At 49.3% G+C, this 57,671-nt stretch carries 52 protein-coding genes and 1 riboswitch (2 of these 53 cut by a window edge); of the genes, 44 read left to right on the plus strand and 8 right to left on the minus strand.

All coding sequences use genetic code 11. The features are described 5' to 3' along the window. A protein-coding gene (locus AC3WTJ_RS01430; protein WP_492520224.1) for a methyl-accepting chemotaxis protein crosses the window boundary here: on the plus strand, window positions 1–319 show its final stretch. Its footprint begins 1,454 nt before the window's first position; the window shows 319 of its 1,773 coding nt (coding positions 1,455–1,773); the start codon falls outside the window, past its left edge; the stop codon is at window positions 317–319. Window positions 320–656: 337 nt separating this feature from the next. Here AC3WTJ_RS01430 and AC3WTJ_RS01435 read toward each other — a convergent pair whose 3' ends face one another. Continuing rightward, complete coding sequence (locus AC3WTJ_RS01435) at window positions 657–1,346, minus strand: DUF559 domain-containing protein (RefSeq protein WP_492520225.1); 690 nt, start codon at window positions 1,344–1,346, stop codon at window positions 657–659. An 869-nt stretch (window positions 1,347–2,215) separates the two neighbouring features. Between AC3WTJ_RS01435 and AC3WTJ_RS01440 the strand changes: the two genes are divergently transcribed. The 14 genes from AC3WTJ_RS01440 (at window position 2,216) to AC3WTJ_RS01505 (ending at window position 19,276) form a co-directional block, all read left to right on the plus strand. Further along, window positions 2,216–2,626 (plus strand): DMT family transporter, encoded by a 411-nt coding sequence (locus AC3WTJ_RS01440; protein ID WP_407869149.1) that lies wholly within the window; start codon window positions 2,216–2,218, stop codon window positions 2,624–2,626. Between the two features lie 5 nt (window positions 2,627–2,631). Beyond that, window positions 2,632–3,075 carry an OsmC family protein gene (locus tag AC3WTJ_RS01445; protein WP_492520226.1) on the plus strand — a complete coding sequence of 148 codons (444 nt, stop codon included), beginning with the start codon at window positions 2,632–2,634 and terminating at the stop codon, window positions 3,073–3,075. Between the two features lie 138 nt (window positions 3,076–3,213). After that, a complete protein-coding gene (locus AC3WTJ_RS01450) occupies window positions 3,214–5,034 on the plus strand; it encodes a sensor histidine kinase (protein ID WP_492520227.1) in 1,821 nt (606 codons plus the stop codon). Beyond that, complete coding sequence (locus AC3WTJ_RS01455) at window positions 5,031–6,656, plus strand: response regulator (RefSeq protein WP_492520228.1); 1,626 nt, start codon at window positions 5,031–5,033, stop codon at window positions 6,654–6,656. Before AC3WTJ_RS01450 ends, AC3WTJ_RS01455 begins: the two co-directional genes overlap by 4 nt. A gap of 94 nt (window positions 6,657–6,750) precedes the next feature. Next, entirely contained in the window at window positions 6,751–8,091 is a 1,341-nt protein-coding gene (locus AC3WTJ_RS01460) for an extracellular solute-binding protein (RefSeq protein ID WP_492520229.1), read from the plus strand. A 35-nt stretch (window positions 8,092–8,126) separates the two neighbouring features. Further along, window positions 8,127–8,987 (plus strand): carbohydrate ABC transporter permease, encoded by an 861-nt coding sequence (locus tag AC3WTJ_RS01465; RefSeq protein WP_492520230.1) that lies wholly within the window; start codon window positions 8,127–8,129, stop codon window positions 8,985–8,987. Beyond that, window positions 8,984–9,817, plus strand: a complete 834-nt coding sequence (locus AC3WTJ_RS01470; RefSeq protein WP_492520231.1) for a carbohydrate ABC transporter permease — start codon at window positions 8,984–8,986, stop codon at window positions 9,815–9,817. The genes AC3WTJ_RS01465 and AC3WTJ_RS01470 overlap by 4 nt, the downstream gene beginning before the upstream one ends. A 26-nt stretch (window positions 9,818–9,843) precedes the next feature. Further along, window positions 9,844–11,478: a beta-N-acetylhexosaminidase gene (nagZ, locus tag AC3WTJ_RS01475; RefSeq protein WP_492520232.1), complete on the plus strand. Its 1,635-nt coding sequence runs from the start codon at window positions 9,844–9,846 to the stop codon at window positions 11,476–11,478. Window positions 11,479–11,492: 14 nt separating this feature from the next. Beyond that, a complete protein-coding gene (locus AC3WTJ_RS01480) occupies window positions 11,493–12,554 on the plus strand; it encodes an ROK family protein (protein WP_492520233.1) in 1,062 nt (353 codons plus the stop codon). A 195-nt stretch (window positions 12,555–12,749) separates the two neighbouring features. Continuing rightward, window positions 12,750–13,988: an MFS transporter gene (locus AC3WTJ_RS01485; RefSeq protein WP_407873154.1), complete on the plus strand. Its 1,239-nt coding sequence runs from the start codon at window positions 12,750–12,752 to the stop codon at window positions 13,986–13,988. Window positions 13,989–14,517: 529 nt separating this feature from the next. Next, window positions 14,518–16,131 carry a LytS/YhcK type 5TM receptor domain-containing protein gene (locus AC3WTJ_RS01490; protein WP_492520234.1) on the plus strand — a complete coding sequence of 538 codons (1,614 nt, stop codon included), beginning with the start codon at window positions 14,518–14,520 and terminating at the stop codon, window positions 16,129–16,131. Window positions 16,132–16,137: 6 nt separating this feature from the next. After that, window positions 16,138–16,893 carry a LytR/AlgR family response regulator transcription factor gene (locus tag AC3WTJ_RS01495; protein ID WP_492520235.1) on the plus strand — a complete coding sequence of 252 codons (756 nt, stop codon included), beginning with the start codon at window positions 16,138–16,140 and terminating at the stop codon, window positions 16,891–16,893. A gap of 114 nt (window positions 16,894–17,007) precedes the next feature. Continuing rightward, on the plus strand, window positions 17,008–19,077 hold the full coding sequence (locus AC3WTJ_RS01500) for a carbon starvation CstA family protein (protein WP_492520236.1): 2,070 nt from the start codon (window positions 17,008–17,010) through the stop codon (window positions 19,075–19,077). A gap of 4 nt (window positions 19,078–19,081) precedes the next feature. Next, window positions 19,082–19,276 carry a YbdD/YjiX family protein gene (locus tag AC3WTJ_RS01505; protein WP_174806861.1) on the plus strand — a complete coding sequence of 65 codons (195 nt, stop codon included), beginning with the start codon at window positions 19,082–19,084 and terminating at the stop codon, window positions 19,274–19,276. 49 nt (window positions 19,277–19,325) lie between these two features. Here AC3WTJ_RS01505 and AC3WTJ_RS01510 read toward each other — a convergent pair whose 3' ends face one another. From AC3WTJ_RS01510 to AC3WTJ_RS01520, 3 genes are all read right to left on the minus strand, one after another. Further along, a complete protein-coding gene (locus AC3WTJ_RS01510; protein WP_127458734.1) occupies window positions 19,326–20,081 on the minus strand; it encodes a DeoR/GlpR family DNA-binding transcription regulator in 756 nt (251 codons plus the stop codon). A gap of 176 nt (window positions 20,082–20,257) precedes the next feature. Further along, on the minus strand, window positions 20,258–21,196 hold the full coding sequence (locus AC3WTJ_RS01515; RefSeq protein ID WP_492520237.1) for an aldo/keto reductase: 939 nt from the start codon (window positions 21,194–21,196) through the stop codon (window positions 20,258–20,260). Window positions 21,197–21,240: 44 nt separating this feature from the next. Continuing rightward, window positions 21,241–22,236 (minus strand): Gfo/Idh/MocA family protein, encoded by a 996-nt coding sequence (locus AC3WTJ_RS01520; RefSeq protein ID WP_492520238.1) that lies wholly within the window; start codon window positions 22,234–22,236, stop codon window positions 21,241–21,243. 135 nt (window positions 22,237–22,371) lie between these two features. On the opposite strand from AC3WTJ_RS01520, the gene AC3WTJ_RS01525 reads away from it, so the two are divergent. Then, window positions 22,372–23,217: a helix-turn-helix transcriptional regulator gene (locus AC3WTJ_RS01525; RefSeq protein ID WP_492520239.1), complete on the plus strand. Its 846-nt coding sequence runs from the start codon at window positions 22,372–22,374 to the stop codon at window positions 23,215–23,217. Here AC3WTJ_RS01525 and AC3WTJ_RS01530 read toward each other — a convergent pair. Continuing rightward, window positions 23,206–24,021 (minus strand): glycosyltransferase family 2 protein, encoded by an 816-nt coding sequence (locus tag AC3WTJ_RS01530; RefSeq protein WP_492520240.1) that lies wholly within the window; start codon window positions 24,019–24,021, stop codon window positions 23,206–23,208. The two genes, AC3WTJ_RS01525 and AC3WTJ_RS01530, sit on opposite strands and share 12 nt — an antisense overlap. A gap of 109 nt (window positions 24,022–24,130) precedes the next feature. Here AC3WTJ_RS01530 and AC3WTJ_RS01535 point away from each other — a divergent pair, with 109 nt between their 5' ends. The 3 genes from AC3WTJ_RS01535 (at window position 24,131) to AC3WTJ_RS01545 (ending at window position 28,472) form a co-directional block, all read left to right on the plus strand. Further along, on the plus strand, window positions 24,131–26,572 hold the full coding sequence (locus AC3WTJ_RS01535) for an HAD family hydrolase (protein WP_492520241.1): 2,442 nt from the start codon (window positions 24,131–24,133) through the stop codon (window positions 26,570–26,572). Window positions 26,573–26,669: 97 nt separating this feature from the next. Next, window positions 26,670–27,314, plus strand: coding sequence for a DUF2238 domain-containing protein (locus tag AC3WTJ_RS01540; protein WP_492520242.1), 645 nt, complete (start codon window positions 26,670–26,672; stop codon window positions 27,312–27,314). A gap of 72 nt (window positions 27,315–27,386) precedes the next feature. Further along, window positions 27,387–28,472: a lactonase family protein gene (locus tag AC3WTJ_RS01545; protein WP_492520243.1), complete on the plus strand. Its 1,086-nt coding sequence runs from the start codon at window positions 27,387–27,389 to the stop codon at window positions 28,470–28,472. A gap of 195 nt (window positions 28,473–28,667) precedes the next feature. Here the strand turns inward: AC3WTJ_RS01545 and AC3WTJ_RS01550 are convergent, their stop codons facing one another. Continuing rightward, complete coding sequence (locus AC3WTJ_RS01550; protein ID WP_492520244.1) at window positions 28,668–28,796, minus strand: hypothetical protein; 129 nt, start codon at window positions 28,794–28,796, stop codon at window positions 28,668–28,670. A gap of 54 nt (window positions 28,797–28,850) precedes the next feature. Here AC3WTJ_RS01550 and AC3WTJ_RS01555 point away from each other — a divergent pair, with 54 nt between their 5' ends. From AC3WTJ_RS01555 to AC3WTJ_RS01570, 4 genes are all read left to right on the plus strand, one after another. Continuing rightward, complete coding sequence (locus tag AC3WTJ_RS01555) at window positions 28,851–30,209, plus strand: MATE family efflux transporter (protein ID WP_492520245.1); 1,359 nt, start codon at window positions 28,851–28,853, stop codon at window positions 30,207–30,209. 158 nt (window positions 30,210–30,367) lie between these two features. Further along, window positions 30,368–30,808 (plus strand): MarR family winged helix-turn-helix transcriptional regulator, encoded by a 441-nt coding sequence (locus tag AC3WTJ_RS01560; protein ID WP_492520246.1) that lies wholly within the window; start codon window positions 30,368–30,370, stop codon window positions 30,806–30,808. Between the two features lie 6 nt (window positions 30,809–30,814). Further along, window positions 30,815–32,071: an MFS transporter gene (locus tag AC3WTJ_RS01565; RefSeq protein WP_492520247.1), complete on the plus strand. Its 1,257-nt coding sequence runs from the start codon at window positions 30,815–30,817 to the stop codon at window positions 32,069–32,071. 88 nt (window positions 32,072–32,159) lie between these two features. Beyond that, window positions 32,160–32,570: a hypothetical protein gene (locus AC3WTJ_RS01570; RefSeq protein ID WP_492520248.1), complete on the plus strand. Its 411-nt coding sequence runs from the start codon at window positions 32,160–32,162 to the stop codon at window positions 32,568–32,570. A gap of 854 nt (window positions 32,571–33,424) precedes the next feature. Here AC3WTJ_RS01570 and AC3WTJ_RS01575 read toward each other — a convergent pair. Both AC3WTJ_RS01575 and AC3WTJ_RS01580 read right to left on the minus strand, forming a co-directional pair. Next, entirely contained in the window at window positions 33,425–33,775 is a 351-nt protein-coding gene (locus AC3WTJ_RS01575) for a LytTR family transcriptional regulator DNA-binding domain-containing protein (RefSeq protein WP_407869127.1), read from the minus strand. Window positions 33,776–33,943: 168 nt separating this feature from the next. Further along, complete coding sequence (locus tag AC3WTJ_RS01580; protein ID WP_407869126.1) at window positions 33,944–35,377, minus strand: NAD(P)/FAD-dependent oxidoreductase; 1,434 nt, start codon at window positions 35,375–35,377, stop codon at window positions 33,944–33,946. A 58-nt stretch (window positions 35,378–35,435) separates the two neighbouring features. After that, window positions 35,436–35,534: riboswitch (purine riboswitch) on the minus strand. 228 nt (window positions 35,535–35,762) lie between these two features. Between AC3WTJ_RS01580 and AC3WTJ_RS01585 the strand changes: the two genes are divergently transcribed. From AC3WTJ_RS01585 to AC3WTJ_RS01685, 21 genes are all read left to right on the plus strand, one after another. Next, the gene (locus tag AC3WTJ_RS01585; protein WP_492520249.1) at window positions 35,763–36,518 is read left to right on the plus strand and encodes an MBL fold metallo-hydrolase; all 756 of its coding nucleotides are present in this window, start codon (window positions 35,763–35,765) and stop codon (window positions 36,516–36,518) included. A 415-nt stretch (window positions 36,519–36,933) separates the two neighbouring features. Beyond that, on the plus strand, window positions 36,934–37,728 hold the full coding sequence (locus tag AC3WTJ_RS01590) for a response regulator transcription factor (protein WP_492520250.1): 795 nt from the start codon (window positions 36,934–36,936) through the stop codon (window positions 37,726–37,728). A 7-nt stretch (window positions 37,729–37,735) separates the two neighbouring features. Beyond that, complete coding sequence (locus AC3WTJ_RS01595) at window positions 37,736–39,529, plus strand: sensor histidine kinase (protein WP_492520251.1); 1,794 nt, start codon at window positions 37,736–37,738, stop codon at window positions 39,527–39,529. 231 nt (window positions 39,530–39,760) lie between these two features. Then, window positions 39,761–40,621 carry an ABC transporter permease gene (locus tag AC3WTJ_RS01600; RefSeq protein ID WP_397369575.1) on the plus strand — a complete coding sequence of 287 codons (861 nt, stop codon included), beginning with the start codon at window positions 39,761–39,763 and terminating at the stop codon, window positions 40,619–40,621. Then, window positions 40,615–41,475, plus strand: a complete 861-nt coding sequence (locus AC3WTJ_RS01605) for a carbohydrate ABC transporter permease (RefSeq protein WP_492520252.1) — start codon at window positions 40,615–40,617, stop codon at window positions 41,473–41,475. Before AC3WTJ_RS01600 ends, AC3WTJ_RS01605 begins: the two co-directional genes overlap by 7 nt. A gap of 91 nt (window positions 41,476–41,566) precedes the next feature. After that, window positions 41,567–43,105 (plus strand): extracellular solute-binding protein, encoded by a 1,539-nt coding sequence (locus tag AC3WTJ_RS01610; RefSeq protein ID WP_492520253.1) that lies wholly within the window; start codon window positions 41,567–41,569, stop codon window positions 43,103–43,105. A gap of 126 nt (window positions 43,106–43,231) precedes the next feature. Further along, window positions 43,232–44,059, plus strand: coding sequence for a phytanoyl-CoA dioxygenase family protein (locus tag AC3WTJ_RS01615; RefSeq protein ID WP_492520254.1), 828 nt, complete (start codon window positions 43,232–43,234; stop codon window positions 44,057–44,059). A gap of 24 nt (window positions 44,060–44,083) precedes the next feature. Then, window positions 44,084–44,842, plus strand: a complete 759-nt coding sequence (locus AC3WTJ_RS01620; protein ID WP_492520255.1) for an SDR family oxidoreductase — start codon at window positions 44,084–44,086, stop codon at window positions 44,840–44,842. Between the two features lie 24 nt (window positions 44,843–44,866). Continuing rightward, window positions 44,867–45,895: a LacI family DNA-binding transcriptional regulator gene (locus tag AC3WTJ_RS01625; RefSeq protein WP_492520256.1), complete on the plus strand. Its 1,029-nt coding sequence runs from the start codon at window positions 44,867–44,869 to the stop codon at window positions 45,893–45,895. 212 nt (window positions 45,896–46,107) lie between these two features. Further along, entirely contained in the window at window positions 46,108–47,262 is a 1,155-nt protein-coding gene (locus tag AC3WTJ_RS01630) for an N-acetylglucosamine-6-phosphate deacetylase (protein WP_492520257.1), read from the plus strand. A gap of 19 nt (window positions 47,263–47,281) precedes the next feature. Further along, the gene (locus AC3WTJ_RS01635; protein ID WP_492520258.1) at window positions 47,282–48,382 is read left to right on the plus strand and encodes an alanine racemase; all 1,101 of its coding nucleotides are present in this window, start codon (window positions 47,282–47,284) and stop codon (window positions 48,380–48,382) included. A 44-nt stretch (window positions 48,383–48,426) separates the two neighbouring features. Beyond that, on the plus strand, window positions 48,427–48,831 hold the full coding sequence (locus tag AC3WTJ_RS01640; RefSeq protein ID WP_492520259.1) for a RidA family protein: 405 nt from the start codon (window positions 48,427–48,429) through the stop codon (window positions 48,829–48,831). Then, window positions 48,824–50,320, plus strand: a complete 1,497-nt coding sequence (locus tag AC3WTJ_RS01645; protein WP_492520260.1) for a M81 family metallopeptidase — start codon at window positions 48,824–48,826, stop codon at window positions 50,318–50,320. Before AC3WTJ_RS01640 ends, AC3WTJ_RS01645 begins: the two co-directional genes overlap by 8 nt. Before the next feature lie 23 nt (window positions 50,321–50,343). Beyond that, window positions 50,344–51,660: an aspartate aminotransferase family protein gene (locus AC3WTJ_RS01650; RefSeq protein WP_492520261.1), complete on the plus strand. Its 1,317-nt coding sequence runs from the start codon at window positions 50,344–50,346 to the stop codon at window positions 51,658–51,660. 12 nt (window positions 51,661–51,672) lie between these two features. Continuing rightward, window positions 51,673–52,431, plus strand: a complete 759-nt coding sequence (locus AC3WTJ_RS01655; RefSeq protein ID WP_492520262.1) for an SDR family NAD(P)-dependent oxidoreductase — start codon at window positions 51,673–51,675, stop codon at window positions 52,429–52,431. 18 nt (window positions 52,432–52,449) lie between these two features. Then, window positions 52,450–53,259 (plus strand): IclR family transcriptional regulator, encoded by an 810-nt coding sequence (locus AC3WTJ_RS01660; protein ID WP_492520263.1) that lies wholly within the window; start codon window positions 52,450–52,452, stop codon window positions 53,257–53,259. Window positions 53,260–53,273: 14 nt separating this feature from the next. Continuing rightward, window positions 53,274–54,218: a Gfo/Idh/MocA family oxidoreductase gene (locus tag AC3WTJ_RS01665; protein ID WP_492520264.1), complete on the plus strand. Its 945-nt coding sequence runs from the start codon at window positions 53,274–53,276 to the stop codon at window positions 54,216–54,218. Window positions 54,219–54,264: 46 nt separating this feature from the next. Continuing rightward, complete coding sequence (locus tag AC3WTJ_RS01670; RefSeq protein WP_492520265.1) at window positions 54,265–55,095, plus strand: HpcH/HpaI aldolase family protein; 831 nt, start codon at window positions 54,265–54,267, stop codon at window positions 55,093–55,095. A 12-nt stretch (window positions 55,096–55,107) separates the two neighbouring features. After that, window positions 55,108–55,899, plus strand: a complete 792-nt coding sequence (locus AC3WTJ_RS01675; RefSeq protein WP_492520266.1) for an SDR family oxidoreductase — start codon at window positions 55,108–55,110, stop codon at window positions 55,897–55,899. Window positions 55,900–55,963: 64 nt separating this feature from the next. Next, on the plus strand, window positions 55,964–56,752 hold the full coding sequence (locus AC3WTJ_RS01680; protein ID WP_492520267.1) for an SDR family oxidoreductase: 789 nt from the start codon (window positions 55,964–55,966) through the stop codon (window positions 56,750–56,752). Between the two features lie 102 nt (window positions 56,753–56,854). Next, window positions 56,855–57,671 carry the beginning of a helix-turn-helix domain-containing protein gene (locus AC3WTJ_RS01685; RefSeq protein ID WP_492520268.1) on the plus strand. It continues 1,427 nt past the right edge of the window, so the window shows 817 of its 2,244 coding nt (coding positions 1–817); its start codon is at window positions 56,855–56,857; the stop codon falls past the right edge of the window.

Consider the following 57,671-nt stretch of genomic DNA (forward strand, 5'->3'; position numbering starts at 1 on the left):
CAAAGTGCAGGCCGGATTAACGATTTCCGGCGAAGCACAAGAGTCGTTTATTCACATCGAAACTTCCGTTGACGAAGTCAACGCGAAGGTGGAGAGTGTGAATCAGAACATTCACCAGCTGGTGGATGCGAATGTCCGCATCGAGCAGGTGATGGGCATTGTCAGCAGCGTTTCGGAAACGGGCATCTCCGTCAGCCAGGAGACATCCGCTGCCAGCCAGCAGCAGATGTCCACGACCGAGGAGATCGAGAATTCCGCTAAGTCGTTGGCAGGACTAGCAGAGGAACTGCAAATTTCGCTGCAGAAATTTACGGTGTAGTTGTGGACCGCGGGCTTAGGCTCGCGGTTTTTTTGCTGCCTGGGGGCGTGGATTACTGCGCCCGAGAGAGCCAAAAAGGCCGTCTCCGGAGGGAGGGCGGAGGAAAAGGAGAGCGAGCCGTCCGAAAAAGCCGCCTCAGTAGTGCAAGGCAGTCGTCGTTGAGCCCGCTGCGGTTGAGAGAGCCAAAAAGGCCGTCTCCGGAGGGAGGGCGGAGGAAAAGGAGAGCGAGCCGTCCGAAAAGGCCGCCTCAGCAGTGCAAGGCAGTCGTCGCTGAGCCCGCTGCGCCCGAGAGAGCCGAAAGGGCAGTTTCAGCAGGAATATTCGTTCCTGCAGGGTTTTAGTGGTTGTTTTTCTCCCAAATTGCCTGTGCTTGTTCATGCAAATTGTAACCGCGAATACACTTTCGCCCATTGCCGGCAGGCTTAAGTAATGATTTATCGGTCATTGCTTTTAGTACTTGGTAGGATTTACGTGAACCAACGTCCAGCAAATCCGATACATCGTTTGGCTTTATAGCTCTGCCAATGTTGAGTGCAAAACGAATGACCTCTTTCTCCACGTAATTCAATTTCACGTCTGTTGAAGCATCGCGTCCCAGAAAGCGTCCCATGAATTGCTGCAGGATTTGTTCACACATGCGGGGGCGGTCTTTGACATCATCATAGGAAAAGCGGAGGATTTTCCAACCGTCTATGACGAGATGATTTTGGCGGATCAATTGGTCGGAGAATTGGGTGCGGCTGATTTGGGAGGCGTGGGGTCCGTATCCATCAATTTCGATGGCTAGCTTCAGGAAGTGCCGCATAAAAGTAAAGTCGAGAAAGCGAGTCCCATCCCGAAAGTCTTTCACCTCGTACTCAGGGTGCAGATCCGTGAAGCCGCCGAAGGCCGGCCACCAAACCTGCCGAAGAAATAATTGTTCAGCGTGGCCATGGCCCTCTTTGAGTCTGCGATGGCGTTCTCCTTCCCTTTTAGCAAGATGCTTAGTAAGAAAATTCTCTAATGCAATGCGAAATTGCTCATCCATGTTAATACACTCCATTTCATATAGGAATAAAATAAGCCGCCTCTCTGGATTCAGCGTTCATGCTGGATCTAGAAAAGCGGCGTGTGCTTCACAACCGATTGAAATTATTTTCCATCATAGCATAACTAGTTTACTGTGAATAGTCCTGTTGACACTTTCATAACTTTCGTGTATATTAAATAGATTGATTGAAATGAACCATATAAACACTTTAGACCAAACCTCATTTACCCCCATACGGACGATTAGCGAGTAGAAAGTAACCCCCTCTCCTTGTTTGTTTTTCTCCCAATGACGCAGTAAATTCAGCTCATTTTATGGTAAACCCGAGGCAGTGTCATCGTGTTTCGGCAGCAAGTGTTTGTAAAGCAATTCGCACTGGCGCGGTCATTGGAGCCGCAAGGATGGAAGAGAGGTAGGGCTTTCATTGTTTTGATTCCAACACATGAAATTTGCATTTTCATAGAGATCAATATTCGCAATTCTATAGAAGAGCCTGTCACACGAAGTGAGCAGCCTCCATTCATTGCGCTAATAGAACCGTTCTTGCCCTGATTACAGGGCGGGGGCGGTTTTTTCATTTTCTCTGTCCTGGAGAACGCGCAGGGGCCGCAAGTTCCCCATCCAGATGCACCTGAATATAAACGGGAACTAGAGGTACATAGGAGGTATGCCTTAAGATGGCAGACAGGCTTCGTAACAAATTTGCCTAAAATTTAATAGTTTGGCAAAATAGCTATGGCTGCCGCGTGCAGCCATTTTTTATTGTTCCTTCTGTTGCCCTCGGACAACTTCACGCCGAACGAACTGGTGAAACGCCTTCCATTCCTTTACAATGAGAGCAACAAGTTCAGTAGAGGATGGATGAAATGATTTGGAATATGAATTGGACATTTCTGCTGCTGGCTATCCTATTTGAAACGATTGGTACGACGGCAATGAAGATGTCATCAGGTTTCACCAGGGTAGGTCCGGCAGTTGTGATGGGAATTTGCTACATCATATGTTTCACGTTGTTTACGCTGGCTTTGAAACAGCTTGAGGTTTCCTTGGCCTATGCCATTTGGTCCGGGGTAGGGACGGCACTGATAACGATCATCGGCATCTGGTGGTTCAACGAGTCCGTCTCCACTCTGAAAGTAATTTCCATTGTTCTCATCATTTTAGGCGTCATCGGGCTGCATATAAGTGGCGGAGACGAAGCACAGACGCAATCGCAAGCGAAAGCGCAGTCCAGCAATCCGCAAGAGCAATCCGCGGCTACATTAAATAAGGAGTGATACGGATGAGCGAGCATCGATTTGATTTGAAAGCAGAGTGGACCGGAGGTTTGGACGGTACAGGCCGCATTCAAGCGGGTAATCTGGACGCATCGATTTCAGTGCCAAGCCAGTTAGATGGACCCGGCATCGGCACGAATCCGGAAGAGCTCCTGCTCGGAGCAGCCGCAACCTGTTATCTCATTACACTCGGCATGCTGGTAAAGCGGCAGGGTATCACTTCCCTTGAGCTGAAATCAGAGATTTATGTTGAGAATACACCGGCTATGAAGGTGAATCGGATCATACACCGGCCGTACATTTCAGTACCCGCTCATACTCTTCCTGATCAGTTGGATAAAATAAGCAGAGCAGCCTATCGGGCTGAACAGGCGTGTATGATCAGTAAAGCGCTAAAAGGCAATGTGGAAGTGACGGTGGAACCCGAAATTCGATCCGAGCTGATCTAGAGGATTTTATCCCTCCTCCATCCGAACCTATCCCTAGGTGACGTAAAGACGGGTCAATTATAATAATAAAAAGCAATGAAAGGCACCAGCAAAAAGGATGGTGCCTGATTCGGGTTAGAAGGGGTCTGCCAAACGTCGATGAATTTGAACAAAAAGGTGTTTATCGGATTTTTATTTTTTATTATTATCCCTTTGTTCGTACTGGGCACTGCCGTCTATACCGTATCCCAACAATTAATTGAGAAGAAATACGGTGATTTGACCGAGGTTACGCTGCAAGCGATTTCCCGGAACATTTATTACATGTTCAAGGAAGCGAATTATTTCTCAGACTTCTGGATGGTCAAAGACAGCATTCAGGGCATTTATCGGACGATCGATGAGGTCAGGCCGAATGAAGAAGCTCCGTCGTCGTATGATTTGAATACGTTCGATACGCTGCTGCGCGGCTCTATTTTGACATATTCGCCGATTCAATCAGTCGTCATTTACAATAATGTCGGCAAGTCCTTCAGCGCGGGGAGAACAAGCGGGAATGCGCTCCCATGGAAAACGTTGTCGAGCAGCACGGCTTTTGAACAGATCAAGGAACTGAATGGGAGTCCCATGTGGATTGGCCCCTCTGAATATAAGGAGCTGGGAGCCGGCCGTGGGGAGTTTTATCAGGCGAGGATGGTTAAAGATTTCTGGACAATGGACAATCTCGGCTACATGCTGTTGAAATTTAAATTTAATGAGCTGGATCAAATTTTTAAATCTTTTAATACGAACGAAGATAGTTCTAAGCGTTACTTGCTCGTGAATAAAAGCGGACTTATTTTCTACGACAATAAGCAGCATTTGGAAGGCGCCAATGTCCTTCAGCTGCTGCAAGGCAAGCTAGATCTGCAGCAAAGTAATCGAAGTTTTCAAGCAAATTTTCAAAATGAAAAAAGTCTCGTTTCTCTCTATCATTTAAATATTAATCAAATGGGCGTGCAGGATTGGAGCGTCGTGTCGATAACCTCTTGGAAATACGTGGCGGGCGAAATCGAAACGATTATGAAACTGGTCGCCGGGATCACATTTGTATGCTTATTTTTTGCCCTGGTCTACAATTTAGTGTTCGTTCGTCGCATTGTTCAGTTAATTCTGCGTATGCTGGGCTCCATGAAAAAAGTAGAGCGCGGCGACCTGACGACGCGAATGGAGGAAAGCGGCAAGGATGAAACTACGGCGCTGGCCAGAGGCTTTAACAGTCTCGTAGAGAGGGTCGAGGACCTTCTGGACGAAGTCAAACGTCAGCAGGACCGCAAAAACAAAGCGGAACTCATGCTGCTGCAGGCGCAAATCAAGCCTCATTTTCTTTTTAATACGCTGGAGTCCATCAATGTGCTTGCGATCCAAAACCAAGGGAAGAAAGTTAGCCAAATGGTGTATCGGCTTGGCAATTTGCTGCGGATCGGCATGGAGAGCAGGGAAGAGATTTCGCTTAAACAAGAGCTGGATCATCTCAAAAGTTACCTCGAAATTCAGGAATTCCGCTTCGAAGACCAATTCCGTTATGAAATTGAATCGGACCCGGAGATATTAGATTACAGCATTCTGAAGCTTACGCTCCAACCACTGGTAGAAAACGCGCTGCAGCATGGTTTTGAACCTATTGATTATTTGGGGGTAATTTCGATCAAAGTCCTTGATGAAGGGGAGCGGATCGGGCTGTATGTCTCGGATAACGGGATCGGCATCTCCAATGAGAAATTAGCGAAATTTCATTATAAAACAGAGCTGGAAACGCCTTTTCACGAAATTTTAGATGCGAATGTTAATGAAGAGCGAAGAGGTCTGGGCGTCAGCAATGTAGCCGACCGCATACGCATCCAGTATGGCCCGGATTACGGCATATTTATTTGCAGCATGGAAGGGCACGGGACGACGATAAAAATTGTCATTCCCAAAACAAAGGAGGCGAGCCTGTGAGACTAAAAGCGATTTTGGCGGATGATGAGCCTAACATTTTACGTAATTTGCAGGCGGTTATTCCGTGGGCAGAGTTGGAAATTGATATTGTAGGAACGGCCAAGAACGGGGTCGAGGCCTTAGAACTATCCAGCTTGCATGGGCCGGATTTGGTGATGAGCGATATTCGGATGCCTTTGATGGATGGGATTACTTTTGTCCAGAAACTCCGTGAAATCAACGAGGCTTGCAAAGTGCTGATGGTGACAGGCTATCAGGATTTCGAGTATGCGCGTTCGCTCATGCGGGTTGGCGTTAGTGATTACATGTTAAAGCCGATTAACTATGAAGAGTTGGAAAACTGTATTCGTAAGCTAGCCAGTGAAATCAGGGAAACCAAAGCGATTAAGCAGCAGGAGCAGCAAAAGTGGGGCAAAATGAAAAATTTGGCCTATGAGAAAATTCTCCAGGATGTCCTTATGAACTATACAGAAATTTCAACGCACACGCTGCTTCCGATCGATAATATGGATTTGGAAACAATGACGTATTCGTTCATGATGATCGATGTGGACGATTATTCGCAAAAGTCGCTCCCTTGGTCAGAGCAAGAGCGAAAGCTGTGGAATTTCGCCGTCCGTAATGTGATGCAAGATTCACTAGCCAATTTCAAAGCGGAGTTTTCCGTGCTGCAGATGCGGGAAGGCGAATGGTGCTTGCTTATTCAATGGGACATTAGAGGTGGCGAGGACAAAAAAGGCGAAGATGAGGAAGATCTTATGCCGTCTACTTTGTACGAAGTGGCGATGAAACTGCAAAAAGATGTCCGCGAATCCGTCAAACTAGGCATTAGCATAGGTTTTTATCCTAGTGCTGTAGGTCTGCGATTGCTCTCTGATACGTATCGGAAGCTGCAGCGATTTATGCAGTTAAACCTGAATAAGCAGGAGTCTGTGCTGCTCTATAGGGAGTCTAAAGAGCAGGCGGACGCCAACAGCTCCTTATGGTATTTGGTTGAAGAGATTGTAACAGGTCTCAAACAGTTGAACCGAATCAAAACGGAGGACGCTCTAAGTCGGCTGAAACTCTTGCTGGAGGGGCTGCCGAACAGTTCTTTCGCCAGAGCATATCAAATGCTGCATTTCCTGATCCTGCATGTGCTTCGCGAACTGCGCGAGATGAACTCGCTTGATGCGCAGGAAGAAGAGCAGGTTTGGCGCCAACTGGATACAAGCGAGAGTATACAGCACCTGCTTCAAGTGATGGTTCAGCTCGCCGCCATCGGCTTGGAAGGGACGAATAAGAAGAAAAACAGCGAGCTTCTAATGACAGCTGCGAAAGAGTATATTCGAACCCATTACTCGAATGATTTCGGAATTGAAGATATTGCGAGCTCCCTCGGCATCTCTTCGAGCTATTTCAGCTTATTGTTCAAGCAGCAATTCGGGGAAACTTTCGTTGAATATGTAACCAAACACCGGATGGAGCTGGCGAAATCGATGCTGCTGCATAGCGACAAAAGCATTACGGATATCGGAAGGTCCGTCGGTTATACGGAGCGTCGTTATTTTACAAAAGTGTTCCAGAAGTTTACCGGTGAAATTCCTTCGGAGTATCGGGAGAAACGCATGGAGCCGAAGTAGAGGATTTTGCCCCTATATAAGAAATTTATCGGTCTTTAGGAGGAGCAGCCATTATTTTATACTTAACATGCAAGCCTAAGGGAGATCAAGGAAGATGAAAATAAGAACGTTGTTCCCGGTAACAGGGGTTGTGGCCGTATCGTTCATCCTGTCCGCTTGCAGCAGCTTAAACCTGAACAGCCCGAACTCCGAGCCGACCTCCCCAGGGGCAAAAGGTGAACCGGTCCTGCTGACCATTCGTCACACGCAGGTGAAAGATACGCAGAAGAAACGTTTGGCGATGCTTCAAGAGGTTGTGAAGTCCACGGAGGCGAAGGTGCCCGGCCTTTCAATTACATTGGATGGCGTAGAGGACAAAGTGAATCGCTTCGAAAAGCTTAGAGCCGAGATGGCTGCCGGGAATCCACCCGAGATCTTCGACTTATTCGGCGGGACGGATACGAAAGATTATGTGAAAGCGAACAGGCTGCTGGATCTGACGCCTATCTTGAGTGAACTGGGGTTAACGGACAAGTTCTACAGCTTTGAAGAGTTTACAGTCGACGGTAAAATATACGGCATCCCGATGGCCGGTTATGTCGAGGGCTTATACTATAATAAAAAGATTTTATCAGAGCATCAAATCAAACCGCCTCAAACCTGGAATGAGCTGCTTGACGCTGCAGCCAAGCTGAAAGCTCAGAAGATAACGCCATTCGCTCTGGCGGCCAAAGACTCCTGGGTCATCAACATGATGTGCAACACCATGTGGGTGCGCACGGCTGGGCGCAACTCCGTCGAAGGTTTTCTGGATGGGAGCAAGCACTGGACAGATCCGGATGTCGTGGATGCATTTCAGAAATACGATCTCCTCGTGAAAAAAGGGTACTTCCAAGAGGGCAGTTTAGCACTTTCCTATGCCGAGCAGCAAAACAAATTCAGCAGCGGGGAAGCGGCGTTCATGTTTGACGGCAGTTGGGCCAATACGCCGCTGCTTGACCCGGAGAAATCAGCCATTGTGAAGGATGTAGGGTTCATGAGCTTCCCGGATATGGGCGGCCCTGGAGACGGCTTCATTAACGGCGGGTGGTCAAACGCCTATGGCTTCTCGAAGAAAGTGACCCCGGCGCAGCTTGATGCCATAAAGGAATTCATCAGGCAGATGTACAATGAGCCGATGCAAAAAAGACAGCTGGTCGAGGAAGGCATGCCGCCTGCCATGAAGCTGCAGGATACGAGTAATGTGAATCCGCTGATTACGCAAATTTTGGATGTGTTTGCGACCAGCAAAGGGGCATTCCCTGCTTTCGACTCGCGCATTCAAACCAAGGTTCGTGAGAAGTTGGAACGCGGCATGCAGGAATTAGTCGGCGGCAGAACAGATCCTGTCACGCTGATGACAGACATACAGAAGCAACAGGATGCTTCAAATAAGGAAGAAACTCATACGAATTAGTGGGATGAACCATGAACAAAGTAGGAAGAAACCCATTGGCATACGCTATTTTTACAGTACCTACACTGCTTTTTCTAGTGATTTTTTTCTATTCCCCCATGCTGATGTCATTGCGCTACGGATTTACGGCATGGAACGGGATCCTACCAGCCAAGTGGAACGGTCTGGACAACTTCACCCAAGCGTTTCAGGATAAATATTTCTGGATTGCCGTGCGAAACAACTTGTATTTTATTGCTTTTTCGATTGGCGTACAGATCCCGTTCATTGTTTGTTTAGCTCTCGTGTTGAGCAAAGTTCGGCGTTGGACGGGATTTTATAAAACGATGATTTTCCTCCCTACCATTCTATCGACGGCTGTCGTCGGAGTATTGTGGGGATTCATTTATCATCCTGAAGCGGGACTCTTGAATCAATTGCTGGAAGCTGCAGGCTTAGGGGCTTGGAAGCATACCTGGTTGGCTGATGAATCGACGGCGTTGATTTCCGTGCTCGTCACTAACGCCTGGCAGTGGATTGGCTTTTATGTGATTCTCGTTTTGTCGGCTATTTATGCCATCCCGGTAACCATCCTCGAGGCAGCCGAAATGGACGGCGCGTCGAGCTCTCGTCAAGCCTGGTCGATCACGCTGCCGCTCCTGCGCCCTGTGATTATCGTGATGATCCTGCTTTCCATTACCGGTGCCATGAAAGCGCTTGATATCGTCTTTGTGATGACGGGAGGTAATCCCTACGGGATAACGGAAGTGATGGCGACTTATATGTATAAAAAGGCGTACCGAATCGGCGAGTACGGCTATGCGAATGCCATCGCTCTGCTCATTTTACTGTTCACAGGTGTGCTGACTTCCGTGTTTGGCTGGTTGACGGCCAAGCAAGAGGAGGCGCGGTTTTGAAAAGTTGGACCCAGCGACAAGCAGCCTTCCTCCGAGGTACTATACTTCATGCCATACTCATGGCCTACATAGCTATTATCCTGTTCCCTCTGGGCTGGGTACTCAATTCTTCTTTTAAAACGAATAAAGAAATCATTGCATTTCCTTGGTCTTTCCCTCATGTGTGGTTGCTGTCCAATTATGGGAACGCGTGGACAGGCGCGCATGTCTCGCACTATTTTACGAACAGTCTTGTGATTTCCAGTATATCGGCCGTGATGACGTTAATCCTCGGAACAAGTACCTCCTTTGCCTTGACACGCATGAAATTTCCGAGTCTAAGCAAGGTCATCAAACGAGTTCTGATGGTCGCTTTACTGGTGCCCGCCGGGTCTTTGCTTGTCCCACTGTATATGCTGCTGAGAAGTTTCCATCTGTACAATACACCTTTTGCTTTAATTATGCCTTATATAACTATTGGATTGCCGCCCACGGTTTTTATGATCAGCGGGTTTTTCAAATCTTTTCCAAGTGAGCTTGAGGAAGCGGGTACAATGGATGGACTATCCATCTATGGACTGCTTTGGCGCGTCATTGTTCCAATTACCGTACCGCCGCTTATTCCAGTGTTTATGCTCAATTTCCTTAGCAATTGGAACGAGTTCATGATGGCGAATCTGTTCCTGACCAAAGAGAAGTTTCGAACGCTTCCTGTGAGCATGGTGGCTTTCTATGACCAGTTGAATATGAACTATGGTTCGCTTTGCGCAGCTATCATGTTCAGTCTGATCCCTGTCGTGCTGATGTACTTCCTTATGCAGAAACGAATTATTGCATGTATTAAAGCTTAATCACCTATCCAAGGAGCGTGTCCATAATGTCGTCCATATCCTGCAACGCGCATAAACCATTAAGTTTACGCCAAAAAGTTGGTCAACTGTTTATTTGTGGCTTTGATGCAGTTGAGCCAAATCAAGCAATTACGCAGCTAATTGAAGAATATGGGCTTGGCGGCGTTATCTATTTCCGGAGGAATGTGAAAGATGCGCATCAATTGGCGCAATTGTCCGCAGAATTACAAGAAATAAGCCGTCACAGCGGGGGGCAGCCCCTGTTTATCGCGGTGGATCAAGAGGGCGGTATGGTGTCCCGAATTGAAAAAGGCGCGACTTTGCTGCCAGGAAATATGGCGCTTGGGGCTGCTTTTGCGCCGGCAGGCGTGTATGCAAGCTCCAAAATCATGGGCAAGGAGCTGCGTCAGATGGGCGTGAATATGAACTTTGCGCCATGCCTGGATATTAACAATAATCCCTTGAATCCGGTTATCGGGGTGCGCTCCTACGGGGAAACCGCGGCCATCGTCGGCGATATGGGAACGCATGCTGTCAAAGGGCTGCAGGACATGGGCGTTATCGCCACGGTCAAACATTTTCCTGGGCATGGCGACACGTCAGAAGACTCGCATCATGATTTGCCAGTTGTTCCGCACAGCATGGAGAGGCTTATGGAGCTTGAACTCGCCCCTTTTATCAAAGCTATTGAAGGCGGCGTAGACGCCATAATGACTGCGCATGTCGTGTTCGCGGCATTGGAACAAAACGGTGTGCCCTCAACGTTATCGTATCGGATTTTAACCGAGCTGCTGAGGGAAGAACTTGGTTTCAAAGGGCTTATCGTTACGGACTGTTTGGAAATGAAAGCGATATCCGAAGGGATTGGAGTAGCTGAAGGTGCGGTTCGCGCCATCGAGGCTGGATCGGATCTCATACTGGTCAGTCACACGCTGGAACGCCAGGTTTCCGCCATGGAAGCCGTTATTGCAGCTGTTGAAAGCGGTCGTATCCCGGAGTCTCGGATCGATGCGTCAGTCCTGCGAGTAATGACCCACAAATGTAAACGAGAGATCCAATTTGAAAAACTGGCGCCGATTCCAGAAGGACCTATTTCAACGCTGGAACATCAGCTTTTGGCTAAGGAGTTAAGCCGCAAAAGTATTACGCTAGTGAAGGACGAAGCCGGTAAGCTGCTGAATATGAATGAGTCGCCGCTCGTGATTTGGACGGAAGTGCAGACGGGCACGGAGATTGATGAGGTTGTGGAGCGTCAGGGAACGCTGGGAGCTACACTGGCTGAACTCACGGGGAAAGATGTCCAAGAGGTGATCTTGGGATTGTACCCTTCCGAATCGGAGATTACTGCAACCCTGCAAGCTGCCGAAGGCAAAAAGCAGGTGGTTATGGTCACTTATAATGCCACCTTTTCGCCAGAACAGACTCAGTTGGTAAAGGCTCTTGCGGCGATTGAAGATTTGCATCTTATCGTAGCTGCAGGAAGAAACCCTTATGATTTGCTTGAGTTTCCTGAGGTGAAGACGTATTTGGCCTGTTATGAGAATCGTCCCCTGGCGATGGTGTCTCTGGCAAATGTGCTGCTGGGGCATGAGAAGCCGGTTGGGCGGCTGCCTGTTACGTTGTCGGAACAATATGCGATTGGATGGAGGTTGGAGGTATGAGTGGGGGGGAATGGATGGGAGATCAGGATATGAGCGGGACGGAACGGACGGAAGAGGTAAAAACACAAGACGTGCGAACGCAAGACGTACATACACAAGACGTGTCCCTTCGGGAGTACTACGTTGGGGTTGACTTGGGCGGCACGAAGATGTTGGCCGCGCTCATTAGCGGCGATGGGAGCATCATCGCCAAGGAAGAGATTCCCACCCTGGCGCAGCAGGGGGAGGCGGCTGTGCTCGATCGGCTCGGCAGCCTGATCGAGGGACTGCTCGCGACCGCGCCCGGCGGTCGCGGCGTTCTCCGCGGCATTGGCGTCGCCACCGCGGGCACGCTCGATACGGCGAACGGTGTCGTCACGTTCGCCACCAATCTCGGCTGGCGCGACGTGGCCGTCGCCGCCGTGCTCACTGACCGCTTCGGTTGCGCGGTCAGGCTGGAGAACGACGCCACCGCAGCGGCGGTAGGCGAATGGCTGGCCGGCGCGGGTGAAGGCGCGCCGGACTGTGTGTTTGTGACGATCTCCACGGGGATCGGCGGGGGAATCATTTCCGGCGGGCGCTTGATCGCCGGAACGAATCATAACGCAGGGGAGCTCGGCCACATTTCCATTGATGGAAATGGGCCGCTCTGCCCCTGCGGGAATGTGGGGTGCCTGGAGCTGTATGCGTCAGGCACTGCCATTGGCCGCCGCGGCGCCGACTACGTGCGCCGGGCTGGCGAGGGCGCAGCGGGCGCCCTCGTGCGGCTCGCGGGAGGCGACCCGAACCGCGTGGATGCGCGGTTGGTCGCGGCCGCAGCCGCGGAAGGGGATGCCGCCGCCAGCGGCATCCTGCGCGAAGCGGGCCGAGCCCTCGGCATCGGCCTCGTGAGCATTCTCCACCTGCTGAATCCGCAGGTGGTTATTCTTGGCGGCGGCGCCTCGCATATTGGCGAGCCGCTGTTAGGACCGATGCGCGAGATCGTTGAGGAGCGTTGCTTGCCTTCGATTCGCGGACCGGTCCGGTTCGCGGCATCTGCGCTCGGGTCCTCCGCAGGAGCCGTTGGAGCCGCGCTGCTCATGTCTCAGTCACGCTGAGGCATCTAGGTTTGTGACTGGTCATATGACGTATGTCACTAGACGATAGGAACCTTTTTTCGTTAAAGTAGAAAAGGTTTATGAAACATTTTTTCTTCTTCTTACGTAAGAAGGAGGTCTTGTTTTATAAGACTATCTGATTAATGAAGGGGTGTTTTTCTTTTGTCTCAAGCAATAGCTTCGGATACTCCGACGATGCGTTCGTTTTTTGCCAGTCGTTTCGTGCAAGCCATTATGCTGTCCGGTCTTTTTTTACAAATCGGAATCTGGGTACGTAACTTTGCGATTCTTCTCTATGTCACAGACATGACGAATAATGATCCATATTCGGTTTCTTTAATTTCGGTGGCCGAGTTTGCGCCAATTTTTATTTTCTCGTTTATCGGTGGTGCCTTTGCGGACCGGTGGAGACCGAAATTAACGATGGTCTGGTGTGATATTCTCAGCGCAGTGTCTGTATTTGCCATTATGGTGACACTGTTTTACGGCTCATGGAAAGCGATTTTTTTCGCCACCTTGGTTTCGTCCATCTTGTCTCAGTTCTCCCAACCTTCCGGCATGAAGCTGTTCAAGGTTCACGTGCCTGAATCCCAAATGCAGATGGGGATGTCCTTGTTTCAATCGATGATGGCGATCTTTATGATTCTGGGTCCTATTATGGGGACATTTGTTTACTATCATTTTGGCATTGAAGTAGCAATTGCAATCATGGGCGTATGCTTCCTGCTTTCTGCGCTTGTACTCACGTTTCTTCCTGCGGACCGTAAAAATGAGGAAGGGACCGAGAAGCCATCCACGCATATTTTTGCGGAAATGGGTCAAGGGTTTAAGTATGTTTTGAATAATAAAATGCTTGTCACCTTAGGCGGCTGCTTTGCAGTAGCAGGTCTGGCGATTGGCTTGATTTCACCGCTGGGCATCTTTCTAGTAACTGAAAATCTAGGGTTGCCGAAGGAAGATTTGCAATGGTTTATGGCAGCCAATGGCGTTGCGATGATAATTGGGGGCGGGGCGACGATGGGCTTTTCAAAAAAAGTGTCCCCGCAAGCATTGTTGATTATCGGGATGGCGGTAAGCGTCGTGACTTTTGCTGTCATGGGATTGACTCATCTGGTGTGGTTGGCGCTTTTGATGCAGTTTTTCTCCGGTCTAGTGATGCCTGCTATCCAAATCGCGATCTCTACAATGATACTCGGTAACACGGAAGAATCTTTCGTTGGCCGTGTGAATGGGATTTTGAATCCGTTGTTCATGGGAGCGATGGTTCTCACAATGAGTTTGGCCGGCAGCATTAAAGCGTCCTTCTCGCTGCCATCCATTTATGTCACATCCGCAGTACTTTTCCTGATTGGCGTATTTATTATGCTGCCTACTTTGAAGTACAAAGCAAATGCTGCACCACAACCGAATACCGAAGAGGTTAAAGCTGGGTAAGTTTATGAAAAAGGGGACTCTCTGAGAAAGTCATAATTGACTTCTTAGGGCAGTCTCCTTTTTTTGCTGTGGGCAGGTTGGCGATGAATGAATTTGTGATGGAAAGGTGCAGGATTGATTGGCAGAGTAGCTAGCCCCGAGCCTGACGGCGTCTGTGTCGTCAGGCTTCTTAGTTCTGCCGATGAAATCAGCAGAAAGCTCTTTTCGAAGGGAACTACAGGCCATTAATCCCCCGAAAACAGCTGATTCCGAAAGCGGAGAGGAACTAGGGGCTGCTATTCCGCCAATTTCTTGAGTAAAACGCGCCAGGGTGGCGCAATAAGACCCTGTAGTTCCGCTCTTAGAGGAAAGCACTCGTTTTACTCCAAAATAGAGGACGCTAGTTCCCATAAGCAAGCCACAGCGGAATTCTAGCTAGGTTTTTGACAATGGTTGGCGGGGGAAAGGTGCGCTGGATGAGTATACGGCAAGCAAGCCTACACGATTTCTGTTAGGATAACGATATGAGATTGCAAAAGGTGAGTGAAGCATGCTTCAACTGATTCAATTGTTCGTGGATATGATGGAACGGGTTGGCTTTCTGATCGCGCTGGCGTTCGCGTTTTCCCGCAGCCGCTGGATGCGCAGTTATATGAGTTATCAAGGGGACAGAACGTATCAATGGCGGTTCTTGTTCTTTTTCTCCGCGTATGCGATTCTTGCGACGTATTCGGGTGTGACGGTTTCCGACTACACGTACAGGCCGGCTCCGTGGATTGGCGAGGTTTCGCCAACAGCGGCGATTGCGAATGCACGAACCGTTGGAGTTGTCATCGCGGGGCTGCTTGGCGGCGTCAAAAGCGGATTTATCGTCGGCATCATAGCCGGCGTGCATCGGTACAGCCTAGGTGGATTTGTAGCGGTTGCCTGTATGATTGCTCCTATTCTGCAGGGCATATTGGCAGGGCTGTGCCGCAATGCTTTCAAGAAGCGCTTTCGGAAAATAGCGTCCGTACAGCTCGCATTCCTCGTTGGATTCATGGCTGAAGCCTTACAGATGATTCTTATTCTTGCTTTGGCCAAGCCTTGGGATGATGCATTCAATCTGGTGTCGCTCATAGGTTTGCCCCAGACGCTTGCGAATAGTGTTGGTGTCGCTCTCTATTTTGTGTTATATAACACAATGGAGCGCGAAGAGGCCAGAATCGGTGCTGAGCATGCGCATCAAGCGCTGCAAATTGCCGATATGACGATGCCGCTTTGGCGGCTGGATTTTGATAAGGCGGTAGCGGAAATCTCGAAGGTGCTGAATGAGGAAATGAAGTCGGTAGGCGTATTTTTCAGTAAGGACGGCGAGTCGTGGGTTGCGGAGGGAAGAAAAACGCAGCATGCCAACGATCTTATCATCCGTGTTCCCAATCGGCCGCAGGTCGGCCAGTTCCGTCTGTATTTCGAGCGTGAGCAGGATGACAATCCGTCGCGCAGACGCATGCTTTCCTCTCTCGCTGAGCTTCTTTCTCAGCAATATGCCTTCGTCGAATCGGATCGGCAAACACAGCTTTTGGCGGATGCGGAAATTCGCTCGCTGCAGGCGCAGATGAATCCTCATTTTCTATTTAATGTGCTAAATACAGTCAAATCTTTTATCCGTACGAAACCGGAAGAAGCCCGCCAGATGGTGATGCATCTATCCAAGTTTTTGCGCAAAAATATGAGTCACGGCAACCAGCGCCTTATCACCATACGTGATGAATATGAGCTGGTCATGTCTTATCTGAGTTTAATCAAATCCCGTCTTGGCGATCAGATGGAATTTTACGCCGACATCGACGAAAGGCTGCTGGATCATGCGATCCCTCCCTTTACGATTCAACCGCTGATCGAGAATGCCATCGTGCATGGGATCAAAAACAAGCCGGGCATCGGTGTCATTCGACTTTCGGTGAAGGAGGAGCCCGACGAGGGCAAGCTCCATGCGCGTATTACTGTACAGGACAACGGAGTTGGCCTTGAAACAGCCGAACTCGATAGTCAGTCGGAACATGCGGGGCTGGCTTTGCGGAATATCGAGCAGCGTCTGAATTATCACTACGGCAAAGAACATCCTTTGGAAATTGCAAGCAAGCCGGGGGAAGGCACAATCATAAAATTTTGGGTGAGGTGATGGCTGGTGGGTTGGAATATTGTCATAGCGGATGACGAAGAGCCGGCTAGAGAAGAATTGATTTATCTTTTGGAAAGCAGTGAGGAGGTAGATCGTGTGACCGCGGCAACCGGGGGAATGGATGCCATTAAGAAGGTCAAAGAATTAGCGCCGGATGTGTTATTCCTCGATATGGACATGCCGGATCTAAGCGGCCTGCAGGTTGCCGAAATTGTAGGGGAAATCAATCCGCAGGTGAAAATTGTTTTTTCCACTGCTTACGATCAATACGCCGTTCACGCGTTTAAGCTGCGTGCTTTTCATTATATGCTGAAGCCGTACGATGAGGAGGATATCGCCATTGTGTTCAGAGAGCTGCGCAAAAGCAAATCACAACCTCAGAACAGCGCAGCGGCGGCCGCACCAGACCAGACGACATCCGTGAAAACGAGCGTAAAGCTCGCTTTGGAATTGGAAGAGGGAATCCGATATGTCTCGCCGAAGGATATTATGTATATTAGCAAAGAGATTAAGCATGTGCAGGTTCACCTTCACGATAAGGCTTATATTGTCTCGTATACTTTATCTGAGCTGGAGCAGAAGTTGGAGCCGTACGGTTTTTTCCGCTGCCACAAAAGCTACCTGGTTAACCTCGCCGCTATCTCAGAAATGAAGAGCTGGGTGAATGGCGCGTACAATCTGCTGATGGAAGATGCAGGGCGAAGCACGATACCCGTTAGCCGAAATTATGTGAAGCAGCTGCGTTTGAAACTAGAAATTTAACATCATGAAGCTCGAAAATGGCATGTTGCGTTTGAGGTATTCCGCTTGTTCCCCAAACAAGTTATACTTCCTGTAAGCGCTAACATTCATGTTATCAGGAGGGTGTTCATAGATATGTCACTACTAAAAAACAAATTTGCTTCCAATGTGATCTGGGCGGTCATTGCCCTGCTTGGCGCGTCGGGCTTCGCGATGCTCGCGCTTTCGAGAGGCGAAAGCATCTCCGCCATTTGGTTAATTATTGCTGCCATTTGTACGTACTCTTTCGGTTACCGATTCTACAGTCGGTTTATCGCTCGCAAAATTTACGAGCTTAATGACAAGCGGGCAACACCGGCTCATGTTCAAAATGATGGCAAAGACTATGTGCCTACGAACAAATTCGTTCTCTTCGGTCACCACTTTGCAGCGATTGCAGGGGCGGGGCCGCTCGTCGGTCCGATTTTGGCCGCGCAGATGGGATATTTGCCGAGTATTCTCTGGATCATTATCGGGGCCGTTCTTGCGGGCTGCGTACAGGACTTTGTAACCCTGGTAGGTTCCATGCGCCGCGGCGGTAAGTCGCTCGGACAAATGGCCAAGGATGAGGTTGGCCCATTCAGCGGTACTTTAGCTTCTATTGCAACGCTGGCCATTCTCATTATTATTGTCGCAGTTCTTGGACTTGTAGTTGTGAAAGCGTTAGCAGAATCTCCGTGGGGGATGTTCACTATTGCGATGACGATGCCGATTGCGATATTTATGGGCTTTTATATGCGCTTTATTCGCCCAGGCAAAGTCATTGAGGGTTCTATCATCGGTTTTGTTTTGTTAATGATCGTTTTGTGGTCAGGCCAGTTTGTGGCGGAAAGTCCTGCTTTAGCTAACCTGTTTACGTTCACCGCTCCGCAAATTGCGGTTTTGATGGTGATCTATGGGCTTATTGCTTCCATATTACCGGTTTGGGTACTGCTTGCTCCGCGGGACTATTTAAGCTCATTTTTGAAAATAGGCGTTATCCTGCTACTTGCCGGCGGTATTATGGTGATTTTGCCTGAACTAAAAATGCCTGCCGTAACCAAGTTTATTGACGGTACCGGGCCTGTGTTCTCCGGTAATTTATTCCCGTTCTTGTTCATTACGATCGCGTGCGGTGCGGTATCCGGGTTTCACGCATTGATTTCCTCCGGTACGACGCCAAAAATGATTGATCGAGAAAGCCATGCGCCGTTTATCGGTTTTGCCGGAATGGCCGCTGAGTCTTTCGTTGCGGTGATGGCATTGATCGCGGCGTGCTCCTTGGAGCCTGGTCTGTACTTTGCAATGAATTCTTCACCGGCTGTTATTGGAACCGATCCAGTTGCCGTCGCTGCCAAAATTTCATCCTGGGGCTTCACCTTGACGCCTGATCAAATTACGGGCACGGCCAAAGCAATCGGCGAGAAAACCATCCTATCTCGAACGGGTGGAGCACCAACGCTTGCCGTTGGTATGGCGGAAATTTTCTCCTCCTTTTTAAACGGAGCCAAAGCGTTCTGGTATCATTTCGCGATTTTGTTCGAAGCGGTTTTTATTCTGACTGCCGTAGATGCGGGGACACGCGTCGGCCGGTTTATGCTGCAGGATTTAGTCGGCAATTTCTACAAACCTTTTGGCCAAACCAAAGATCTAAAATACAATTTCATCGCTTCCCTGATCGTTTGCTTGGCGTGGGGATACTTCCTCTATCAAGGAGCTGTCGATCCGTTTGGCGGCATTAACTCCCTGTGGGCGCTCTTTGGGATTGCCAACCAAATGCTGGCGGCCATTGCTTTAGCCGTAGCGGTTACAATTATGATCAAAATGGGCAAAGCCCGCTATGCATGGGTAGGCATGATTCCTTTCGTATTCCTGGCCGTGACGACGTTGACCGCGGGTTACCAAAAAGCATTTTCCCCGAATCCAACGATCGGTTTTCTATCGGCTGCCAAAAAGTATCAAGAGGGAATTGATAAAGGACAAGTGATAGCGCCAGCTAAAAATATGGACATTATGCATCAAATTGTAACGAATAACTATATCGATGCAGGGTTAACGATTTTCTTTGGTATCGTTGTCCTTCTAATGATCGTCATTTCAATACGTTTGTGGTTCAACATTATCATTCAAAAACAAAAGCCCCAACTACAAGAATCGCCGTTCGTCCAATCCACATTTGGAGGGTGATAGCGTGAATGCGATCACGAGATTTTCGAACAAGCTGAACACGACGGTCAAGATCATTTTCAATATCCCGGACTATGACAAATACGTGAAGCATCAGCAGGAGCATCATCCGGGCCATCCCATTTTGACGGAAAAAGAGTTCTATATGCAGTCTCTTCACGAGCGTTATGAAAGCGGCAAAATCAATAGGTGCTGTTAAGGTGAAAAAACTCGATCCCGGTGAAGAACCGAGGTCGAGTTTTTCTTTTTTAAAGGAAGGGGGCGCCGGCGTCTCTGAAGGCTTCCTTCATTTCTGGCGTTATTTTGGAATCGCTAATAATACCGGTTGTTTCCTGCACTTCCCCAATGACGAAAAGAGAGCTGCGGCTGAATTTGGAATGGTCGGCCACAAGATACGTCTCCATGGATTGCTTCATCATTCGGCGATTCGTTTCGGCTTCCAGCTCATTGTAGATCATCATGCCGCGAGTCAAGGAAATGCCGTCTACACCCATAAAGGTTTTGCGGATGCTGAGATTATCGAGTGTCGCATTGGCGAGCGGCCCCGAAAGTTCAAACGTTTGCGTGCGAATTACGCCACCCGTCAGAATGAGCTGCAGCCCTTGCGTGCCAATCAGCTCGTAGGCGATATTCACCGCATTGGTAATGACGGTGAGGTTCTTGAATTGGTTCAGCTTTTTGGCGATGAATGTCGTAGTCGTCCCGCCGGTCAAGCCGATAATATCGCCGTCTTCGATGAAGTTAAGCGCTTTGTCAGCGATTTCTTTTTTCTCTTCTGTATAAAGGTCCATTTTGTTGAAAAAGGGGACTTCCACCTTTAAGCTTTCCAGCACGGCGCCTCCGAAGGTGCGGATGCACCGTTTCTCTTGCTCCAGAATCTCAAGATCCCGCCTGGCTGTTGCTTCCGATACGCCAAATTGCTGAACGATATCGATCAAGGCGATGGAGCCTTTATCTTTGATGGCTTGCATAATGGCATCTCGGCGAATATCTGTCTTTCCCATGGAACCTCCTAAAAAGCTTTCCTCAAGGAAAGCTAGCTAACGATGTAAGTAGTGTTAGCTTCTATCTTATCATGTGGATGGATAAGCCGTCCATTGGGGCCGAGGATGGGGGACAGGCTAATATAGTTGAGGTTAAAAAAGCCCCGGCACTACCCGCCGGGGCTTCTATCATGCAGCTACACCGTAGCTGCTGTCAAATCAAGCCATGCTAACTCCTGCGGAGTGAGCACAAGCTCCGCGCCGTCGCGGCAGGAGAGCATCTCGGCTTCGTTGCGCGCTCCGATGAGCGCGCAAGCCGGGAACGGCTGGCTTAGCACGTAGGCGAGCGCGATCTGAATCGCGGTTACGCCTTTTTCCTTCGCCAGTTGTTCCGCGCGGTGCAAGCGCGTCCAGTTCTCGTCGCTGTAGAACACGCGAACGAGGTCGGCGTTGTCGAGCACGTCCGGCGTATAGCGGCCCGTGAAGAATCCGCGCGCCTGGGAAGACCAGGACAGCAGCGGCAGCTGCGTGGATTCGTGCCAGCGCAGAGCTTCTTCATCGACGGAGACGCAGCCGCTCCAGAACGGCTCTTTCGCTTTCGCGAGGCTGAGGTTCGGAGAGCTGAAGCTGAAGCCGATAAGGCCGTTCTTCGCAGCGTAGTCGTTCGCTTCCTGAAGACGCGCGTGCGTCCAGTTGGAGCCGCCGAATGCGCGAATGCGTCCGGCTTCTACATGCTCGTTCAGCGCTTCCAGGATCACACCGACCGGAACGGCCTGATCGTCGCGATGCAGCGCATAAAGATCGACATAGTCGGTGCGCAGTCGCTCCAGCGATGTGAACAGGTCGCTGCGGATCGCCTCTGCGTTCACACGAGGGCCGTTTTGATCATGGTGAGCTCCCTTGGTGAAGATGTTGATGTCCTCGCGGTTGCCGAGTTCATCCATCCAAATGCCGAGCGCTTGCTCGCTTTGCCCGCCGCAGTAAATGAAAGCCGAGTCAATGGTATTGCCGCCAATCGCTAGATAATGGCCTAGAACGTCGCTGACTTCCTGACGGTTGTCCAGACGGAAGAAGTCAGAGCCCATAATCAGTTTGGATACAGGTTTCTCCAAGCCTTTAATTTGAATGTGTTTCATCGCAGTCATCCCAACCTTTCGTATGATAAGGAATTATTGTTAACTTACAATACAACGCGTGCGCGCTTTCTTGCTGATTCCAAACAAGCGTCAAGCACTTTCATGTTCAGGGTAGCATCACTAGCCGCAAAGTTCGGCTGCTTTTCGCCCCAAGCGGCATAGGCTAAATCGTCAACTTCTAACGCATATTGGTTCAGGAAAGGAACGGTCTCAACCCGACGCTCATTGCGCGTGTGGACGATAAATTGACCGGATTCTTCCGTAGGAGTGACGTAGGCGGAAGGGACTTCAATGCGCCCTGTCGCTCCGACGATTTCTAGGATATTGCGGGAACCTGCCCACATGCCGCAGTCAAAAGTTAGCGCGACATTGCCGCTGAATTCCACAAGTCCGGACATCATCATATCGACGTCATCATGTTCAGGGGAGAAGAAGGCGTGTGTCGTAACCGCTTCAGGCTCTCGGCCCAGAATCATTCTCGCTGCGCTGATCGGATAACAGCCAACATCATATAGCGAACCTCCGCCCCACTCGCGTTTGAAGCGGACATTTTTGCTGTCGCCCGGGTTGCTGAAGGTGAAAGCGCCATGAATACCGCGAATTTCGCCGATCTCTCCGGAATCAATGATTTCTTTAATGCGTGTATATCGAGGATGGTGGCGATACATGAAGGCTTCGGCGAACTGTACGCCGGCCTTTTCACAAGCCGCAACCATTTCTTCTGTATCAGCAGCCGTTAATGAAGCAGGTTTTTCGCAAAGCACATGCTTGCCAGCTTCTGCAGCGCGAATCGTCCATTCTTTGTGCAGATGGTTCGGCAGAGGGATGTACATAGCATCAATATCCGGATCGGCAATTAATTCCTCATAACTGCCGTAAGCTTTTGGAATGTTAAGCCTCTCCGCAACTTCTTGTGACTTCTGCAAATCGCGACTGGCTATAGCGCTTACAATACCAGTTTGCGACTGCACAATTCCGGGGATGCAAGCCCTAATTGCAATACCCGCACAGCCTAAAATTCCCCAACGAAGCTTTGTCATGACGATATGATCTCCTTTGAAAAAAATATTTAATAGCGTTATATTGTTATTATAAAACGAGTTATTTAAAATGAATATGATAATATATTGCATCAGATATCGGAATATTGTCATTGAGGAAGGAGGGCGTGAGGGATGAAAAGACAAGTCATGCTGCCGAAGCTGCAGCAATGCCCCTATTTTATTTTTCCGGAATCGGTTGGCTGGTATCAGGATTCCCCTGAACACTCCATTTATCGGCAAGAAGGTTATTATGATTCATACAGCATTCATTTTATCCTTTCAGGTAAAGGATATGTGGAGATTGAAGGGGAGCAGCACGTGCTGCAAAAAGGCGATGCTTTTCTATATTATCCGTTTCAAGAACAGCGCTATTATTCCTCCAAAGAGGATCCTTGGGATGTTCGATGGGTTCATTTCTACGGTAGTCATCTCAAGGAGTTTATGTTGGAAAAAGGCTTTTTGCGCACGTTATGGACACTTAAAAGATGGAGTGAGCTGGAGGAGGCTTTTCACGAGCTGCTGCTAGAAGCGGAGTCGAATAGCATTCTGAAGCCGACGAATCTTTCGACTTTATCCTATAAAATCTTAAGTGAATTCATGAGTTATGCTGCCCCATTAACGAGCAATCGGGGGATAGAGTCCGTGGATCGAATCCTGGCTATACTTCCTACTATGCAGCAAAAAGCCTGCGAACCGTTCATTCTGGAAGAATGGGCGGAGCTCACAGGCGTAAGCACATACTATTTCTGCAAATTGTTTCGCAAAGCGACCTCGATGACACCGCTCTCCTTCATTACGCTTTGCCGCATTCAATTTGCGAAGCAGCGTTTGATTGAGAAGGAAAGCCTGGCGATTAAGGACATCGCGATTCAAGCCGGTTATGCCAGCGCCAGTTATTTTAACCAGCGTTTTCAGGAGCAAGAAGGGATGACACCAAGCGAATTTCGGAGCTTGTATGGCAAAGGTTTATTCGAATAAGCGCGAGCGAATCGGTTGGCCGTCCCAAATGAGTTCGGTTTCGGCTTGACGTTCCTTGACTTCCGGTTCCTCAAGCAAGAGGAAGAAATTTTTGGTAGGCAAATCGCCGAGCCCATGTTTGGCCGAGAGCATGTCCAAGAAGGGGCGCATATTGTCAAGCTGGCCCGACATGTTGCTGGTGCCCTGCTGCGCAAAAGCATAGAGGACGCTGGCAATGGGCGCGCGTTTCACGCGGAATTTCTCAGCCGCTCTTAAAAAGAAATCCCAGTCCCAATAATGGAACACTTCTGTGTCAAAAGGTCCCAAGGCTTCAATCAATGCAGGGCGGAAAATGCAGCCGGATGAGAAAAAGGTCGAAAATCTGCGCATCGCCGGAACATCGAATTCATATGCGAATACGAAACGGTTCGTGATGGAGCGGGCATTCTTTTCATAAACATAATCGAAAATTTCGACATCAGGATAAACAAGATCATACCCTTGAATTTCTTGCAGCATGCGTTCAATATGGATGGGAAGCAGCAAATCGTCATCATCGCAGAGCATGATGTAATCGCCTTTCGCTTCTTGCAGGCCGCGGTTTCGAGCGTGAACGTGCTTGAGGTTTTGCGGCATATTCACGATTTGAATGGCGAGCTCTGGATAAAGCTCCTGAATGAAATCTACCGAAGGACCGGCATCGTTGACAATAATGATTTGCAGGTTTTTGTACGTTTGGCGGTATAATGATTCTGCGAGCTCAGCAAGCTCGATTCGACGATTATACGTAGGGATAATAATGGACACCAAGGGTTGGTCAGACAACTAGAAACACCTCCGATTTATCATAGATTAAGCTTACCTCAAATTCGTCATATTTCTCAAATACATTTGTGCAAGTTGCTGCTTGCGCCAAACATGAAGGAGGCTTTTGATGCCAAAGGAACTGCATGCTCCGATAAGCCCGACTGATCTGCTGCTGTGGGAAAAGGATCGTTATTTGAGTGTCTTGGCTGGGAAAATACAAGGCATTCGGCTGCTGAGTCTGGATATTTTCGACACGCTGCTCTTTCGTACTTGTGCGAATCCCTCTGACGTATTTGCGGAAATCGCCGAGCAGGCGCATCGTAATGGCTTTCTGAAAACTTATGTATCCCCGGAAGCATTCAAAGAAATGCGCATTCGTGCCGAACACAAAGCTCGTGCGAAGCAAACCGCTCGAACCGGCTTCGGTGAAGTCACGCTGGAGCTGATTTATGAGGAAATACCGGAAGCGATTGGCCGCAGAGATGAGCTTGCCCGGCTGGAAGTGGAGGTTGAAGCGGAATTTTGCTATGTTAACCCCCACATTACCTCCTTGCTCTACGCCTGTAAAAAAGAGCGGATTCCAGTGGCGCTGTTATCGGATATGTATCTGTCTTCCGAGCAGCTTCGGCGAATACTTGCGACAGCAGGACTAGATCTGTCTCAGGTGGATACGCTGCTAGTCTCGTCTGAGGAGCGCGAGGGCAAGTCGTCAGGGCATCTGTTTGCCAGGCTCAAAGAATTTTATCCGCAAATCGACAGTCAATCTATCGTACATATCGGTGACAATGTAGCCGCTGATGTGGAAGGAGCATCTAAAGCAGGAATAAGGGGGTTACATTATCCTGTCATTCTGGAGTATTTTGAAAGCATCCATCATTGGGAATTTGTCAGGCACGGGGATGTGCTGCCGGAATGGAAGTCGCTGCGAAAGCTGGCTGCAGCTTCGGACTTGGCGGCTGGAAGCGGGGAAAAGGAGCGCGTTTTATACCAATTTGGCACGGATGTGATCGGGCCTTTCCTGCACACTTTGTGCGAATGGGTGCTGGATATTTGCGTCCAAGAGGGCATCACGTGCGTGAACCCGTTGATGAGGGAGGCGTATTTATTAGCTCCGATGCTTGAGCAAGCTGCACAGTTGAGAGGCGTGGAGCTTCAAGTGAAGCCGGTTTACGTGTCCAGACAAGCTACTTTTATGGCGGGACTTGAGCATTTTGGGGAAGATGAGCTTGCTTATCTATTAAATATTCAAGGTTTGAAAGTGAGAGAGCTTTTCGACGTGTTGGGTGTTGGGTTGGATGAGAGGGATTTCGAGCTTTACTTGGAAAAACCGATTGAAGCATGCAAGTACATAACTGGGGACAATGGGGAAACCATTTATAGTCTCTTATACAATTATCTACAAAGTGAAGCTGGGCAAAGTAAGCTCTCCGCGTCGATTGAGCGTCATAGGCAGCTTTTGGTAGGCTATTTGACGCAAGAGTTTGGTTCACCGAATCGTTTAGTGACGATCGATATTGGGTTTCAAGGAACCATTCAAGGTGCATTGGAAAAAATTGTACGACTCGCAGGACTGCAGCCGGAAATGCTGCATTTACTCGCTGTAGGCACGAATCGGCTGGATGAGCTCCGGCTTCAAGGCATGGACATTCGGAGCATGCTCCGCTCAGGCAGCGGGGGAAGCGAGTCGGGGAAGCGGATTGCGAGGACGCCGGCTTTTTTGGAGGAGCTCATGATGGGCGGTTTCGGCTCAACGCTGCGTTATAGCGAAGACGATTCCGGCCCTATAAGCCCTATACAAGCACAGCTGCACAGATCAGAGGAAGAATACGCAGGGAAACTGGCGTGTCAAAAAGGAGCGCTAGCCTTCCAAAGGTACTATGCGTATCTGCTGCAGCAAAAAGGCGGACGGTTATCCAGAGCGTCCATGCATCCGGAAGAGTGGAGCAAGCCGCTGCACCGCGTTCTAGCTATGCCTAAGCCGGAAGAGGCAAGGATTTTGGGGGACTTGACCCATCAGGACAATTTCTGCACGGAGTATATTGCTTTGATTTGTGAAGCGGTGGCGGAAGAGTGGTATCTGGCGGGACCGGAAGCGTTTTTGAACAGCTGTAATTACGCGCCTTCCGTTATGAATGTGAACTGGCCGCAGGGTATGGCGACGAGAAGGTTTCCATATTATTTGTATCATTATTATTTGCAGCTGGCAGATGGGTTCGGCAGTCAGGCGATGATTTTCGACACTCTTCAAAGGGTTAAAAAAGACGGCATTGCCTCTCTAATGCTGTATGGAACGGGTGCATTTGCCGAGCAGGTACTCAAAGCCGCTTGGTTTCATGGCCTACATATTCCCTATTGGATCGATCCGGCTGTGGAGGCGAATACCGCTCCTTGGGGGCGTTTTTCCTATAAGACATTAGAGCAGGCAAGGGCATTGTCAGAAGCGTCCGGAAGGACTGCCCCTGCCTTCCTCATTGCGACGCTTTCCGAGCTTGAAACGTATCCGAGTCGGATTTTAGAAGCTTTTGAAGGCTCCGATCTAACACCCAAGCTTTACCAGCTTCGTCCGTAGCTAGGATTTGCGTAGTACTACATAAACTTAGTACTTTTGGAAAAGACTGTGGCGAGATAACCTAAGCTTAGTAAAAGCTAAACTAGGGGGCTCAGCCATGAAAGAGAAGGGAAACATTGCGCGGAAATCTGCAAGAAACTTTGGTTCAAATAGGCCTTTACATGCGATGATCGTCATTTATGCAGGATTGTGGATCTGGATGGCGATTGCTCCTTACAGCAGATTCGATTGGGTATTGGAAAATCTTTTGATTTGGGCAGCGCTTATTGCCCTGGTCAGCACTTATAAGCTAAATAAGTTATCCAATTTGTCTTATGCGTTAATCGGTTTGTTCTTGGCGCTGCATACCGTCGGGGCTCATTATTCGTATAACGAAAATATCGTGGATGTTTGGCTGAAGCTGATCTTACATTCGGAACGCGATAATTATGACCGCTTGGTGCACTTCAGTTTTGGGCTGCTGCTCGCTTACCCGCTGAGGGAAGCTTTGCGTGCGTGGACGCAGCTAAGCCGTAGATGGCTTTATGTAATGACCTGCGTTATGATATTGGCGCTGGGAGCTTTTTATGAGCTGATAGAAATGTGGGTAGCTTTGCTTGTTGCCCCGGAAATTGGTACGTTATTTCTTGGAACGCAAGGTGATCCGTGGGATACCCATCACGATATGGAGTTAGCGCTTTATGGGGCTGTTATTGCGATGGTGGTGACGGCTGTGCTGAGGCGTGGTAACGGTGAAAGATGAATGATGAAAGAGCAGGACGGTAGTTGTTGGAAACCGCATTTTTTATTTTGCAATTATGGAGGCTGATTGCTGGTGTCAGGTGAAGGACGGAAAGAATTGTTTGGTTATGTAGGTTCTTATACGAACGAAGAACATAAGACGGGCATTACGTTATTTAGGCTGGACCTGCAAAGCGGAGAAATCACACTTTTGGATGCGTATAGCGATTTGCCTAACGCTTCGTTCCTTGCGCTGAATGAGGATCGGACTGTCTTATACGCGGTCAGTGAGACCGATACTTATCTGGGCGGATTTGGAGGATCAGCCGCGGCATATGCGATCGAAGCTGGAACATGGAAGCTGACGAAATTGAACCAGCAGCCTACAGGCGGCACTGCTCCTTGTTATATAAGCGTGGATCAAACGAACAGCGCCGTGTTTGTGGCCAATTATTCAAGCGGAAGTGTGACTTCCTATCAGATTGAAGAGGGTGGAAAGCTGAGCGAACCTACGCAGTTGGTCAAGCATGAAGGGACTTTAGGGCCGCGAACGGATCGCCAGGAGCGTCCGCATGCGCACTCGATTGTGCTGGCGCCGGACAATCGGTATGCCATTTCCGCCGATCTGGGCCTTGATCGGCTGATCGTGAGCCGCGTGGACGCGGAGGGCGGCCTCCTTCACCCGCATGGTGAAACAGCGGTGAAGCCGGGCGCAGGCCCGCGGCATTTGGTGTACAGCGCGGACAGCCGCTTCGTGTACGCGATTAATGAGCTGGACAGCACAGTCACTGTGCTGGCTTATGATGCGAGCGCGGGAACGCTGACCGCGCTGCAAAGCATTTCGACGCTGCCGGAGGGCTTCAGCGGCGAGAGCACATGCGCGGACATCCATCTCTCCGGAGATGGCCGGCATGTGTATGCTTCGAACCGCGGACACGACAGTATCGCGTTTTATGCCGTGGACGGACCAAGCGGCACGCTGTCCGTCGTGGGTTGGCAGGCGACGCTGGGGCGGACGCCGCGGAACTTCGCCCTGACGCCGCAGGGAGACTTCCTGCTTGCGGCGAATCAGGGCTCGGACAGCATCACGGTTTTCCGCGTAGACGCGGAGTCGGGGATGCTGCAGGAAACCGGGCAAACCGCGGCGGTATCGCGGCCGGTTTGCGTGAAGTTTCTTTAAGGGTTGGGCTCTAGGCAACGAAACGAGCCACCCTGAAGTTGTAACGGACCCCACAGGCGCTATTTCCAAGAAAATAGCCTGATTTTTGAACATAACGGACACCAGAAGCGTTATTACACCTTAAAACAGCGGAAACCCTGCTGTGAAGGCAAATAGCGGCTGCTGTGTCCGTTAGATTTTAAAAAGGCCTCTATTTCATCGAATAGCGGCACCTGAGTTCGTTAGCGCGTCAGCAGGCTGCTTCTTCAGCTCGGCCCTAGATATCGCGGCAGCTGTGCAGGAAAAAGCATTGACTTCTGAAGAAGTGTTGTTAAAATAAATCATTGTATGTACCTGCTGAACGCGTGTACACAATAAGCTCAAGAACAGGAAACCAACATGGAAACCGCAAAGAAAATGACGTTATTTGGGCTTGTATGGCCGATAATGATTGAATTATTTCTGCAATTTATGATCGGCACGGCGGATACGCTGATGGTGAGCCGGATTTCGGACGATGCGGTAGCTGTCGTTGGGATCAGCAATCAATTTTTCCAAGCGGTCATTATGCTCTTCGTCCTTATATCCAGCGGAGCGGGCATTGTCATCTCCCAGAAGCTTGGAGCAGGCAAAGAGGAAGAAGCGCGGAAAGTGGCTTCGATGGCTTTTACATTAACGCTGGGTTTGGGCGTTGTTGTTTCACTGCTGCTCTATTTTGGTGTGGATATGTTCGTTTATTTCCTGCATGTCCCGGCCTCCCTATATGAGATGACGCGACAGTATATTCAAATTGTTGGCAGCGGAACGATCGTCATGGCAGCCGTATTAACTTTAAGCACAATTATCCGCAGCACAGGCAATACGAAAGGTACGATGCTTGTTGCAATCGGAATGAACATCATCCATATTATTGGCAATTATGTGTTTATTTTTGGCGCTTTAGGATTCCCAAAATGGGGGCTTTTTGGCGTTTCCCTTTCAACGGTAGGAAGTCGCGTCATTGCGTTGTTCGTGCTTTTTTACATTTTCCGCAAAACCTTCACTACCCTTATCACTTGGCGTGACTTGCGCGTTTTCCATAAGGGATTACTGAAAGAGGTTGCGAAAGTTGGCCTGCCGATGGCCATTAGTTCGGCGTCATGGACCTTGTCCCAAGTTATTCTTTTTTCGATGGTTGCTACGATGGGCGCAGAGCAGCTTACGGCTAGAACCTATCTAAATACGATGGAGTCATTCTCTTTCCTGGCAGGTTGGTCCTTTGCAATGGCGGTTCAAATTCAAGTAGCGCATTTATTTGGTGCGGGACAGATGGAGAAAGCGTATCGCAGTCTCTATAAAGCGTTATTTTGGGGCGAAGTGGTCGTGGTTGCCAATACGCTCTTGTTATTTTTATTAGGCAAACATATCGTAGGGGCATTTACTGAAAATAACCAAATTGTCTCGATTGTCGTTGGTGTCATGGCCATGAATTTGATTCTGCAGCCTCTCAAAATGTGGAATATGCCGCTCAATAATGCGCTTAACGCCGTCGGTGACACCAAATTTGTTATGTACGTGAGCATTGGCGTCATGTGGATTTTTGCGGTTGGAGGCACGTACGTATTTGGTCTAAAATTCGGTTGGCTGCTCCACGGCGTTTATGTGGCTATGATTTGTGATGAGGCGATTCGCGGATTTCTTGTCCAGCGGCGCTGGATGGCTCGCAAAAAGCTGCCGAAAGCAGCTATTTCTACAAGTGCAATGACTTCATATTTTTGAAGAATAATCTGACATGACCAGACAAGCCCCCTTAAAAAGGGGCTGTTTTATCTGAAAAATTAGTTGCGCATGCAACTAATCGCGCGTATGATAAACTAGTGGCAAGTGCAACGATTCGGTCAGTCCCACTATTTTGCAGGAAGGAAGTAGAAAAGATTATGATTGATGCCCGAAACAGCATTCCAAGGTGGATCTCTCTGTTATACAGGTATGGTCAAATGTATATTGGTGAGCATCTGAAAGCGTACGATATCGGCAAGGGGCAACATATTTTTCTCAACGCGCTCTATAAGGAAGATGGCCTGACGCAAGAAGAACTGGCGGATTACTTGAAAATCGATAAAGGTACGACGGCAAAAGCACTGAAAAAACTCGAAGAGCAAGGCTACATAACGCGCACGGTCAGTGAAAGGGATAAACGATGCAACGAGGTTCATCTGACTGAAAAGGCGCTTTTGATCAAGGAAGATGTACGTAAAGTGTTGACGGATTGGCGGGAGCGTTTGACCGACGGCCTATCCCAAGAAGAGAAGCAATTGGCCCTAACCATTTTGGAGAAAATGGGCAATAATGCAGCTAGATTTGCAGAGGAGGCGTAGATCAGCATGAATGTGAGGGCAGCAGGTTCGGTTTTTATCGATCGACATTTCCATGCTTTAACTCATCGGAATTATCGCTATCTTTGGACAGGGCAATGTGTATCGCTCATCGGGACATGGATGCAAAATATCGGGCAATCTTGGCTCGTTCTTACACTGACAGGTTCGCCGCTTAAGCTTGGCATGGTTACGGCTTGTCAATTTTTACCGATCCTTTTATTTTCGCTATTTGCGGGCATTATCGTAGATAAATTTCCAAAGAAGAACATCCTTTTGGTCACGCAGACGGTTTCTATGATTCTTGCTTTTACGCTGGCGACGCTTGTTTTGACGCATACGGTGAGGTACGAGTTTATTATTGTACTCGCGCTTTTGCTGGGGCTTAATAACACGCTCGATATGCCGACCAGGCAGGCTTTTAATATTGAAATCGTTGGAAAAGAAGATCTGATGAATGCCATTGCGCTCAATTCCACGACGTTTAATATGGCAAGGATTGTTGGACCTTCCATTGGCGCAGTTATGATGGCTTGGCTGGGGGCAGGCTGGTGCTTCTTGCTTAACGGAGTCAGTTTTATAGCTGTATTGTATGGCATTCTCCAGATTCAAACAGCGCCTTATGTTCGAAAGAAAACCTCGCGGGAAGGTGTATTTAAGGAGATTAAGGACGGTATCGTCTATATTGCAAGAGATCCAGTGTTAGCTCAGACAGTCCTGCTTGTGACGGTGATTGGGACTTTAGCTTTTAACTTTAATATCCTCATTCCAGTTTTCACGAGAAATGTATTGCAATTAGGAGAGACCACCTACGGTACCCTGATGTCATGCCTTGGAATCGGTTCTTTTGCAGGGGCGCTGACGATGTCATTTCGCAGTAAAAAGGGTCCAAGACTCAAAATCAGCATGATCGCAAGCCTAGTGGTTGCCAGCTGCCTGATTCTAAATGGGCTTAGTACGTCTGTTTGGTTGTGCGGGGGAGTGCTGGCTTTAACGGGATTTTTCAATATTATGTTCGCTACGAATAGCAATTCCAATCTTCAAATGAATGCCAAAGAGGAGTATCGCGCGCGGGTTATGAGTGTTTATGCGCTCGTATTTGCCGGTTCTACACCGTTTGGCAGCTTATTTGCCGGATATGTCGCAGATCGTTTTGGGGCGAATGGGGCTTTTGTCGTATGCGGGTTACTAACGGGTATTTTATGTTTACTTATTATCTGGAAATTTCGGAAAACAGGCGAAAAAAAATCGCTTGAGGCCATTTAACCAATTTATCCAAATTTTGGATTGTCAATTAGAAGCGTTTCCATTACAATATGAGTTATATTCATGTCGTTATTGGGGAGGTAATCTTGTGTTAGGGTTTTTGAAAAGATGGATGTATTCACCTGAACATATGCCAAAGCAAGATCCTGCAAACGCTGTGGATTACAAAACGATGGAGATTGACGTGGTAATCAAGTGCTTCGTGTCGGATAAGGACAGGCCTTTTCGTGTCATCTTCAAAGTAGAGAAACAAGGCTCTTTTTTCTCCAAGGACATTTTCGTGCAAAATGTGGATGCTAAGACACCTTATGAACTGGTTCATAACTTTTCCACACTAGGGATGAATTATGAAGAACTGAAGAAATACGGAAGCACAGATTACGCGGAGTACAGCTTTGCTACTTTGGAAGAAGCCAAGAAAGTAAAAGATACGACCGTAGAATACATACGATTTCTGATTCGTGAACATCAACAAGAGACACTCGCCCGAACTTCATAGCAGGACCACATAAAGAAGTCAGCGATTATATCGCTGGCTTTTTTTATGTTCGGTGGCGGCAGCTGGGATTTCTCCTGTTAAAAATGGCGCGGAGTGGGTCTTTAATCGAATAACTGGAATTTGTGGAACTAATTCAGCCGATTCGCCTCATTTCTAGTGAAGCTTGAGGAATTAGTAGGATGATTTCCCTGTGTTTGCTCGAGAGTGGCAGATAAGAATGAGATTAGCAGTGTTATTTCCCTTTAATGTTTAGAGGCATGGTGGGTAGTGAGTGATGATGGATGATGAGAGATGATGTAATCTGGAGAGTAATGGGTAATGGCGTGACCGGCGGGTGGAATGGTTAGTGGTGAGTGATGATATGATTTGGAGAGTAATGTGTAATGTGTGAATGGTAAGTAGTTCGTAATGAGTGATGAATGACGGGTAATGGGAGTGATTGCTGAAAGGGATGGGGGAGAGTAACCAGATAGGAGTAAGGAGTGAAGCATGGTGGGATGAGGCGACGAAGGGGCAGTTGAGCGGTAAAGTCGAAGACCTTCGTTGCATTCTATACAACATAATGGCTTATTCTAACCATTAATGCAGTCCTACGTTGCACAAAATACAACCATTTGTTGCGAAAAGGTGAGAGGTAGGCGGTTTCGTGCTTAAATGATTGCATAAAGTACAATATAGAGGCGTGCTAAGGCGCAATTACAGCAAAATGGTTGCATAAAGTACAACATAGCACGCTGTTGTAATCGGAGCTTGGTGAAGGGTGCCGGTAACGCTTGGACCCCCCGATAACAAAAAAGCTTAGCCAGATCCCCAACATGGATCTAACTAAGCTTTTTTGCGGTGACAAGCGGTGACTACTTTTTCGCTGCTTCCGTTTTGTGCTGCTGCACAATCTCTTTCAAGCGGTATTGGCGAAGTTTGGTGACCGAGGTGTATTTGGAGTCAGCGCCTTTGACCTCAAAAAATACTTTGCCATCTTGAATCTGAACAATTTTATGTGTGTTCACATAACAATCGGTATTCACCTTGAAAAAAGCGCTGCCCGTTGTAATCTCTACGATCTGCTCTGTGGACATCCGTTTTTTAATGTGAAAATTTTTCCCATGAAAAGAGACCAGCCCATGCTCTCCGACCCGGAAGTACATAATATCTTTCTCCAGTACGAAATTTTCATAGCTGTTTCTGGTTTCGAGCGCTACAGTCATTTTAGATTCCCCCTTTAAAATGATAACGCTTACAATTGAGAACGTTCTCATTATACCGCATTTATTTAGATTTTAAAAGTGTTTTTCATGTAAAAACGGACCTCCTTTATTAAAAAAAGGAGATCCGTAACCGTGTATTTCCTAGGAAATATTTAACAACATTAATGCTTATTTCATTCGCTCAAGCACGTTGCGAGCCACCCAAACACCAGCAGCTCCAGCCTGGGCTAAGCCTCTTGTAATTCCTGCACCGTCACCGCCACAGAACAAGCCTTTGATTTCGGTTTCGAAGCTTTCGCTGAGCTTCGGGCGAGCGGAATAAAATTTCGCTTCAACACCGTAGAAGAGGGTATGTTCGGCCGCAATCCCCGGGGTTACTTTTTCAAGAGCGTGGATCATTTCAATTAAGCTTTTCATTGTATTGTAAGGCAGCACGAGACCTAGATCACCAGGAACTGCTTCAGCCAACGTTGGTTCAAGAAAGCCCTCGCGAATCCGATCTGCCGTAGAGCGGCGTCCCCGCATGATGTCTCCGAATTTCTGAACGATAACGCCGCCGCTTGATAGATCGTTCGCATGTTTGCAAATTTCCCGCGCATATTCGTTAGGCTTATCGAACGGCTCGGTGAATTTGTGCGAAACGAGCAGAGCGAAGTTCGTATTATTGGAGCCGAGGGCCGGATCCTTGTAGGAGTGTCCGTTGGCGGCCATAACGCCGCTATGATTCTCGACAACAACATGGCCGGAAGGATTGCTGCAGAAGGTGCGAACCCGCGTGCCCACAGAGGTATTGTAGATGAATTTCCCTTCATACAAATGCTCGTTAATTTCGCGCATCACGACATCCGATGTTTCGACGCGGACGCCAACGTCGACTTGGTTGTTGTACATTTTCAAACGGCGCTTCTTTAAAACTTGCGTTAACCATGCGGAACCGTCGCGTCCGGGAGCTAGCATCACATGATCGCTGTGGATCTCGGTGCCATCTTTCAGCCGTATGCCTTGAACGATATGTTTGTCTTCGCGTTTTACCGTGATGATGTCGTCGACTTCTGCTTTGAACTGCATGTCGATACGTGTTTTCAAATATTCGTAAATGGATTTCAGAATCATTAAGTTCTGTTCGGTGCCTAGATGCCTGACCTGTGCGCGAAGCAGCTTAAGTCCAGCCGCGTATGAGCGCTGCTCAATGTTTTTCACAGCTTCGGTCGTCGGGTCCGTGATGTTCTCCGTTGCACCATGCTCTAGATTAATGCGATCCACATATCGAATCAAATCAATGACTTGGCTAGGAGCCAATATATCCGTCATCCAACCGCCGAATTCCGTCGTGATGTTGAACTTGCCGTCGCTATAAGCGCCAGCACCTCCGAAGCCAGCCGTAATGGAACATGCAGGCAGACAGCCTGAGAACTCCTTTTTACCGGCTGGTGGAGGGCACAGTTTGATTTTGCTTTCCAAAATCGGACAACTGCGATGATAAATATCATGGCCTTTGTCGACGAGCAATATTTTAGCGGCAGGGTGAAGCAGTGTCATTTCATAGCAGGCGAAAATACCGGCAGGTCCTGCACCGACTACGATCAAATCATAAGCGTTCATTGCGATCTCCTCTGGAAATGTCATTTTTGGACGCAAAAAAACCTAGCCACACGGGTATGCAAAAGCAAGAACCCGTCGTAGCTAGGAAGTTATGGCTTCCTCTAGAGACCCTTAAGCCAATTCTCAAGGATATACGAACGATTATGACGTATGTGGCAATTTCTTATCGCCTTAATCATCATAATACGAACAATTTATGTTGTCAATCGGATAATGTTCGCAAATTTTGGTTGATCTTCGACTGAATGTTGAAGGTTGTATCGCTTTTCGATGAGCTTACCGAACGGTCCCGATATATTCTCGCTTTGACTCAATGTAGAATACATTGTCGCTTAGTAGTACAATAATTAACGTAATTATGAGGATAAAGAGCGAGGAATATAGGATGAAATTAACATTTTTGGGCTGTGGTGACGGTTTTAGTGTCGAGCAAGGCCATAACAGCGCTATACTCTTATTCGGAGATACCAATCTGTGCATCGACTTTCCGGAGTCCAATCATGCTGCTTTGCATCAGATGGGGAAAAAGCTCAATGAGGTGGAGCATGTCTTCGTAACGCATTTGCATGAGGATCATATCAATGGCTTGTCGAAGTTGGCGTTGTTTCATCGGGTGTATCCCGGCAAAATCAAGCCAAAGCTCTACGTTCCTGCAGGGCTGCTAGCTGATTTATGGCAAGTTTTGCGCCATGGGCTGGAGCTCACAACGAGAGGGAAACGGGTCTTAGAGGATTATTTTGACGTGGAATGCGTGGAAAATGTCTTTGAAATCGCGGGTGAGCGGTTCGAGCTTGTTCGGGCGCAGCATGTGCCGGACATGCTTAGCTATGGCTTACTTTGTAAACCGTATTTCTATTTCAGCGGGGACACGAGGTTAGATGAAACATATCTCGAACAGGTTGCTGACAAGGTGCAAACGATCTTCCACGAATGCCACATGCAGGAGGATCAACTGCCTTCGCATACGTCACTTGAGGAGCTTTTAACGCTCCCCATGTCCATTCAAGAGAAGATGCTGCTCATGCATTATGTGGATGATTATGTGATGGCGGATGCACGTGAGCAGGTTTATGGTAAACATAAACTTCGGTTGGCTGAGCCATTGCGGGTATATGAGTGGAAGGACGGCGGTGAGGCTTAAGTCTGCACTTCAAGGATGGTAAGTGGCGCTAAGATACACATAAGAGGTTGCTTACAAGTAGAATGTTTCTACTTGAAGGCAGCTTCTTTTTTGCGCTGATTGGCCAATTTGCTATCTGAAGCGTCCTAATCATTGGGGAGATTTTCTGCCGAAAATGATAGAATAAGAGACCACAGTTCCCCTCAGCTAATCCAAGCACCGATTTATTGCCGAATAAGGGATCGTAGTTCCCACAGCGAGTGATGTCCTCTGACTGGGACCAGCAACCGCTATGTGGAGGCGACAACGCGCGCTTGAGTTTGGTTTTTCATACATTTTTACATTATTTCTGTATAAACAAAAACTGATATAATTGATATCATTGTGTTAAAGGATGATAGCGATTTCAAGGTTCAAAGGAAAGGTGGTGGGCAATATGTCTGTCGCACCCGTACGCGTGCTGATTATTGATGATGAATTGCCGTTAAGGCAAGAACTCCGGTCCATGCCGTGGCCTACATTCGGCGCAGAACTGGTTGGAGAGGCCGAGAATGGGGAAGAGGCTTTGGAGCTCTGTATCGCTTTGGAACCCGACCTTGTGATCTCAGATATTACGATGCCCATCATGGATGGCTTAACATTGTTCCGCAACGTCAAAAAAAGATTTCCGCACATCCAATTCGTGCTTTTAACCTGTCATAGCGATTTTCATTATGCCCAAGAAGCGTTAAAGTTAGGAGCCTTGGACTACTTTACGAAGCTGTCCTTTGATGAAGAGGATATGAAGACAGCGATTGAAAAAGCGAGAGCAGCGATCAGACGTGAAGTCGATCTCAAACAATACGAACAAGAACGGATGCGCCGAGAGTCAACCAATGCGAATGCGCCAAAGCCAGCGGTGAGCGACGAACGGAAGATCCGCAAAGAAGTCCAGCTCGCTCAGCGAATCATTGAGGTCAAGCTCGGCGAGCCGATTACGCTAACCTCGGTTTCGGAAGAAGTTGGGCTGAGCTCCTATTACCTTAGCCGACTGTTTCGAGAAGAAACAGGGGAATCTTTTAACGATTATGTGACCCGCCTGCGCATGGAGAAAGCCGTGAACCTGCTCCAGAACACGCAGCTCAAAGTGTATGAAGTCGCCGAACAGGTAGGGATTCCAAGTTACCGTTACTTCTCGCAGCTATTCCGGAATTGGACCGGCGTAGCGCCTACAGACTATAAAAAGGGATGATACTAAAATGAAAACGCTTATCTCATGGTTTGGCAGCTGGAGCATGTTGGCCAAGCATTTTTTGTTTTTATCCCTGGGAACACTTGTGCTGTTAGGGGGGCTTGGCTACATTAACTTGCGCGAAGCGGAGGGACTGTTTCGTAAACAGGTCGTATCGGACGCCCAAGTCATTATTGACCGAACCAATCTCTATATGAATGCCTATTTGGACAATGTGCAAAATATCCTTTTGCTGATTTCAACCCGGGAAGATTTGTTGGATGTGGGCATGGAAAAGGAAGCTTCGGACGTTCTGCGCTCGTATGCGAATATGAACAGAACGCTGTATAAGTCACTTTATTTGGTGGGCGTAGACGGTCATGTCATTTCCAACTCGCAAACGACCTTTGATATTATTGGAAATCCGGAAATCCCGAAACTGCTTGAGAAAGCCAAGCAAACGTACGGGATCTTTATCACCGAGCCCTATCAATCCCCTATGTCGGGTAAAACAGTCGCTTTCGTGCTGCCCATTCAATCGTCTTCGACGAAGTCGCTGAAAGGGATCGCCGTCGTGGAAATCGATCTCGTTCAATTAACGAATATGATTGCGCAATTCATGAATACGAAGAATCAAACATTTGCCATCATCACGAACAAAAAGAATGTTGTCCATTCGTTTGATGTGGGACTCCCGCTGAGCTCTTACCGGCTGCTTCCTTACCATACGTCGGTGTATCCGCCCGAGCTGGATGAGGGGTTTGTCGAGCGGGTGTCGGATCTTCCTGTTGGTGCATCGGAGATTGGTGGCCCGGAGGGCGATTTGGTTGCGGTCAAGTCCGGCATGAATAATCTGGGCTGGTATTTTATCGCCTTCTATGAAAATAGTTTTTTCTATCAAAATATTGCCAGTCTATACCGGAATTTCAGCACGGCAGGCGTTTTCTGGATATTTCTTGTTTTGGCCAGCACCTACATGATTAGCCGGTATATTACGCTGCCGGTACGCACATTGGTTGCCAAAATGGATCGGGTGCGAGATATGGAAGTGCTCCACACTATACACGCAACAGGCAATGATGAAATTGGCCGATTGGCGCGAAGCTACAATGCCATGATGGAGCGGATTCATCATCTGATGCAGGAAACGAAGGAAGCGGAATGCCGCAAGAAGCATTTTGAGCTGAAAATGCTGCAGAGCCAAATTGCTCCGCATTTTCTGTACAATACGCTTGCTTGCATTAGTTCTTTGGCTAAGCAGCACAAGATCTACGAGGTTCGGGAAACGATCAAGACCTTGGTGGGTCTGTTGTCCTTCAGTTTTGACAAAAGCACGGAATTCGTTACGTTAGCGGACGAACTGGAAGGGCTGCGCATGTATGCGTACATCCAGAAGGTGCGCTATGGTGATAAATTCACGATGGAGATCGACGCAGCGCCTGCCACGCTTTCCAAAACCATACTCAAGTTGACCCTGCAACCGCTTGTGGAAAATGCCATCTTTCATGGAATTGTTCCGCTCAAACGCGAGGGAATCATTCGTATACGGGCCAAATGTGCGAAGGATAAATTGATTATTACGATCAGGGACAACGGGCTCGGGATGAACTCGGAGGTCCTGAACAGTGTGTTCGAAGAGCGGCACAAAGCGCCAAGCAAACATAGATTCACAGGAATCGGGCTCATGAATGTCCATGAGCGAATCGGGCTTCATTTTGGAACGGCGTATGGTCTGTCTATTTTCTCCTTGCCCGAAATCGGAACATTGATTCGAATTGAACTTCCGGCAATGGAACATGAATATACAGAAAAAAACAAATAAAGCGTTTGCAAGAATTCGAACATTTTCGCAGGATCACTGTATATTTTCCAAAGAAAGCGCTTGCTATACTTAACTCAACCCGTTAGGAAGCGAGTGATCAGATGGAAAAGAGGTGGCCTCATGGAACAGCAAATCGTAGCCAAGCAGGAAGTAAAGGCGGGTAGACAAACAAAAGATGCGAGGCTTAAATTATCTGCAAAGCAGGTTTGGGCCTTTCGGGCTTTTTATCTTATGCTTTTGCCTGGTGTTATCTATTTCGTAATTTTCCGCTATATTCCCATGTATGGTGTGATTATTGCGTTTAAGGATTTTCAAATACTGGATGGCATTCTCGGCAGTGGTTGGGCGGATCCTTGGTACAAGCATTTTCAGACGTTTTTTAATTCCCCGTATTTCGGGCAGCTAATGGTCAACACGTTCGTCATTAGTATCTACAAGCTCGTGTTTGGGATGGCGCCGCCAATTATTATGGCTTTGCTGCTCAACGAGTGCAGGCTGCGGTGGTTCAAAACGGTTGTGCAGACGCTCACGTATATGCCGCATTTCTTATCTTGGGTCATTATTTACGGGATTCTGATCGCCCTGCTTTCTCAGAATTCCGGGATCGTCAACCGTTTTATCGAAGATGCAGGGGGGCAGTCGATTGGCTTCATGACCTCGATTGATTACTTTCGAACCATTCTGGTAAGCTCGGAAGTTTGGAAAGATCTCGGCTGGGGTGCAATTATCTACTTGGCTGCGATGACGGCGATTGATCCGACGTTATACGAAGCAGCCCGTGTGGATGGAGCAAGCCGCCTGCGGATGATTTGGCACATTACGCTGCCAGGCATTCGAAATGTCATTATCCTTCTGCTCATCTTAAAGCTGGGCCATATTATGGATGCCGGATTCGATCAAATTTATATTTTGTATAACATTCAAGTGTATCAAGTTGCCGATATCCTGGATACTTGGGTATTCCGGACAGGGTTGCAGCAGATGAACTTCTCACTGGGGGCTGCCGTAGGATTATTTAAATCCGTCATAGGGCTTATCTTGGTACTAGGTTCGAATCATTTATCCAAGAAATGGGGTGATGGCATATGGTAAGAGGCTGGGAAGACCGGATCGTAAACACGATTGTCGTCGTCATCCTCGGGCTTGCTGCTTTGGCGGCGATCGTACCGCTGATGTATGTGATTGCCGTGTCCATCACACCTTTCTCCGAGGTTCTGAAGAATGGAGGATTCATCCTCATTCCGAAGTCCGTCACTTTTAGCGCTTATCACAAGCTTTTCACTGAAACAAATATTCCAAGAGCTTTCTGGGTGACAATCTTCATCACCATTGTAGGTACGATTGTCAACCTGATATTGACTTTGCTGATGGCTTATCCGCTTAGCCGTCGCAATCTGCCAGGCAGAAGTTTCTTCCTTCTTATGGTTGTGTTTACGATGCTGTTCAGCGGAGGGCTCATTCCGACTTATTTAGTTGTGAAATCCCTAGGGCTCTTGGATTCCGTCTGGTCGATGATTCTGCCGAATGCGATTTGGGCCTTTAACATTTTGATTATGAAAAGCTTTTTTGAAAACCTTCCTGAAGAGCTCTTTGAGTCGGCTCGGATGGATGGCGCGAAGGAATTCCGGATTCTCTGGCAAATTGTATTGCCGCTTTCCATGCCGTCTATGCTCACGATTGGGTTGTTCTACATGGTCGGCCATTGGAATGAATTTTTCCAGGCGATTATGTATGTGACGGATCGGAACCTGTTTCCTTTGCAGGTTGTTATTCGCGAAATTCTCATGCTGACCCAGCAACCGCTGGAGAATGCCGAAAATATGCTTCCTACCGAAACGATGCAAATGGCATCTGTTGTTGCTGCAAGCTTACCGATCATTATCGTGTATCCGTTCATTCAAAAGCATTTCACCAAAGGAATGTTGGTGGGCTCCGTCAAAGGTTGACCCCGTTGAATGTATCAGGACTGCAGCCTGATTCGTTCTGTAACGGCGACAATAGAAGCAACTTTTATTTTAAAAGAAAGAAGGGGTATCTATGAAAAAGAAATTGCTTGTACCAATTCTTCTCGCCATGACTTTCGCCGGTGGAACGCTGATTGCCGGTTGCGGTGGAGCGCCTGCTGCGAATAAACCTGCTGACAAAGCTGCGGAAAGCGGCAAGCCGGCTGCCAGCGCCAAGCCAGTGAAGCTTGATATTATCGAAACGGGCAGCGGCCTTCCTTCTCCTGATCAGGACATCATTAAGCAGGAGTTGGATAAAGCGCTGGGCACGGATCTCAATCTGACCGTGTATGCCTCCGGCGACGATTACAAAAATCAGTTAAACGTGCGCATGTCATCGGCGAACTTCCCGGATTTATTCGCTGTCGACCGCCAGCAGTTGAAGCAATTTACAGACCAAGGACTTCTGCTTGATCTCACGCCTTATTTGGATAAGCTTAAGCCCGTACAAGACTTCATTGGAGCCGACAGTTTGAAGAAAGGGATGCTGAACGGCAAAACGTATGCGATCGCGAAGTCACCGCAAGTTCCCTACAACACGTACTGGATTCGCCAGGATTGGCTCGACAAGCTGAATTTGAAAGTTCCGACTACACCGGAGGAAATACTTGAGGTAGCAAAAGCGTTTACCGAGAAAGACCCGGATGGTAATGGGAAAAAGGATACGTATGGCCTCACCGGCGGCAAACTGGGAGCTTTTGATACCATTTTTGGAGCCTATGGCGTTGGGATGGATGGCGGCACTCCGACTGTCTATGTGAAGGATAATAAAGTGGTGAACTCGCTGTATGATCCGGGGATGAAGGATGCTCTTGCTTTTATCCAGAAAATGATTGCTTCCGGTTCCGTAGATCCCGAGCTATTGGCTAACTCCGGCCTTCAGCATCAGCAAAAAGCGATTAAAGGGCAAGCGGGTATCGTCTATCTGGATTGGCCGAATGTGACGAAAGATCAATTTGTTGAGCAAATTAAGGCTGTGAATCCGAATGCCAATTGGGTACAAGTGGATGCATTAAAAGGACCTGGCGGCAAATTTGCCAGTGCCTATGACATCGGAAAGGCAGCAGCGTTGTACGCCGTGCCGAAGTCTCTTGAGAAAAATCCGGAGAAGCTGCAGAAAGTCATCGACTTGCTGAATTATGTTTCTTCGAAGGATGGGTCTTTGTTGGTGCAATACGGGGTCAAAGGCAAACACTTCAACCTCGATGGCAATAAAGTGGTCCCAACCGATTTGATGGGCAAAGAGGGCGGTTATTTCTGGCTGTATCAATTCGCAGGACGCCCGGAGATGGAATATTTGACGGTGAAATTCGGTCCGCAGGCGAAGTATATGGAATACGCGAGCAAACAGCCGCACATTGACGGGTTGGCTGGATTCGTGGATATGCCGAATGGCTATAACGCTGCAGATGCGACTCGCTACATTGAAGAAGAGTTTTCCAAATTTATATATGGCAAGCGTCCGCTGAGTGAATATGATAGCTTCCTCAAGACATTGGAAGGCTCCATGAATTATAAAGCGTATCTGGATGCTGCGGATAAAAGGATTAAAGAGCTTGGCTACGTGAAGTAAACGTAGAAGTGTGCGGAAAAGGAAGGAGAAATGGGCTTCCTTTTCTTTTAAACACATTATTTACACGTGTAAATTTATTGGTTATACTTACCATAAATGAATTTAAAAAATGAGGAGTGTATTCAAATGACACAAACAAAACTTGATATTCCTGCACTTATTGAGCAATTTAACGAGAATGGTTACTTGATCCTGCCGGGGGTTTTGTCAGAAGAGAAAGTGAACCGTTTGAACGCTGCGATCGACCGAATTGTTGCCGAAGAACCGGAATCATTAGCTTATAACGTTTATAACAGCATAGAAAGAGACGATGAAATAGCATCGCTAATCGATGAACCGACACTGCTTCCACTCATGGTTAATCTGCTTGGCTTTAACATTCAGCTGCACATTTCACATTTAACTGTACGTAAACCGAATCCCAACGATGTGAAAACGGAGTCGCACAGCTTCATTAACTGGCATCAAGACGGTCCGCATCCACAGTTTCCGAAGCAAGATGGCATCACTTCAACCTATTACATTAAAACATGTTATATCTTGAGCGATATGTCCCAGCCGGACCGCGGGAATACCAAAGTCGTTCCTGGCTCGCATAACAAACCCTTTCATCCGGGGAGCCAGGATGTGAATGGTCTAGTGGACGGAGAAGTGCAAGTCTGCGGCAAACCGGGCGACGTATTCATTTTCCCGCAGAATTTGTGGCACGCCGGGGCGCCTAATCGCTCGGAATTTACACGCCGGCAGCTGTTTCTAGGCTACAGTCCGATATGGATGAGACCGATTGACTACCGCACGGCATCCGATCGATTGCTGGAAAATGCGTCGCCTTACCGGAAACAGCTTCTGGGTGTCATTGATGAGAATCCGTTTAAATATTATGTTCCTTCCGAATCTATGGTACCATTAAAGGAGCTGTACAATCAGGACGCTGGCAAAAGCGTCTACAAATAAGCTCACTTGGAAGAGGTGGATATCTTGGGTTCATCATCAAGGTTAGAGGGGAAAATCGCGCTTGTTACCGGAGCGTCACGCGGACTGGGGCGTCATATTGCAGCTGCGCTTGCGGCAGCGGGAGCGAATGTCGCAGTCAACTATGCGTATAGCACGCAGGATGCGGAGGAGACGGTTCGGCTGATTACCGTCGCTGGCGGCAGCGCCACTGCTTTTCGCGCTGACATCACAAGCGAAGATGAAGTTAACGAGCTTATTGAGCGAGTGGAGCAGCATTTTGGCAGGAGTATCGATATTCTGGTCAATAACGCGACGGGCCCTCAACCGATGCTATCGATTGAAGAGAGTACATGGCAGACTTACTTGGACCAGCTGGAGTTTTTCGTGAAAGCCCCCTTGCTGCTTGCGAAAGCAGTGCTTCCGGGGATGAAATTGAAGAAAGAAGGAAGCATTATCCACATCGGCAGCGAGGTCGTACAAATTGGGAATGCGAACTTCTCCAGCTATGTTACGGCCAAGTCATCCATGGTGGGGATGACGCGCTCTTGGGCGAGCGAGCTGGGACCTCACGGTATCCGGGTCAATCTGGTCGCGCCAGGTTGGATACCTGTTGAGCGGCATGAGGGCGTCAGCACGGAAGGTTACCGAACCGGCGTACCGCTTGGGCGAGTCGGGGAACCGGCAGATATTGCGAATGCTGTGGTTTTCTTAGCCTCGTCAGAGTCGGGCTTTGTTACTGGGCAATGCCTCTCGGTTAACGGGGGCAATACGTTTGGGATTTGATAACGTTTGTTAGGGAGATAGCCAATGGTAACTAGAAAGGATGTAGCCGACCGCGCAGGAGTTTCCTCTGCGGTCGTTTCTTATGTGTTGAATAATCGGGAGATTGTGAAGGAAGAGACGAGGCAGAAAGTACTGGAAGCTATTCGCGAGCTTGGCTATCAACCGAATTTATTAGCGCAAAGTCTGAAAACGAAAAAATCGCGGCAGATTGCCGTGCTGATCAACTACCTTGGGAACCCTTTTGAGGCCGGTCTATTGATCAATATCGAGCAGCATGCGAAGGACAGAGGGTACTTTGTGTTTTTCCAAACCTATAAACAAGAGGAAGAAGATGAGCTCAAGGGCTTGTTCATGGGCAGAGTAGATGGGATTTTACTGCTGGGGCAGTCGCTGAAATCTCAGGTGGTAGCGCATTTTCAGAGACTTGATATACCGATTGTCTCTGTTTTGAAACCGGAGGGCTTGGAGAGTTCAGAGCAGAGAATTCCATATGTGGATGTCGACTGGGAAGATGAAATGGTGAAGGTAGTCCGCCATTTGCAGCAGCATGGGCATACCCGGATTGGCTTTATGGGCGGCGGTGATACGGCGCAGCATTATGGAGTCAGGTTGCAGGCGTTCATACATGCGCTGGGGGAAACGGGCTGCACGTGGCATTCGGAGGATCTATTGGATGGGGAAGGCAGGTTCGAAACGGCCGAACGGGTGCTGCATCCTGCGTTGACTCATCAGTCGGCCCTCTTTACTGCGCTGGTCTGCGCCAATGATTTGATGGCCGCCGGCTGCCTCGCCGCTTGCCGCAAGGCCGGTGTCCAGGTGCCGCAGCAGCTGGCTGTGGCTGGTTGCGAGGATATCTTGATGTCCTCGCAAACGGACCCGCCGCTTACGGCCATCCATTATCCTCGTCCGCAAATCGGCGAAGCTGCGATGCGATTGCTGCTGGATACGATAGAAGGACATACAGCTGAAACGCCTTTCTTCTCAGGGGAGCTGGTTGTTCGGCGCTCTACGGAAGTTTCAGAAACTGATCGCTCTACCGGGATTGTCCGGTAGAGCTTATTTTGTTAATGCGCAGAAAAGGTTAAATTCCTCTGATCATAATAGAATTTTATTGATTTCGCTGCATTTGTATGCGTTTCCAAACAGGTGATGGTCACTTTTCTTAGGCAGGTGCAATCTGAGTTTTTTAATCTTTTAGGCCCACTGGCGAATTGCTATACTCATCAGTGAAACTGTGGTTTCAATTTAAGTTGAGGAGTGGCTGGATGTCGGCAAAAGGCAGTAGCGTGATTCAAAACGGCACCATTGTGACAGCAGACAGGTTGATCCCGGATGGGCTCGTTCTTATGGAGAACGGGTGGATCGTCGGAGTAGGGGAAGCGGGCAGCATGGAAGTGCCGTTGGGGAGTGAGGTGCTGGATGCGAAAGGAGCCTATATCGCTCCCGGCTTCGTTGATATCCATTGCCATGGCGGAGGCGGAGTGTGGTCGTGGGAACAGCCCTATGAATTTGCTCTTAGCCACCTTAAGCATGGGACGACAGCGATTCTTCCTACTTTTACATACAACGAGAGTCGGGAGCAAGTGCGGGAGGGACTTCAAACCATTCTGGCGACGATGGAGTCTAGTAAGCCATTAGTGGAAGCGATCGTGGGCATACATATGGAGGGTCCGTATATTAATAAAAAATACGGGGCCATCACGTCCCCGATCCGTCCGGTTGATCCGCAGGAATATGGAGAAATCCTGAGGGTTGCCGGAGATCGGATCAAAGTTTGGACGCTGGCGCCTGAGCTCGACGGCCAGGAAGTTTTTGTAACTGAAGCAGCCAAATACAATATTTCCTTATCTGTCGGTCATTCCGAGGCGACTGCGGAGCAAATATTCCGTTTTGTCCCTCAAGGTTTGAGAATCGGTTGTCACTGCACGAATGCTTCGGGCGTAACCCCTTCGCCATCCCGCTATGGGGGAACGCGTGAAGTTGGCGTCGATGAGGCAGTTCTTGTTCATGACGAAATTTACGCCGAAGTGATTCCTGACCGCGAGGGTATTCACGTACGCCCATTGATGCTGAAGCTGATTCACAAAACAAAAGGAACGGATCGCATCATCATTATTACCGATGCGATGCCGGATGCCGGCGTTGACACGGGAGATTCGTCCGATGTGAATTGGAATCATCTTGGCCATTTGGCCGGAAGCCGGCTGACGATGGACAAAGCTGTACGCAATATGATGGTGCATGCGGGAATCGGCATGGTGGATGCTTTTCGGATGGCTTCCCTCAATCCGGCAAAGGTCATTCACATGGAGGATCAGATGGGGAGCATCGCAGCAGGCAAGCGGGCTAATCTTCTTCTAGTAGATAAGGAAATCCGTATTCAACAGGTTATTTTACATGGCCAAACCGTAAATCTCTAGGGAAAAAGGCGGTGAAGGAATGCAATTCGAGGAGAACATGGATACACCGGCAATTGTGATTGATCTGGATCGGCTGGATGCCAATCTGAGGCGTACGGCGGCATTAGCTTCCCAAGCAGCTGTACGATTGAGGCCGCATACGAAGACGCATAAGAGCATTTGGATCGCGCAAGAGCAGCTGCGGCACGGAGCTTCAGGCATAACCGTAGCCAAGCTAGGCGAAGCCGAGGTTATGGCGAGCGGTGGGATAGACGATATCCTGATCGCCTATCCCATTGTCGGTCGCCTCAAGCTCGAGCGACTTGGGCGGTTGCTGCAGCAAGTCAAGGTATCTGTCAGTGTAGACAGCTATGAAGTAGCCAAAGGGCTGTCTGAGTTAGGCGAACATCTGAAGCTGCGGGTTCCGCTCTATTTGGATGTCAACAGCGGCTTGAACCGCTGCGGGAAAGAGCCTGGGCAAGAGACGGCCGAGCTGGCGGCAGAAATAGCGAAGCTGCCTGGCATCCGGCTCACCGCCTTGATGACGCATGCAGGTCAAGCGTACAGCAAGAGCCGTGCCGACGATTGTCTGGAGGTCGCCTTAGCCGAGGCGGAAGCGCTGCTGGAATCGCAGCGTGCACTGAGGAAGCTCGGCATTGATGTGCCCGACATTAGCGTCGGTTCAACTCCAACGTCGAAGTTCATTGGCGCACTCGCAGGCAGCGGTGTCACCGAGATTCGTCCCGGCGCTTACGTATTCGGCGACGGCTCCCAGCTGTACACGGGGCTGATCGGCGAAGAGGAATGCGCCATGCGCATCTATGCGACGGTGGTCAGCACCCCTAGACCCGGCACCGTGATCATCGATGCCGGCTCAAAGACGCTGTCGAATGATAGCAGCGCACATCGCAAAGGCTTCGGGATCATCACGGAATTCCCTGGCATTTTCGTGGATAGGCTCAGCGAGGAGCATGGCATTTTAACCGTTCCGGATGGTGTTCATTTACAAATTGGTGACGTGGTAGCCATCATCCCGAATCATTGCTGCGCCGTTACCAATTTGCATGATCAGCTATTGGGCGTGCGGAATGGCCAACTGGAGCGAATTATCCCGGTAGATGCAAGAGGCAGAGTGAAGTAGCAGGAACAAACTTTGAAATATCCATATGAAGGAGAATGATACGTATGTCACAGCCCATTCATACGAACCTTGCACCTGAATTTCCACTTCCTTTTTCCCAAGCGCTCCGTGCCGGCGATTTTGTCTATGTGTCAGGCCAAGTCGGCGTAAATCCCGCTACCCGTGAAGTCGTAGGCGAAACGATTGAGGAACAAACGGTTCAATGCCTGCGCAATATTGAGACCATTCTGGAGGCGGCGGGACTTTCGCTTGATCATATTGTGAAAATCAATGCCTTCCTTTCCAGACAGGAGGATTTTCCGGGCTACAACAGGGCTTATGAGAACGTCATGAAAAAGCCTTTTCCTACCAGAACCTCGATCGGATGCTCCATTGGCAGCTATTTAGTGGAGATTGACGCCATCGCCTACACCGCTTCTCGTCGCGGAGATAGCTGTGAAAATGAGTAATCATCAGCTGCGGATTGCGGTAGCCGGCATTTTGCATGAGACGAATACATTCGCGCCGGGCATAACGGATCTGTCCCATTTTCGCGATCAGTGGACAGTTGGCTTGGAGGCATTTACCGCACGGTATGCGGGAACACGGACCTCCATGGGCGGGGTCATCGCAGCGGCAGCGAGCTATGGCGTCGATTTGATTCCTGGTTTTTATGCAGCGGCGACGCCAAGCGGAATGGTGGAGGCGGCCGCAGGAGATGCGCTCATCGATGAACTTGTGGACAGTATCGACAGCAGGGCGGAAGGACTGGTCATCATCCAGCACGGTGCCATGGTAGCTGAGCAATATCCGGATTATGAAGGTGAATGTCTAAAGCGGCTTCGAGCTAAATTGGGGCCGGAGTTTCCGATCGCCATGACGCTTGATCTGCACGGCAATATTAGTCAAGACATGGTACGCCATGCGGATCTGATCGTCGGGTACGATACCTACCCGCATGTGGATATGTACGAACGGGCTGTCGAGGCTGTTGATTTGCTGATCCGTAAAATCCAGGGGGATATTCGTCCCGTACGGGCTTTGGCGCATACGGGAATGCTGGTCGTGCCGCAAGGCATGCTGACCGATAAAGGAAGCATGAAGCAGCTGATGGAGCTTGCTTTCAACATGGAGCGTATACCCGGTGTTCTAAACGTGACAGTGGCTGGAGGCTTCCCTTACAGCGATGTGCCGGATGCAGGCATGTCGTTTGTTGTGACAACGAACGGTGATTCAGATTTGGCGAATCGTTGTGCGGCCGAACTTGCGCAAATGGCTATCAACCATAAAGCGTCGTTTAATGTCTCCTGTCTGACACCGCGCGAAGCAGTAGCTGAAGCACTCGCCCAGCCGGAAGGACCCGTCATTATCGCGGAAGGTTCCGATAATGTCGGAGGAGGCGCACCGGCCGATGCGACCCATGTATTAGCGGAACTGGTACACTCGCCGCAAAAAGCGTTGATCGTGATCCGCGACCAGGAAGCGGTGGAAGCTGCCAGGCAGGCCGGTATCGGAGGTACGTTCGAAGGCCGGGTCGGCGGGAAAAGCGATACGCTGCACGGCAAGCCGGTCCGGGTTAAGGGGATAGTCCGGCTGTTATTTGACGGACATTATCGGCATGCCGGGCCCTATATGACAGGGCAGCTCGCGGAAATGGGCTTAACGGCCGTTGTCGAATGCGGACAATTGACGCTTATTTTGACGGAAAAACGGGTGGCTCCATGGGACGTCGGGCATGTGCGTTCGGTCGGGCTATGGCCGGCTGATTATCACATCATCGTAGCCAAATCGGCGCTAGCTTGGCAGACGGCTTTCGGATCGTTCGCCAAGCATGTCATTAACGTGGATTCACCGGGGTGCTGCAACGCGAATCTGGCGCATTTTGACTATCAGCGGGTCTTGCGCCCTGTTTATCCGTTTGATGAGACGCCGGCACCTAGGTTCGGAACGTATGAGTAGGCCATGAAAAGGGAGGATTCACGATGAAGCAAGCCCAGAATTCGAGGCAAAAATATACGGAATCACAGGCTTACTTGGCTGGAGGAGTGGCAAGCTCCTTAAGAAGCGCGATGAAGCCTACACCTTTGTTCGCAACTGCGGGATCGGGTCCGAGAATTCGAGATGTGGACGGCAACGAATTTATTGATTACTTGCTCGGCTATGGGCCGTTGATTCTGGGCCATGCGCACGAAGCAACCGCCTCACGTGTCTATGAAGCCATGCAGCGCGGGATCACCTTCGGTCTTCAGCATGAGGGAGAGATCGCTTTAGCCCGCCGCTTGACAGAGATTTTACCATGTGCGGACAAGGTGGCGTTAAGCGGGTCGGGGACAGAAGCGGTTATGCTGGCGCTCCGTTTAGCTAGGGCACACACAGGCAAGCGCAAAATCGTCCGCTTTCACGGCCATTATCACGGGTGGTCGGATACGATTTTCACCTCGTTCCCCAGCTCGGATATGCGCAAGTCCGATACAGCAGCTGGCTTGACGGAGGATAAGCAGATTGTCGCAGGCACAGGCGGGCAGAGCGAGCTGGCCTTGGAAGAAATTATTCTGCTGCCATGGAACGACGCTGCTGTGCTGGAAGCTGCGCTCCGCGAGCATAAGGATGACATTGCGGCAGTCATTTCCGAGCCCGTGATGTGCAATTCGGGCTGCGTCCTGCCGAAGCCGGGCTATCTGGAGCGCATGCAGGAGCTGACTCAAGAGCTTGGCATCGTGATGATCCTGGACGAAGTGATAACCGGGTTCCGGCTTGGCCTTGGCGGGGCGCATGGGCGATTCGGGCTGAAACCGGACTTGGTCACGGTCGGCAAAGCATTGGGCGGAGGGATCGCCATTAGTGCCGTGGCCGGCAGGAAGGAAATCATGGCGCTCATTGAGAATGGGACGGTCAGCCATCTGGGTACGCTGAACGGGAATGGTGTTGCAACGGCTGCCGCTTTGGCGACTATTGCGGAACTGTCGCAGGAGGAAGGAGCGGTTTTTGCGAAAATGGAAGCAAACGCAAGCAAGCTGGTCGAAGGAATTCGCAGCTTACTCGCGAAACATGCGATTCCTGGCCTCATTAACCACATTGGGCCAGTTTTCCATATGATGTTTACGCAGGAGCAGAAAGTAGACGATTTCGCTTCTTTCACGAAGCGGGATGCGGCGAAGTATACCGAGTTTTCGGGTTATATGCTGGAGGAGGGGGTGCTGGTCCGATCGAACGGACTGTGGTACCTTTCTGCTGCACATGGCGTACAGGAGATTGAAGAGACATTAGCGGCTGTCGATCGAGCGCTGGCTCGCTTATAAGGGGGAAACCGGATGAGAATGAGAGATCAGGTTGCGCTTATTACCGGCGGCTCAACCGGCATCGGGAAGGCGACGGCCGACCGTTTTGCCGCTGAAGGAGCCAAGGTGGCTATCACCGGCAGAGAGAAGGGGGCGCTTCAAGCAGCCGCTGCGGAAATCGCCGAACAAGGCGGGCAGGTGATTTGGATCGATGGCGATGTGCAGTTCAAAGCGGATGTTGACCGGATGGTAAATACGGTGCTAGAGCATTGGGGCACGATTGACGTATTGGTCAACAACGCGGGAATTTGCAGTCCTTCCTCCTTCCTGGAGATCGAGGAAGCGGAGTGGGACCGGCATATGGCGATCAATTTGAAAGGCACGTTTCTCGCCGGGCAAGCTGTTGCGAAGGTGCTTGTCAAACAGGCCAAAGGCGGCTCAATTATTAACATGTCCAGCGTGAACGGTCTCGCAGCAGAGAAGGATCAAGCGCACTATAATGCAACCAAAGGCGGCATCAACTTGCTCACCATGTCCATGGCCATTGAGCTTGCACCGCTTGGCATTCGCGTCAACGCGCTGTGTCCGGGCTTTATCGAGACAAGGCTCACGAAGCCGCTGATCGACAACCCGGCCGCTTTCGGGCCGTACTTGCAGACGATTCCGATGGGGCGCGCCGGGATACCCGAAGAGATTGCAGACGCTGCGCTATTTATGGCGACGAACGATTCGCGTTATATGACAGGCCATTGCCTTGTGGTGGATGGCGGGCAGCTCATAAAGCTATCTTAACGAAGGAGAGCGAACCTTATGAGCATGGATATAAGTCAGAAGCAGGAACGCTACACCATCCAAACGATTGACAAGGCGCTAGATTTGTTGGAGCTGCTGGCTGAACATGGTTCCCTGAATTTGCTGGAGCTGACGGATCTGCTCGATCAACCCAAATCATCCACGTACCGAATCGTCTTGACGCTGGAACAGCGGGCTTTCATCAGTAGAAGCGATGACAACGGCAAGTATTGCCTCGGCTACAAGCAATTAATGCTGACGCGGGGATTGTTGGAACGCAACACATTAAGAGTCTCAGCGATGCAAGAAATGAAGAAGCTCTCAGAGCGTTATGGAGATACGATTAATTTAGGTGTCTTAGTGGACGGCGAGGTGCTATATGTGGACATCATTGAGAGCACACAGCCGCTCCGCATGACGGATACCGTTGGTTCCAAATCCCCTTTTCATGCCACAGCCATGGGAAAAGCGATGACCGCTTACTTGCCGGAGGACCATGTCAGGGAGCTGATTGCACGTCATGGACTGCCGGCGAAGACCAAACATACGCTGATTTCACCTGAAGCGATATTTGCTGAATTAAATCAGGTCAGGCAGCAAGGATTTTCATTGGATGATCAAGAAATTGTAGAGGGTGCGCGTTGTTTGGCGGCTCCAATCTTTAATATGTACGGGACCATCGAGGGTGCAGTCAGCCTGTCAGGGGCGATGCACCGGTTTGCACCGGACGTTGTGCCCGAAATGGCGGAAAGCGTCAAGACGGCTGCGTTTCGGATCTCCCGAAAGCTGGGATACCCCTATGCACCGACCGTTATGGACGATAAATGAGAGGAGAGCTCCTCATGCAACCCTTGCGTATTGCGGTTCTCGGGATGGTGGATGGGAATGGCCATCCTTACTCCTGGAGTGCCATGTTCAATAACTATGATCAAGCAGCGATGGCCGATTGTCCTTATCCCGCCATTCCGGCTTATCTTGCAAAAGAACCGAAAGAAAAGCTGCAAATTCCAGGCGCGTCGGTGACGCACATTTGGACCGATGATCCCAAAGACGCGGAACTTGTGGCCAAAGCGTCTCTCATTCCTCATATCGTGAGCAGGCCGGAGGATGTCATCGGGCATGTGGATGCTGTGATGATCACGACGGACAAGGGCCACGAGCATGTGGAACGCTGCCGGCCGTTCGTCGAAGCGGGCATTCCCATTTTTGTCGACAAACCGCTCGTCGATAATGAGCCTGATCTTAGACAGTTCCAGCGATGGGTACGGGATGGCGCCAGAATTATGTCATCCAGCTGCATGCGCTACAGCAAAGAATTCATGCCTTACCGCACTTCGATACATTCTTTAGGACAGCTTCGTTATTCAAGCATCACGACTTGCAAAAGCTGGGAGCGTTACGGCATCCATGCTTTGGAGTCCATTTACCCCATTCTAGGCCCCGGTTTTCTTTTTGCACAAAACGTAGGAACCAAGGAACGCAATATCGTGTTATTTAAGCATCGCACACATGGCGATGTTGCTGTGATTGCGATTGAAGATCTATATGGTTCGCATGGCCTTTTGCAGCTGTGCGGCACGAGTGCCAGTGCTACCGTCAGTTTCCAAGATACGTTTTATTCCTTTAAAACTCAGCTTGAAGCCTTTATCGGTTATTTACATACAGGAGAGCGTCCTTTTCCGTTCAGTGAAACAGAAGAATTAATGCGTATGGTCATTGCCGGCATTCGAAGCCGGGAAGAGGGCGGAAGAGTAGTCCCTCTGGAAGAAATCGCTGCGGATTATTGATGAAGTCAATTCCGCTTTTCGCATACACCTGAAGGAGGTTGAAAGGATGACAACACAATTTCATATGCGTCCGAGTCGCGTTTTACGCAAGCTTAGATCAGGGGAAACGGCGATTGCGCTGAAGCTTAATCTCGCTGACCCGCGAATTACGGAGATGGCTGCCAGGATATCCGGTGTGGATTGTCTTTGGACGGACATGGAGCATGTCCCCAATGATTGGGCTGTGATCGAGCGGCAAATTTGGGCTGCGAAAGCTTATGATGTAGATGTGCTTGTGCGCGTGGCGAGGGGCAGCTACAGTGATTTGATCCGTCCATTGGAAATGGATGCAGCGGGAATCATGATTCCTCACGTGATGAGTCTGGCGGATGCCAAGCAAATCATCCATCATACGAAGTTTCACCCGCTCGGCCGCCGCCCGCTTGATGGCGGAAACGCCGACGGAGCTTTTTGTAATTTAGACTTAGCTGATTACATCTCACAGGCGAATGAGCAGCGCTTCAATGTGCTGCAGATTGAAGATCCGGAGCCGCTTGCCGAGCTCGAGGAGATGATTGCACTGCCTGGACTGGACATGATCTTCTTCGGTCCCGGCGATTTCAGCCAAGGTATTGGCGCTCCAGGCAAGTGGGACCACCCGCTGCTGCTGGAAACACGCCAATCGGTTGCGCGTCTGGCTCAGAAACACGGCAAATTTGCAGGAACAGTAGGCAGTCCGGGTAATCTGCACGAGTTGACGGCAATGGGCTACCAATTTGTCAGTGTGGGCGCGGATGTCGTTGGGTTCGGCCAATATTTGAGCGGGATTGCCTCCAGTATGAACCGCGTGTCCGGAACCGGCACGGATTCTGTCTACGGCTCGACGAAGAGCAGTTAAGGAGGCCGGGGGATGTATACAGAGCTATTCTCTTTACAGCAAAAAAGCGTTGTGATCACGGGAGGGTCCGGTTATCTCGGATCGGCGCTCACGGAAGCGATGTTGGCCTTTGGCGCTGATGTCACGGTGGCGGATTTGACGTTCCGTACAAATGCAACGCTGGAAGCCGCCATTCAGGAAGGCCGTCTGCGTAATATCGTCTGCGATGTTTCGGATACGGATTCGATCCGGAATATGATGCAGATGCACGTCGCAGCCAGCGGGCGGTTGAACGTATTGGTCAACTGCGCTACCTATGGGGCCGGTTATGGCAAAGGAGCAGAGCTGGAATTTATGACAGATGAAGTGTGGCAAAAAGGCGTGGACGGTGCGGCAGGGACAGCGTTCCGCTGTATCCGTGAAGCCATTCCGCACTTAAGAGAAAGCGGAGGCGGCTCGATTATCAACTTTGCCTCGATGTACGGCGTCGTTTCGCCTGATCCTTCCATCTATGGCGACAGCGGTGCGAACAACCCGCCGAATTACGGCGTTGGCAAAGCGGGCGTCGTCCAACTGACCCGTTATAGCGCCGCTCATTTGGCGAAATACGGGATACGCTGCAACAGCGTATCTCCGGGACCTTTTCCGAACACCATCATCGGTCAGAATGAAGATTTCGTTCAAAAGCTCCAGGCTAAAACCATGCTAGGCAGGGTAGGGAAGCCTGAAGAAATGACGGGTGCCGTCATCATGCTGGCTTCCGATGCCTCCAGTTATATGACGGGCTCGAACCTGATGGTAGACGGTGGATGGACGGCTTGGTAACGATAGGAAAGGCAATGCTTCCACAAGGCGCTGCAAGGGCCACAAGGGACAGGAGGAATTCGATTTGAATTCGCATGTGATGCAAAGTTTCTCGTTAGCCGGCAAGACGGTCTTACTGACAGGAGGAGCAGGGCTGTACGGCACACAAATGGCAATCGCTTGTGCGCAGGCCGGAGGCAGCGTGTACGTGACGTCACGGGATGAATCGCGTCTTGAAGCGATTGAGGAGAAGTTCAGACAAGAAGGTTGTACGGTGCATGCCCTCCAATTCGACCAAGAAAATCTGTCCTCGATTGCTGCGATCCGTGATAAGCTTGAAGAGCGCGAAGGGAAGTGCGATGTCCTCATCAACAATGCGGTTGCCCGCACGATGTCGCACTACAACGATTCGCTCGAAAGCTTCGCCCGCAGCATGGCGGTTAACGCGACCGGGTTGTTCGAGATCACACGGGTGATCGGAGATTGGATGGCCGAGAAAGGATCGGGTTCGATCATTAACATCGGCTCGATTCAAGGGATGGTTGGACCGGACCCCACTCTGTATGAGGGGCTTCCTTTGAATGGCCTGGTCCCGGACTATTTCTTCCACAAAGGCGGCATGGTCAACTTTACCCGATTCATCGCCAGCTATTATGGCGCGCGTCAGATCAGGTGCAACTGCCTCTCGCCGGGAGGCTTCCAAACGGAGAAAAATCTCCCTGAATTCGTTCATCGCTATAACGACAGAACGATGTTAGGCCGCATGGCGAAATCGGATGACATTTGGGGGCCAATCGTCTTCTTAGCCTCCGATGCTTCCCAGTACGTAACCGGCACGAACCTCCCGGTAGACGGGGGTTACACAGCGAAGTAAACATCCATACACAAACGGCATCGACGCATGGTGCCGTTTTCGCGTACCCGCGGTTATGTCAATTTTAGACTAGAAAAATAGATATTATTGGGGGTGAAGGTTATGAGAAGCTCTGTTCACGGGTTCCGGGTTTTTCACGATCTGAAATTGGTAAAAAAGCTGTGGTTATCGTTCTCACTGGTTACACTCATTGCGCTCATTATCTTTGCTGTGCTGTCTTCGACATTTATCAAACAATTCATGACAGACCGGGAAGGCAATGCGATGCTGCAAAAAATCGAGTATTTCACAGGCAGCATGGATAGCTACATTCAAAGTATTGAAAAATCCTCCCAGCTCCTCGTCTACAATGAAAATATTCAAGAGCCGTTAAGCGCTAATGCGGCGAATTTGAATGGGATGAATCGCATACAGGCTTTCAATTACATCTATGATCAATTACGTCAGTTATCTGACAGGTTTTATGGAATCGAAGCGATTTATTTGGTGGATAAATATCAGAATGTATACGACAGCGGTGTCGGGATGAATTTCACGCCGAGTTATTTGGTTAGCGATGAGTTCGTCAAACAAGGCTGGTACGACAAAATGGCCAACAATAACAGCAGCAATTCATTATGGTCGTTCATTAAATGGCGCGATAAGCAAACATCGATTGTTATGTTCAAAACGATTTACGATAAAAATAATTTGCAAATCCTCGGTTATCTCATCATTTCGATTTCTCCAACCATTCTTAACAATTATTTGGCCTCATCAAATCTGGACGAAGGTACGAACAGTATCGTCGACTCTAACGGTTTTATCTTTTCCGCCGGGAGCGGAGCAGAGAATCCTCCCATTGACATCGCCCGAATGACGGGTACGAAAGGGCACTATACCGAAGAGAGCAATCACTATGTTGTCGCTTATTCCAAGC

It is taken from the genome of Paenibacillus sp. FW101-FHT12H11 (genome assembly GCF_058790355.1).

Excerpts from the sequence above, each read along its gene's own strand:
- AC3WTJ_RS01610 (WP_492520253.1), top strand. The coding sequence starts at position 41,567 with ATGAAAAAGAAATTGCTTGTACCAATTCTTCTCGCCATGACTTTCGCC.
- AC3WTJ_RS01580 (WP_407869126.1), bottom strand. The coding sequence starts at position 35,377 with ATGAACGCTTATGATTTGATCGTAGTCGGTGCAGGACCTGCCGGTATT.
- AC3WTJ_RS01480 (WP_492520233.1), top strand. The coding sequence starts at position 11,493 with ATGGGAGATCAGGATATGAGCGGGACGGAACGGACGGAAGAGGTAAAA.
- AC3WTJ_RS01485 (WP_407873154.1), top strand. The coding sequence starts at position 12,750 with ATGCGTTCGTTTTTTGCCAGTCGTTTCGTGCAAGCCATTATGCTGTCC.
- AC3WTJ_RS01630 (WP_492520257.1), top strand. The coding sequence starts at position 46,108 with ATGTCGGCAAAAGGCAGTAGCGTGATTCAAAACGGCACCATTGTGACA.
- AC3WTJ_RS01650 (WP_492520261.1), top strand. The coding sequence starts at position 50,344 with ATGAAGCAAGCCCAGAATTCGAGGCAAAAATATACGGAATCACAGGCT.
- AC3WTJ_RS01675 (WP_492520266.1), top strand. The coding sequence starts at position 55,108 with ATGTATACAGAGCTATTCTCTTTACAGCAAAAAAGCGTTGTGATCACG.
- AC3WTJ_RS01605 (WP_492520252.1), top strand. The coding sequence starts at position 40,615 with ATGGTAAGAGGCTGGGAAGACCGGATCGTAAACACGATTGTCGTCGTC.
- AC3WTJ_RS01500 (WP_492520236.1), top strand. The coding sequence starts at position 17,008 with ATGTCACTACTAAAAAACAAATTTGCTTCCAATGTGATCTGGGCGGTC.
- nagZ (WP_492520232.1), top strand. The coding sequence starts at position 9,844 with ATGTCGTCCATATCCTGCAACGCGCATAAACCATTAAGTTTACGCCAA.
- AC3WTJ_RS01655 (WP_492520262.1), top strand. The coding sequence starts at position 51,673 with ATGAGAATGAGAGATCAGGTTGCGCTTATTACCGGCGGCTCAACCGGC.
- AC3WTJ_RS01440 (WP_407869149.1), top strand. The coding sequence starts at position 2,216 with ATGATTTGGAATATGAATTGGACATTTCTGCTGCTGGCTATCCTATTT.
- AC3WTJ_RS01665 (WP_492520264.1), top strand. The coding sequence starts at position 53,274 with ATGCAACCCTTGCGTATTGCGGTTCTCGGGATGGTGGATGGGAATGGC.
- AC3WTJ_RS01670 (WP_492520265.1), top strand. The coding sequence starts at position 54,265 with ATGACAACACAATTTCATATGCGTCCGAGTCGCGTTTTACGCAAGCTT.
- AC3WTJ_RS01515 (WP_492520237.1), bottom strand. The coding sequence starts at position 21,196 with ATGAAACACATTCAAATTAAAGGCTTGGAGAAACCTGTATCCAAACTG.
- AC3WTJ_RS01520 (WP_492520238.1), bottom strand. The coding sequence starts at position 22,236 with ATGACAAAGCTTCGTTGGGGAATTTTAGGCTGTGCGGGTATTGCAATT.
- AC3WTJ_RS01560 (WP_492520246.1), top strand. The coding sequence starts at position 30,368 with ATGATTGATGCCCGAAACAGCATTCCAAGGTGGATCTCTCTGTTATAC.
- AC3WTJ_RS01490 (WP_492520234.1), top strand. The coding sequence starts at position 14,518 with ATGCTTCAACTGATTCAATTGTTCGTGGATATGATGGAACGGGTTGGC.
- AC3WTJ_RS01550 (WP_492520244.1), bottom strand. The coding sequence starts at position 28,796 with ATGATTTATTTTAACAACACTTCTTCAGAAGTCAATGCTTTTTCCTGC.
- AC3WTJ_RS01460 (WP_492520229.1), top strand. The coding sequence starts at position 6,751 with ATGAAAATAAGAACGTTGTTCCCGGTAACAGGGGTTGTGGCCGTATCG.
- AC3WTJ_RS01645 (WP_492520260.1), top strand. The coding sequence starts at position 48,824 with ATGAGTAATCATCAGCTGCGGATTGCGGTAGCCGGCATTTTGCATGAG.
- AC3WTJ_RS01555 (WP_492520245.1), top strand. The coding sequence starts at position 28,851 with ATGGAAACCGCAAAGAAAATGACGTTATTTGGGCTTGTATGGCCGATA.
- AC3WTJ_RS01635 (WP_492520258.1), top strand. The coding sequence starts at position 47,282 with ATGCAATTCGAGGAGAACATGGATACACCGGCAATTGTGATTGATCTG.
- AC3WTJ_RS01615 (WP_492520254.1), top strand. The coding sequence starts at position 43,232 with ATGACACAAACAAAACTTGATATTCCTGCACTTATTGAGCAATTTAAC.
- AC3WTJ_RS01510 (WP_127458734.1), bottom strand. The coding sequence starts at position 20,081 with ATGGGAAAGACAGATATTCGCCGAGATGCCATTATGCAAGCCATCAAA.
- AC3WTJ_RS01535 (WP_492520241.1), top strand. The coding sequence starts at position 24,131 with ATGCCAAAGGAACTGCATGCTCCGATAAGCCCGACTGATCTGCTGCTG.
- AC3WTJ_RS01585 (WP_492520249.1), top strand. The coding sequence starts at position 35,763 with ATGAAATTAACATTTTTGGGCTGTGGTGACGGTTTTAGTGTCGAGCAA.
- AC3WTJ_RS01435 (WP_492520225.1), bottom strand. The coding sequence starts at position 1,346 with ATGGATGAGCAATTTCGCATTGCATTAGAGAATTTTCTTACTAAGCAT.
- AC3WTJ_RS01445 (WP_492520226.1), top strand. The coding sequence starts at position 2,632 with ATGAGCGAGCATCGATTTGATTTGAAAGCAGAGTGGACCGGAGGTTTG.
- AC3WTJ_RS01575 (WP_407869127.1), bottom strand. The coding sequence starts at position 33,775 with ATGACTGTAGCGCTCGAAACCAGAAACAGCTATGAAAATTTCGTACTG.
- AC3WTJ_RS01590 (WP_492520250.1), top strand. The coding sequence starts at position 36,934 with ATGTCTGTCGCACCCGTACGCGTGCTGATTATTGATGATGAATTGCCG.
- AC3WTJ_RS01600 (WP_397369575.1), top strand. The coding sequence starts at position 39,761 with ATGCTTTTGCCTGGTGTTATCTATTTCGTAATTTTCCGCTATATTCCC.
- AC3WTJ_RS01660 (WP_492520263.1), top strand. The coding sequence starts at position 52,450 with ATGAGCATGGATATAAGTCAGAAGCAGGAACGCTACACCATCCAAACG.
- AC3WTJ_RS01450 (WP_492520227.1), top strand. The coding sequence starts at position 3,214 with ATGAATTTGAACAAAAAGGTGTTTATCGGATTTTTATTTTTTATTATT.
- AC3WTJ_RS01525 (WP_492520239.1), top strand. The coding sequence starts at position 22,372 with ATGAAAAGACAAGTCATGCTGCCGAAGCTGCAGCAATGCCCCTATTTT.
- AC3WTJ_RS01540 (WP_492520242.1), top strand. The coding sequence starts at position 26,670 with ATGAAAGAGAAGGGAAACATTGCGCGGAAATCTGCAAGAAACTTTGGT.
- AC3WTJ_RS01625 (WP_492520256.1), top strand. The coding sequence starts at position 44,867 with ATGGTAACTAGAAAGGATGTAGCCGACCGCGCAGGAGTTTCCTCTGCG.
- AC3WTJ_RS01595 (WP_492520251.1), top strand. The coding sequence starts at position 37,736 with ATGAAAACGCTTATCTCATGGTTTGGCAGCTGGAGCATGTTGGCCAAG.
- AC3WTJ_RS01640 (WP_492520259.1), top strand. The coding sequence starts at position 48,427 with ATGTCACAGCCCATTCATACGAACCTTGCACCTGAATTTCCACTTCCT.
- AC3WTJ_RS01565 (WP_492520247.1), top strand. The coding sequence starts at position 30,815 with ATGAATGTGAGGGCAGCAGGTTCGGTTTTTATCGATCGACATTTCCAT.